51 protein-coding genes, 1 pseudogene and 1 riboswitch (2 of these 53 cut by a window edge) are annotated in these 57,671 nt (G+C 40.5%); of the genes and pseudogenes, 34 read left to right on the top strand and 18 right to left on the bottom strand.

The window, feature by feature from the left end:
* The 3 genes in view from AB8M93_RS06095 to AB8M93_RS06085 are tightly spaced (at most 54 nt apart) and all read left to right on the top strand, a layout consistent with a single transcriptional unit that may run on beyond the window.
* Positions 1-238: the 3' portion of a YeiH family protein gene (locus AB8M93_RS06095; RefSeq protein ID WP_373056688.1), read on the top strand. The gene continues 719 nt to the left of window position 1, outside the view; only the last 238 of its 957 coding nucleotides appear in the window; its start codon lies off the left edge, out of view; it ends in the stop codon at positions 236-238.
* 11 nt (positions 239-249) lie between these two features.
* Positions 250-738, top strand: a complete 489-nt coding sequence (locus AB8M93_RS06090) for a hypothetical protein (protein WP_373056687.1) — start codon at positions 250-252, stop codon at positions 736-738.
* Between the two features lie 54 nt (positions 739-792).
* Positions 793-1,665, top strand: coding sequence for an extracellular solute-binding protein (locus AB8M93_RS06085; protein WP_373056686.1), 873 nt, complete (start codon positions 793-795; stop codon positions 1,663-1,665).
* Between the two features lie 28 nt (positions 1,666-1,693).
* On the opposite strand, the gene chrA is transcribed toward AB8M93_RS06085, so the two are convergent.
* From chrA to AB8M93_RS06045, 8 genes are all read right to left on the bottom strand, one after another.
* Positions 1,694-2,821, bottom strand: a complete 1,128-nt coding sequence (gene chrA / locus AB8M93_RS06080; RefSeq protein ID WP_373056685.1) for a chromate efflux transporter — start codon at positions 2,819-2,821, stop codon at positions 1,694-1,696.
* Positions 2,800-3,270: a phosphatase PAP2 family protein gene (locus tag AB8M93_RS06075; RefSeq protein WP_373056684.1), complete on the bottom strand. Its 471-nt coding sequence runs from the start codon at positions 3,268-3,270 to the stop codon at positions 2,800-2,802. Before AB8M93_RS06075 ends, chrA begins: the two co-directional genes overlap by 22 nt.
* Positions 3,271-3,344: 74 nt before the next feature.
* Positions 3,345-4,121 carry a sulfite exporter TauE/SafE family protein gene (locus tag AB8M93_RS06070; protein WP_373056683.1) on the bottom strand — a complete coding sequence of 259 codons (777 nt, stop codon included), beginning with the start codon at positions 4,119-4,121 and terminating at the stop codon, positions 3,345-3,347.
* Positions 4,122-4,127: 6 nt separating this feature from the next.
* Entirely contained in the window at positions 4,128-4,877 is a 750-nt protein-coding gene (locus AB8M93_RS06065; protein WP_373056682.1) for a hemerythrin domain-containing protein, read from the bottom strand.
* A 17-nt stretch (positions 4,878-4,894) separates the two neighbouring features.
* Positions 4,895-5,356 (bottom strand): DoxX family protein, encoded by a 462-nt coding sequence (locus AB8M93_RS06060; RefSeq protein WP_373056681.1) that lies wholly within the window; start codon positions 5,354-5,356, stop codon positions 4,895-4,897.
* Between the two features lie 77 nt (positions 5,357-5,433).
* Positions 5,434-6,249 (bottom strand): AraC family transcriptional regulator, encoded by an 816-nt coding sequence (locus AB8M93_RS06055; RefSeq protein WP_373056680.1) that lies wholly within the window; start codon positions 6,247-6,249, stop codon positions 5,434-5,436.
* Positions 6,250-6,263: 14 nt separating this feature from the next.
* On the bottom strand, positions 6,264-6,626 hold the full coding sequence (locus tag AB8M93_RS06050; RefSeq protein ID WP_373056679.1) for a DUF190 domain-containing protein: 363 nt from the start codon (positions 6,624-6,626) through the stop codon (positions 6,264-6,266).
* Positions 6,623-7,927: a voltage-gated chloride channel family protein gene (locus tag AB8M93_RS06045; protein WP_373056678.1), complete on the bottom strand. Its 1,305-nt coding sequence runs from the start codon at positions 7,925-7,927 to the stop codon at positions 6,623-6,625. The genes AB8M93_RS06050 and AB8M93_RS06045 overlap by 4 nt, the downstream gene beginning before the upstream one ends.
* Positions 7,928-7,965: 38 nt before the next feature.
* A riboswitch (Fluoride riboswitch) is annotated at positions 7,966-8,029 on the bottom strand.
* Between the two features lie 177 nt (positions 8,030-8,206).
* Here AB8M93_RS06045 and AB8M93_RS06040 point away from each other — a divergent pair.
* From AB8M93_RS06040 to AB8M93_RS05990, 12 genes are all read left to right on the top strand, one after another.
* Positions 8,207-8,425, top strand: a complete 219-nt coding sequence (locus AB8M93_RS06040) for a metal-sensitive transcriptional regulator (RefSeq protein WP_373056677.1) — start codon at positions 8,207-8,209, stop codon at positions 8,423-8,425.
* Positions 8,426-8,747: 322 nt separating this feature from the next.
* Positions 8,748-9,020 carry a thioredoxin family protein gene (locus AB8M93_RS06035; RefSeq protein WP_373056676.1) on the top strand — a complete coding sequence of 91 codons (273 nt, stop codon included), beginning with the start codon at positions 8,748-8,750 and terminating at the stop codon, positions 9,018-9,020.
* Positions 9,021-9,230: 210 nt separating this feature from the next.
* Complete coding sequence (locus AB8M93_RS18765) at positions 9,231-9,557, top strand: four-helix bundle copper-binding protein (RefSeq protein WP_489671754.1); 327 nt, start codon at positions 9,231-9,233, stop codon at positions 9,555-9,557.
* Positions 9,558-9,881: 324 nt separating this feature from the next.
* Positions 9,882-10,133, top strand: a complete 252-nt coding sequence (locus tag AB8M93_RS06030; protein WP_373056675.1) for a heavy-metal-associated domain-containing protein — start codon at positions 9,882-9,884, stop codon at positions 10,131-10,133.
* Between the two features lie 26 nt (positions 10,134-10,159).
* Positions 10,160-10,558: a hypothetical protein gene (locus AB8M93_RS06025; RefSeq protein ID WP_373056674.1), complete on the top strand. Its 399-nt coding sequence runs from the start codon at positions 10,160-10,162 to the stop codon at positions 10,556-10,558.
* A gap of 9 nt (positions 10,559-10,567) precedes the next feature.
* Positions 10,568-11,404, top strand: a complete 837-nt coding sequence (locus AB8M93_RS06020; RefSeq protein WP_373056673.1) for a hypothetical protein — start codon at positions 10,568-10,570, stop codon at positions 11,402-11,404.
* Positions 11,405-11,432: 28 nt separating this feature from the next.
* On the top strand, positions 11,433-11,921 hold the full coding sequence (locus AB8M93_RS06015; protein ID WP_373056672.1) for a heavy-metal-associated domain-containing protein: 489 nt from the start codon (positions 11,433-11,435) through the stop codon (positions 11,919-11,921).
* 47 nt (positions 11,922-11,968) lie between these two features.
* The gene (locus AB8M93_RS06010; protein ID WP_373056671.1) at positions 11,969-12,454 is read left to right on the top strand and encodes an HYC_CC_PP family protein; all 486 of its coding nucleotides are present in this window, start codon (positions 11,969-11,971) and stop codon (positions 12,452-12,454) included.
* Positions 12,455-12,526: 72 nt separating this feature from the next.
* On the top strand, positions 12,527-14,920 hold the full coding sequence (locus AB8M93_RS06005) for a multicopper oxidase domain-containing protein (RefSeq protein WP_373056670.1): 2,394 nt from the start codon (positions 12,527-12,529) through the stop codon (positions 14,918-14,920).
* A gap of 31 nt (positions 14,921-14,951) precedes the next feature.
* Entirely contained in the window at positions 14,952-15,545 is a 594-nt protein-coding gene (locus AB8M93_RS06000; RefSeq protein ID WP_373056669.1) for a DUF3347 domain-containing protein, read from the top strand.
* A gap of 12 nt (positions 15,546-15,557) precedes the next feature.
* Complete coding sequence (locus AB8M93_RS05995; RefSeq protein ID WP_373056668.1) at positions 15,558-16,010, top strand: heme-binding domain-containing protein; 453 nt, start codon at positions 15,558-15,560, stop codon at positions 16,008-16,010.
* A 276-nt stretch (positions 16,011-16,286) separates the two neighbouring features.
* The gene (locus AB8M93_RS05990; RefSeq protein WP_373056667.1) at positions 16,287-16,961 is read left to right on the top strand and encodes a DUF2231 domain-containing protein; all 675 of its coding nucleotides are present in this window, start codon (positions 16,287-16,289) and stop codon (positions 16,959-16,961) included.
* Between the two features lie 813 nt (positions 16,962-17,774).
* On the opposite strand, the gene AB8M93_RS05985 is transcribed toward AB8M93_RS05990, so the two are convergent.
* The 9 genes and pseudogenes from AB8M93_RS05985 to AB8M93_RS05945 form a co-directional block, all read right to left on the bottom strand.
* Positions 17,775-19,127 (bottom strand): NADH-quinone oxidoreductase subunit N, encoded by a 1,353-nt coding sequence (locus AB8M93_RS05985; RefSeq protein WP_373056666.1) that lies wholly within the window; start codon positions 19,125-19,127, stop codon positions 17,775-17,777.
* Positions 19,124-20,599, bottom strand: coding sequence for a complex I subunit 4 family protein (locus AB8M93_RS05980; protein WP_373056665.1), 1,476 nt, complete (start codon positions 20,597-20,599; stop codon positions 19,124-19,126). The genes AB8M93_RS05985 and AB8M93_RS05980 overlap by 4 nt, the downstream gene beginning before the upstream one ends.
* Positions 20,596-22,401 (bottom strand): NADH-quinone oxidoreductase subunit 5 family protein, encoded by a 1,806-nt coding sequence (locus AB8M93_RS05975; RefSeq protein ID WP_373056664.1) that lies wholly within the window; start codon positions 22,399-22,401, stop codon positions 20,596-20,598. The genes AB8M93_RS05980 and AB8M93_RS05975 overlap by 4 nt, the downstream gene beginning before the upstream one ends.
* A 26-nt stretch (positions 22,402-22,427) precedes the next feature.
* Positions 22,428-22,736, bottom strand: coding sequence for an NADH-quinone oxidoreductase subunit NuoK (nuoK, locus tag AB8M93_RS05970; protein WP_373056663.1), 309 nt, complete (start codon positions 22,734-22,736; stop codon positions 22,428-22,430).
* Positions 22,733-23,248: an NADH-quinone oxidoreductase subunit J family protein gene (locus AB8M93_RS05965; protein WP_373056662.1), complete on the bottom strand. Its 516-nt coding sequence runs from the start codon at positions 23,246-23,248 to the stop codon at positions 22,733-22,735. The genes nuoK and AB8M93_RS05965 overlap by 4 nt, the downstream gene beginning before the upstream one ends.
* On the bottom strand, positions 23,245-24,135 hold the full coding sequence (locus tag AB8M93_RS05960; RefSeq protein WP_373056661.1) for a complex I subunit 1/NuoH family protein: 891 nt from the start codon (positions 24,133-24,135) through the stop codon (positions 23,245-23,247). The genes AB8M93_RS05965 and AB8M93_RS05960 overlap by 4 nt, the downstream gene beginning before the upstream one ends.
* A gap of 7 nt (positions 24,136-24,142) precedes the next feature.
* Entirely contained in the window at positions 24,143-25,705 is a 1,563-nt protein-coding gene (locus AB8M93_RS05955) for an NADH-quinone oxidoreductase subunit D-related protein (RefSeq protein WP_373056660.1), read from the bottom strand.
* Positions 25,702-26,055, bottom strand: a complete 354-nt coding sequence (locus AB8M93_RS05950) for an NADH-quinone oxidoreductase subunit A (RefSeq protein ID WP_373056659.1) — start codon at positions 26,053-26,055, stop codon at positions 25,702-25,704. The genes AB8M93_RS05955 and AB8M93_RS05950 overlap by 4 nt, the downstream gene beginning before the upstream one ends.
* 542 nt (positions 26,056-26,597) lie before the next feature.
* Positions 26,598-26,705 (bottom strand): annotated as a pseudogene (locus AB8M93_RS05945) (hypothetical protein); the annotation flags it as partial.
* Positions 26,706-28,000: 1,295 nt separating this feature from the next.
* Between AB8M93_RS05945 and AB8M93_RS05940 the strand changes: the two are divergent.
* The 16 genes from AB8M93_RS05940 (at position 28,001) to AB8M93_RS05865 (ending at position 53,347) form a co-directional block, all read left to right on the top strand.
* Positions 28,001-31,264, top strand: coding sequence for a SusC/RagA family TonB-linked outer membrane protein (locus tag AB8M93_RS05940; protein ID WP_373056658.1), 3,264 nt, complete (start codon positions 28,001-28,003; stop codon positions 31,262-31,264).
* 14 nt (positions 31,265-31,278) lie between these two features.
* Entirely contained in the window at positions 31,279-33,072 is a 1,794-nt protein-coding gene (locus AB8M93_RS05935; RefSeq protein WP_373056657.1) for a RagB/SusD family nutrient uptake outer membrane protein, read from the top strand.
* Positions 33,073-33,102: 30 nt separating this feature from the next.
* Positions 33,103-34,659 (top strand): DUF5123 domain-containing protein, encoded by a 1,557-nt coding sequence (locus AB8M93_RS05930; protein WP_373056656.1) that lies wholly within the window; start codon positions 33,103-33,105, stop codon positions 34,657-34,659.
* A 265-nt stretch (positions 34,660-34,924) separates the two neighbouring features.
* The gene (locus tag AB8M93_RS05925) at positions 34,925-39,127 is read left to right on the top strand and encodes a T9SS type A sorting domain-containing protein (protein ID WP_373056655.1); all 4,203 of its coding nucleotides are present in this window, start codon (positions 34,925-34,927) and stop codon (positions 39,125-39,127) included.
* Positions 39,124-40,974: a right-handed parallel beta-helix repeat-containing protein gene (locus AB8M93_RS05920; protein ID WP_373056654.1), complete on the top strand. Its 1,851-nt coding sequence runs from the start codon at positions 39,124-39,126 to the stop codon at positions 40,972-40,974. Before AB8M93_RS05925 ends, AB8M93_RS05920 begins: the two co-directional genes overlap by 4 nt.
* Positions 40,975-41,350: 376 nt before the next feature.
* Positions 41,351-42,187, top strand: coding sequence for a 5-dehydro-4-deoxy-D-glucuronate isomerase (kduI, locus tag AB8M93_RS05915; protein ID WP_373056653.1), 837 nt, complete (start codon positions 41,351-41,353; stop codon positions 42,185-42,187).
* Positions 42,188-42,193: 6 nt separating this feature from the next.
* A complete protein-coding gene (locus tag AB8M93_RS05910) occupies positions 42,194-42,958 on the top strand; it encodes an SDR family NAD(P)-dependent oxidoreductase (RefSeq protein ID WP_373056652.1) in 765 nt (254 codons plus the stop codon).
* 78 nt (positions 42,959-43,036) lie between these two features.
* Positions 43,037-44,440: a glucuronate isomerase gene (uxaC, locus tag AB8M93_RS05905; RefSeq protein ID WP_373056651.1), complete on the top strand. Its 1,404-nt coding sequence runs from the start codon at positions 43,037-43,039 to the stop codon at positions 44,438-44,440.
* The gene (locus AB8M93_RS05900; protein WP_373056650.1) at positions 44,440-45,465 is read left to right on the top strand and encodes a sugar kinase; all 1,026 of its coding nucleotides are present in this window, start codon (positions 44,440-44,442) and stop codon (positions 45,463-45,465) included. Before uxaC ends, AB8M93_RS05900 begins: the two co-directional genes overlap by 1 nt.
* 71 nt (positions 45,466-45,536) lie before the next feature.
* Positions 45,537-46,208, top strand: coding sequence for a bifunctional 4-hydroxy-2-oxoglutarate aldolase/2-dehydro-3-deoxy-phosphogluconate aldolase (locus AB8M93_RS05895; RefSeq protein ID WP_373056649.1), 672 nt, complete (start codon positions 45,537-45,539; stop codon positions 46,206-46,208).
* Positions 46,205-47,197, top strand: a complete 993-nt coding sequence (locus AB8M93_RS05890) for a TRAP transporter substrate-binding protein (RefSeq protein WP_373056648.1) — start codon at positions 46,205-46,207, stop codon at positions 47,195-47,197. Before AB8M93_RS05895 ends, AB8M93_RS05890 begins: the two co-directional genes overlap by 4 nt.
* A gap of 1 nt (position 47,198) precedes the next feature.
* Positions 47,199-47,666, top strand: coding sequence for a TRAP transporter small permease (locus AB8M93_RS05885; RefSeq protein ID WP_373056647.1), 468 nt, complete (start codon positions 47,199-47,201; stop codon positions 47,664-47,666).
* Positions 47,663-48,952 carry a TRAP transporter large permease gene (locus tag AB8M93_RS05880; RefSeq protein WP_373056646.1) on the top strand — a complete coding sequence of 430 codons (1,290 nt, stop codon included), beginning with the start codon at positions 47,663-47,665 and terminating at the stop codon, positions 48,950-48,952. The genes AB8M93_RS05885 and AB8M93_RS05880 overlap by 4 nt, the downstream gene beginning before the upstream one ends.
* A gap of 18 nt (positions 48,953-48,970) precedes the next feature.
* Positions 48,971-50,431, top strand: coding sequence for a tagaturonate reductase (locus AB8M93_RS05875; protein WP_373056645.1), 1,461 nt, complete (start codon positions 48,971-48,973; stop codon positions 50,429-50,431).
* Between the two features lie 11 nt (positions 50,432-50,442).
* On the top strand, positions 50,443-52,059 hold the full coding sequence (locus AB8M93_RS05870) for a UxaA family hydrolase (RefSeq protein ID WP_373056644.1): 1,617 nt from the start codon (positions 50,443-50,445) through the stop codon (positions 52,057-52,059).
* Between the two features lie 100 nt (positions 52,060-52,159).
* Positions 52,160-53,347: a Gfo/Idh/MocA family protein gene (locus tag AB8M93_RS05865; RefSeq protein ID WP_373056643.1), complete on the top strand. Its 1,188-nt coding sequence runs from the start codon at positions 52,160-52,162 to the stop codon at positions 53,345-53,347.
* A 5-nt stretch (positions 53,348-53,352) separates the two neighbouring features.
* On the opposite strand, the gene AB8M93_RS05860 is transcribed toward AB8M93_RS05865, so the two are convergent.
* Positions 53,353-54,399: a LacI family DNA-binding transcriptional regulator gene (locus tag AB8M93_RS05860; RefSeq protein ID WP_373056642.1), complete on the bottom strand. Its 1,047-nt coding sequence runs from the start codon at positions 54,397-54,399 to the stop codon at positions 53,353-53,355.
* Positions 54,400-54,819: 420 nt separating this feature from the next.
* Here AB8M93_RS05860 and AB8M93_RS05855 point away from each other — a divergent pair, with 420 nt between their 5' ends.
* The 3 genes in view from AB8M93_RS05855 to AB8M93_RS05845 are tightly spaced (at most 33 nt apart) and all read left to right on the top strand, a layout consistent with a single transcriptional unit that may run on beyond the window.
* Positions 54,820-56,244: a glycoside hydrolase family 28 protein gene (locus AB8M93_RS05855; RefSeq protein WP_373056641.1), complete on the top strand. Its 1,425-nt coding sequence runs from the start codon at positions 54,820-54,822 to the stop codon at positions 56,242-56,244.
* Between the two features lie 33 nt (positions 56,245-56,277).
* Positions 56,278-57,291, top strand: a complete 1,014-nt coding sequence (locus tag AB8M93_RS05850; protein WP_373056640.1) for a DUF4861 family protein — start codon at positions 56,278-56,280, stop codon at positions 57,289-57,291.
* A 2-nt stretch (positions 57,292-57,293) separates the two neighbouring features.
* A protein-coding gene (locus AB8M93_RS05845; RefSeq protein WP_373056639.1) for a glycoside hydrolase family 88/105 protein crosses the window boundary here: on the top strand, positions 57,294-57,671 show its 5' portion. The gene runs 876 nt beyond the window's last position; only the first 378 of its 1,254 coding nucleotides appear in the window; its start codon is at positions 57,294-57,296; its stop codon lies beyond the right edge, outside the window.

Raw genomic sequence — 57,671 nt, 5'->3', positions numbered from 1 at the left:
CGGAATCTTTATCCTGGCTATTATTGTGAATACCTATCTTCCCGCCATTCATTCAGTAGCTCCCTATATTGTAAGTGTTTCAAAATCTTCCTTAACCCTGGTTTTATTTCTTATAGGAACTACGCTTAGTTTTTCATCTATGAAAAAAGTAGGCTATAAACCCTTAGTCCTGGCGATTGGCGTATGGGTATTTATCTCTGTGCTCTCGCTCTTAATTATAGTAAAAACCACTCATTAAAATATGATATTATGAAATTTTCAGCCTTTAAATTTTTAAATAACAGATCCAGCTGGTCTAAAAATAAGTACGCATGGTGGACCGCCATTTCCACTTTTAGCATCATGGTTTTAATTGAAGTACTTTTCTCTATCTTTAATAATTATGAGAATTTGGCCGTAAGAATGATCAATCTTTTAGTCTTGTTACTACTTTTTATAAATATGGTTTATGATTTTTCCAGACTTAGAAAGCATGCCACTTCTTATTTTACGGCCTTTAAACTATGCATAAGAACTGGAATATACTTTTGCTTAATTTTCTTTCCGGCCTTATTTTTATTACTTAGTCTGGATCATAAAGATTTGATTATACTTCAAATGGGAACTCCCTTTGGCCAACAATATTCGGCTGGCGAAATTATGGGAGCACTTTTTATAGAAGTACCGGTTTTCATCATTATCGCTGCTCTGGTTTCTTCACCGGCAGTGGGGTTCAATCAAAACTCAAAATTTCTATAGTCTTAACTCTTGGTTAAAAATAATAATACGAATAAACACTAAAAAAACTTAAAAATGAAATATTTTAAAATTGAAAAACTCATACCTCTGCTCGCATTAACCCTTATTTTCTTGGTGTCTGCCTGTAGCACTGCCAGAAGAGAAAATAATATCTCAAAGAATGAAAAAGATGCTCTGAGCGCAAAATATACAAGTACGTTACTCGAGCCCCATATCCCGTACCGGCCCAAGGATGGGATCGTTAAAATTTATGGAGCCGGTGGGCCGCAAACAGCTATTATTCCTGTAGCTAAACTTTATGAAGAAAAAACAGGTACCAAAGTAGAGGTAAACTTTGGTCCGGAGTCCAAATGGACAGAAAATGCTCAAAAAGATGCCGATATTCTCTGGGGAACTGCAGAGCAGGGTTTGACAGCATTCTTAGAAACCTATACCGAATTTAAAAGTAAAGATGCAGAACCTATTTATCTAAGGCCGGCGGCAATTGCTGTAAAACCTGGTAACCCAAAAAATATTCATAGTATTGAAGATTTATTTAAACCTGGAATAGGCATCGTGGTGGTAGAAGGTGCAGGCGTCTATAATACTTCGGGCACCGGAGTTTGGGAAGATGTAGTGGGCCGCATGGGAAGATTGGAAGACCTTAAGAAGTTTCGTAAAAACATCATTGCGTTTGCTAAGGGTAGTGGTGCAGGGTTTAAAGCTTTTAAACAGCCTAATGCCGATGCCTGGATCACATGGAATTACTGGATCATGGATAATCCTGGCGAAGCCGATCTCGTAGAAATTGATGAGGCTCGCCGAATTTACCGGGATTTGACAGTTGTCACCAATGATAAAGCTGATCCCCAGGCAAGAGATTTTATAGAATTCTTAAAGAGCGATGAAGCGGCTAAAATATTTAAGTCCCACGGGTGGGACAAATAAAGCAGGGTGAATTTTAAGGAAAATGCAGCTATTTTAAACCTGAAATTACCAGCAAAAGATAGCCCGTAAATGCGCCCCCAAGTACAATAAAAGCACTGTTCAATTTCTGGAATTTAAGAACAAGGATTAAACTTAGTACAGCAATGATGATGCTGCGCCAGTTGGTGAAAATTTCTATTCCCATTTCAATACTAACCGCTACAATGACGGCTATGGCTGCGACATTTACTGCATCTAAAAATGCGGAGATCATTTTTGATTTCCGCATTTTTGGAATAAGCGGATTCAGGATAGCCACGAAAATGAACGAAGGCATAAAAATCCCTACGGTCGCTAACATCGCACCCCAAAATCCATTCAATTGCCAGCCGATGAATGTCGCGGTAGATAAAACCGGTCCGGGAGTAAATTGTCCCACTGCGATGGCATTGACTAATTCTTCACGGGTTAACAACCCGGTATCAACAAGTTCTGCATCTAAATAAGCAAAAAGAACGTAACCGCTTCCATATAGCAGAGCCCCTACTTTTAAGAAGGTACAGAGAATTTTGAGGTTTGCGGTAGAAATGAGTAGCTGTAAAAATACCGGAGATGCCACCGTTTTTAAAGTAAACCGTGATTTTTGCAGTATATGCCAGGTGATTCCTATTAAACCGCATCCAAAAAGAGCAATAATTTCATTGAGCCCGAGAAGGGTGGCAGATAAGGTTAGTAATCCTAAAATTAAGAGATAGACATTCTTGATTGCTTTTTTTCCAAGGCGGTAAACGGCTCCGAGAATAATGGCGATTACCGCAGGTTTTATGCCGTAGATAAATGGTTCAACTTCGGGTAATTCTCCGTACTTTCCGTAGAGCCAGGCTAAAATCATGGTGATAGTTACAGCCGGAAATACGAAACATACACCGGCTACGATTAAACCCTTCATGCCGGCTCTTTCGTGACCGCAATGCATGGTCATTTCGGTAGAGTTCGGTCCGGGTATTATGTTGGTAGCTCCTATGAGATCAAGAAAATGTTCATGGCTTATCCATTTTCTTTTTTTTACCACTTCATCTTCCATCATGGCAATGTGAGCCGCGGGGCCGCCAAAAGCGATGCTTCCTAATTTAAGGAATACACCTGCTACCTCTTTTAATTTGTTTTTTGATTCCATTTTCTGAAAAAGAATGCGATGAACAAACTGACAGTTAAACTGATAATTATCGCGGTTAATACATCCAGTGGATAATGTGCGCCTAAAACCATTCTGGAATAAGCCGTAAGAAATGCCCAAACGAAAAATGGGAAAATGATTGATTTTTTGAAACCTAAGAATAACATGCCAAATGATAATGCAAAAGCCACTGTGGTATGCCCGGAAGGGAAAGAATATAATCCCGGTTTGCTCAGTTCGATGATATCATGATGAACAATAGAAGGACGCAGGCGTAATACGATTCTTTTTAATACCAAAGTTATTATAGAAGAAGTGCCAAAAATGACTAAAAGAGCATATAATTTTCTTTTTAAGTTCAATTGCTGCCTGAAACCGGCCAGCAGCCCTATAATTATCAATGAGGCAATTGAAATAAATTTAGCAGTCGAAGAAATCCAGAAAAACAATAAGTCCAGGAAATTTATTCTGTTGCTCTGGATCATTTTCAGGAAAAGGTAGTCATAATGTGAGATGTGATCCATTAAAAATGCTTTTCAATTTGACTATAAATCAACAAAAAGCCACTTATGGCCATTAAAATGACCACTAGTTTTCTAAAAGTGCTGCTTTTCATACTGGACAAAAATTTCTTACCGATTATATTACCCACTGTGGCACCCAAACCTAAGGCGATTCCGTACACCCACAATTCCTTATGCAGCAATCCAAAGAATGTATAACTGCCTATTTGAGAAAGTCCCATCAAAAACGAATTGGCCGTTTTAGTAGCGATCAGGTCTTCCTTATCCAGTCCCATATTCAGATAAAATGGATTTAGTACCGGCCCCAGCGCACCAATGATGGTTCCCAGTATAGAAACGCCAAGACCAAGAGGAATAAAGTACCACATTTCCATTCTAAAAGACTGTTCTTTTTTTCCGAATTTATACTGCCAGATGGTACTTATAAGAAACAGGCCTACAATAATTTGCAGCCATTCAATTTTGACATTGCTAAAAAGCCAGGCACCCACCCAGGCTCCTGCAATCGCGGCAGGAGCGTAATACAGGCAGACCTTCCAGTGAACATGCTTCCAGAAGATGATAAGACGGGAAGGCCGCCCTATAAAGGTTCCCAAATTGAGTACAGGAGCGGTCTTGCTAACGCCAAGCAGCCAGTTTAACACAGGTACCAATACCAAAGAACCGCCACCTCCCGAAATCGTGGACATTACGAAGGCCGCAATTCCTAAAACAAATAATAAAGCAAGGATACCATTATCTGTTTCAGCGAAAAGCGAATTAAAGAATTCAGTCAATTTGCTTTATATTTTTGGAGTGAACTGGTCAAGTTCATAAACACCAATTTGCTTTTCTATCGTCGCAACCTTATCTACCATCGCATCAAAACCGCCTTCCCCAAATTTTTCATGTTCCTTTTTTTCAAAGTCCTCTCCCAAAGCGTCATATTCGTGTTGCGAAACCACTTGTTTGAATGCGGGAAACAAGACGGTGTCTTCCCTCGCTTCGTGCGGCCGGTACATAGTATTGAACGCCTTTAATAAGTCAACTATTTTTTTAGAATCATCACCCTTGAGGGCTCGCCCGTTGTTGGTAAGTGAAAGTAATTGTTCGGTAACACCGCGACCGGCTTTATGCTGTTTTCGTAAGGTAGAGGTAAGACCGGTAAGTTTATTGGCTTTTTCAAGTCTTGGAAAGAGATAGTCTTCTTCCAGCTTTTCATGGTAATCTTCTACAAAATTGCGGATTATGGTAGCCGTCTGGTTAATATAATTGGGATTGAATTCTTCACTGGCTGTCATTCGGCCTATAGCAGTATCATAAACCAGCAACATCCGGTTCAATAACCCGTGTTCGCGCATTAAATCTTCGTTGGCCGAAACCATTTCTTCTTCTTCCTCTTCTTTTTCTGAATTTTCCTGATTCTTGCACGAAACAGCTATTCCTGACAAACCAACTACTCCGGCACCGGCAATCCATAATCCACTCTTTTGAATGAAGCCTCTCCTGGAGGTATCCTTCGACTTATTTTCATGATCATTAATAATTTTCATATCATCTTATTTAAAATTTATTTGTTAAGTTTATGATCCACAGACCAGTACCCGCCTCCCTTTATTAAAAGAAATAAACTTCCCAGCCACATGGCAAAATCAGTGCGTATTTCGTGAGCCATGCTCCAAAACCCGTAATTATTGAGTTCCCGCAGGTTGAACGGTCCAAAACCTACTCCAAAGGCAATAGGGATTTTGGTTACAGTAATGGCCACGGTCATATTGATGAGCATTGCCAAAGCGGCTCCTCTGGTTAGTAATCCCAGTAGGAGTAAGGCTCCGCATAAGATTTCAAAAACCCCTACAAAATTGCCCCAGAATTCGGGGTTGGAAAAACCAATTTTATCAAATCTACCGGGTCCTCTAACAGCGGGATATAAGAATTTTTGTATGCCTTCGGAAATAAAAACCGCACCCACCATCAACCGAATGATAATGGTGGTCTTTGAAGCGTCTGTAGCCAATATTTGTTGAAACATGCTTGATTTTCTTGCTGAAGCATAAAGTTATGCAACAAGAATCTCAATCAATGGTCTATTTGAAAAAGCTGTGGTATTTAATCACTATCATTCCTAAAATTCATCGGCGTTTGCTCTACATGCCTTTTAAAGTATTTGGTAAAGTGGGAATTGTCTTTAAAATTAAGCCGGTGCGCAATTTCACTAATGGTAGCGTCCGTGTAAAGCAAAAGTCTTTTTGCTTCATTGATTATATGATCTGAAATTAGATCGTTAGAAGATTGCCCGGTTTCTTTCCTGCAGATGGCATTTAAATTCTGTGGAGTAATATTCAGCTTCTGTGCGTAATGCTTCACTTTATTGGAGAGTTCATTCTCCCGGCTCAAAAGTTGGATGAATTTCTGAAAAATGCTATTATTTCCGTTTTTGGAACTCGCCGGTGTTGCCGATTCAAGAATTTTTGCCAAAAGAGCTTTTAGCAGTCCATCTATTAGGGGTCTGTTTGGATTTTTATTTTCATGTTCGTGGAGTAGAATCTGGAAAAAATCACTGGTGGTATTGTCTTTAGGAAAGAGACAGGTTTGGGCACTTAAAGCAGAAAGAAGTCCTTTGAGATCATTGTCCAGGCAATTGTCGATGTAAGATTTTTTAATAATGAGCACAAAACCTTCGGGTTTAGTTTTAATGTCCCAGAAATGAACCTGTTCCTTACGCACCGTAAAGATTACAGGCGGTTTGATTTCATATTCCTTCGTATCAATAGTATGCCAGCCTTTTCCTTTTGTCAAATAGATGATCTCAAAATAATTGTTATGCTTGTGTGGAGTGGTCTTCCTGATATGCGGTCTAAACGGAGCGATTTTTAGTCCTCCGGGCTGCCCGGCTTTATCTTTTATTTCAAGTTCTTCTTTCATCTATAGAGTGATTTTCAAAGAGTTCCTTGGCTTTTGACAGGGCTTAAAACAACTTCATTTTTAACCAGTAAGATTTTTACTCCTTCAAAAAGCAGTTGTTCTTTGTCGAGAAAAGCATTTAATTTTTCCTGAGTATCGGTGATCTCCACAACATGCGGATGATTAGAATGTTTCATCTCACTATATCCCCAGTTGATTTTTTTCTTTTCAAAATAACCTCTCGAAACGTTAAAATTAAGAACCTGGTCTAAATTATGCGCTTTGGCTTTTTTAATTATTTCTGCGGCCAAATCAAAGTTAATTCTTTTCCAGAAAGACAGATTCTTCATTTTTTCACCATATTCAAAATAGATCCTGATAGTTACTAAGTCACTCATTTTTTATTTCGTTTGTTTTTAATTTCTGATAACTGAAGTCCCTTTTCCCTCGTAAAAAGCGGATGTTTTGGACTTCCTATAACCTGTGAAGCATAGACTCCTGAATGACCCGAAAATAAATATGCCGTACTGCAAGCCAGGGCAATAAACACGCCTGATTCAATTCCGAATAATTCTATTCCCATTACCGTACAGGCAATAGGGGTGTTGGTGGCTCCTGCGAAGACGGCGACAAAACCCATACCCGCCAGCAGGCTCATGGGCAAGGGAATGAACCAGATCAAAACATTTCCTAACGTTGCTCCTATGAAGAACAAAGGAGTTACTTCCCCGCCCTTAAAACCTGCGCCTAAAGTGAAAGAAGTAAAAAGAACTTTCAATAAAAAATCGTAAGAATTCAGCTTAATATTAAAAGAATCAACAATAGTAGGAAGCCCCAAACCAATATATTTAGTCGTTCCTATTAAGTAAATGGATAGGGCAAGTATCGTACCTCCAATCACCGGGCGCAAGGGAGGATAATTGATATGTTCCTTGAAAAGACGGCTCCAAAAATGAGTCGATTTTGAGAACAACATTCCAACAAGACCAAAAATTATTCCTGCTAAAAGAGCCCATAACATATTTTCAGGATTCATATTGGCGACTTCCTTAACATGATAATGCGTATGAAATACATTCCATATCCTGCAAAAATAATCGGCCAACACAGCCGCCATAAAACTTGGGATTATAGCATCTAAGCGTATTCTTCCTAATACCAGGACTTCCAGTGCAAAAATGCCTCCGGCTAAAGGAGTTCCGAATACCGAAGCAAAGCCGGCGCTAATACCGGCGATTAAAACTATTTTTCGATCTCGTTTGGATAAGTTAAACAGCTTCGTAAAACGATCTGCAACCGCACCGCCAACCTGTACGGCTGTTCCTTCCCTACCGGCCGATCCTCCAAAAAAGTGTGTAAGAACCGTACCAATAAGGACAAGGGGAGCCATTCTGAAAGGAATTATCTTTTTTGGAGAATGGAATTCTTCCAGGAGTAAATTATTTCCTTTTACCACACTGTCTCCGTAAAGGTAATATGATAAACCTATTAAAAAACCTCCCGCAGGCAAAAACCAAATGATCCATAAATGAGATTCGCGCCAGTTAGTTGCCCACTCCAGGCTTATAAGGAAAAATGCAGAAATACTGCCCGCTATTGCGCCAATAAAGCCACAAATGAACAGCCATTTAATAAGATAAAATAGGGAGGGAATTTGTTCAATAGAGGTAAAAAAACTCTGGATTTGCTTCTTGTTCATTTTGCCTTGATATAATGTCTCTACTTCGGCTTTTGCCGCTTAAAGTAGAAGTCATTAGTTCTTTTAGAACAGTTCAAGGCAGACCTCATTGCCAAATGAAGGCGCTAAATTAAGAAAAATATTGCAATTTTTAATTCTATACTTTTAAATTGGTTAATAATGGAATTGGAGAAAATTTTCAATCGTTTGTAACGAATTTTCGAATTTTTATTTGTGGAATGAATTTAATAATCTTGGAGACCTCCCTTGGACAATTGTATCTTGCTGAAAATTTGTAATATGATTCCGAGAGATTTAAGCAAAGATGTAAAAACGCGACTTCAGAGTATCGGCGGACAGGTAAATGGCCTCATTAAAATGTTGGATAAAGATACCGATCCTGAAAAAATACTGCTACAGTTCAAAGCAGTTCAGAAAGCACTGGACAAAGCCCATTATCTCCTTCTTGACGAGGTATATCGAAAAACCCTGGCCATCGCCATCTCAGAAACCGTCTAGGCCTGCCCTGGCAACTGTGGCAATGAAGAAAAAATTGAATTCATAAGAAAACAGTTCCCCGATCTTGAACTCAATAATCTTACCGGTAAAATGAAAGAGATCAATGAACTTAAACGCCGAATTGAATCCCATAATCTGGAAAATGCTTCAGAAAAATCATCTCCTAAATAAATTCGCCAATTTTTAAATAGGCTAAAATATCTAAAACGTCCATTTGGAAACCACCCTGGTCGAGATCCTATCTTTGGTACATGGAATTTTAGAGATCGATTAGATTCACAATTTTCCATGTTTAACTCAAGTTGAATATCTAAAAACAAAAATGATGAAAAGACAGATAGAAATTTTCACTGCCGGATGTCCGGTATGTGATGAGGTAACTAAGTTGGTTGAAGAAGTGTCCTGCAATAGCTGTGAGATCACCACTTATAATGTTAATGAACAGTGCGAAGAAAAAACCTGCCTCGATAAAATTGCGGAATACCAAATAAAAAAGATTCCCGCAGTGGCCGTTGATGGCAAGTTGTTGAAATGTTGTGAGGGTGGAATCACAAAGGAGAACCTGCTCGCCGCTGGTATAGGAAAAGCGATTTAACTCCATTTTTTAAGACCTTATACAAAGGGGCTGCCAACTGGCAGCCCCTTGTTACATTAGGCTATTCTCACTTCAATGTTAAACTTTTATTAAACCTCTTTGCTGCCACCGGGGCGGTTACCTGATATTGGAACTTTATAGAGGTTCGGCTCTTAAACCGTTTTTTTCTGCTTCCGGACGGGCAGAGAATTAATCAAAACCAACATAATTATGAAACCATTAAATCAAGAAATGCAGAAATGTATCGATGATTGCAATGCGTGTATCACCGCGGCAAGAATTTGCCTGGATCAGCATTTGGGAGAACCTGATATGAAAAAATGTCATCAGTTCTGCCTGGATTGTATTGCACTTTGTACGGCCTGTGTTCGACTGTTAGCCAGTCAGTCTGACTACTCTAAACGTGTATGCGGTATTTGCGCAGACCTATGTAGAGCATGTGCAGATGAATGTGCTAAATTCGATAGTGAAGTATGCCAGCAATGCGCAGAAAAATGTAGGGTATGTGCTGATAGCTGTAAAGAGATGGCGGCTTAAATTTGAAATAATGCAGTGCAAGATTATAGCGTGCGCTGCATTATTAACGAACACTTCTATAGAACTACGTTCTCCCGTAAGATATTAGAAACTTTGATAAAAAAGATTTGTTCGATACGGGAACATTTACAAGTTCTAAAATTAAAAACGTTATCCAAAATTTAGCCTTATTTGGAGACCACCTCTACCTGAACAATACATTTGTTTCAAATAATAAAAATTATCAATATGCTAAGAAAATATTTGTTAGCACTGGCCTTTTCATTGTTGCTATTATGTTTCTATACCTAAGGAAAGGCTCAGTCACAGGAAAAAACTGTAAAAATGGAACAAGCCAAAGATACTGTCCGCGTAAAATTGAGGGTAAAAGGAATGCATTGCCAGACGGGTTGCGCTAACGGCATAGATGTGATGTTGAAAGAACAGGACGGTATCTTAAAAAGCCAGACCAGTTTTAAAGACAGCGCCTCTGTAATCAAATTCAATCCCGAAAAGATTTCGGAAGAAAAGATCATCAGCCTTATCCGGGAGCGGGGATTTGAAACGAAAAAGATCACACCGAAAGCCCGGGACTGAAAAACCTAATTTTTAAAACTTGAACGATGTTTACAAAAATAAAAGAAGATTTTGTAAGTATAGGATCCCTTTTCACCTCGGTGTCCACGCTTTTATGCTGCGCGCTTCCTTCACTTCTGGTCGCGCTGGGAATGGGAGCCGTGGTGGCCGGGCTGGCTTCAGATATTCCCTGGTTATTTAGCCTGAGTAAATATAAAGGCTGGACCTTTTTGATTGCCGGTGTGATGATAGGTTTTAATTTCTGGTTGTTCTACGGGAGAAAAAGGGAACAGACCTGTGAAATAGACGAAAATGGAAATGAAACCGCTTGCGATACAGCCGCGAAATGGAGCAAACGCATCCTTTGGCTCTCATTTGTTCTTTACCTGATAGGATTATTTTCAGCCTATCTACTGTTCCCCCTTCAAAGATTGTTTGGAATTTAAATACGCGTTATGTATAAATATGTGGCAGTGCTGATACTGCTTTTTTCTACGAATATCATTTTTTCTCAGGGTCACGGACCTCTATACGGCCTGCAAACCCCCACCCTTGCAAAAGGTGGTGTAGATCTGAATGTCGCAGGAATGAGCCTGGGAACCGAAGGGGGTAGTTCGTATATGCTGCGATACCTGTTCTCTTACGGTATCACCGAGGATCTTCAGGTAAACCTTACTACCCCAACCATGATCGAGCCCCTGGAAAATGCGCCCAGAACCCGGGGTAACAGTAATATGCCGGCAAATAGCAATATCGAGACCTCCCTGTGGTATCGGTTTTTTTCAAATGCCTTCAGCGTTGGCAAACGTTTCGAAGGAACCGCGGTGATAGGCGTGGCCGCACCTACCGATGACATTCGCGCAGGAGTTAATACCAGTAAGTCTCTACATGCCGCTATTTCTACAGGTTATGCTTCACGTACATGGTATGCGTGGCTTGGGGGAGGTTACCAGTATTATTTCGAAAAAGAGCACGAACAACTTGGAGATTTGCCTTACATGAGTGGTGTAGTAGGATACCGTCCCGATATTTTTATGGGTGATTATCCCAAACCCGACTGGAGGATATTTGTAGAATCGCTGGCAGAATTCCCAGGCCAGAATAAATATTTAGGCCAGCAAAATTATGACGACTCAAGGAGTAAAAAGCTCTTTGTAGGTCCTTCCTTTTTAGGTCTTTATGGCACATGGGGAATATCGGTGGGAGGATTGGTTCCCGTTGTTCAGGATCTATCACCGGGTGCAGTTAAAGAAAATTACAGGGTATCCCTAAATTTAAGTTACTGGTTATAATAGAAACAAATTTTAAAAAAATAAAGCAATGAAAAAAATAGCTTTAGTATTAATAGCAATGGCCCTGGGTAGCTTCAGCTCCAGTGCTCAAATCGAGAAAGTAGATCAGGAAGTTTTCGGAATGGACTGCGCGCCCTGCGCCTACGGTCTGGAACGTGGCCTTAAAAAAATGGACGGCGTTAAAAATGTACAAGTAAGCCTAAATGAGGGCAAGGCTCACCTGGAACTTTCTGAAAACAATCATTTAAGCTTAGACCAGATTCAGGATGAGGTGAGAAAAAATGGATTTTCTGCTAAAAAAGCGGAAGTTTTATTAAAAGGGAGGTTAGAAAAGGTAAACGATGGCTGGAAGGTCATCCTAAACAATGAAGAGTTTTTGGTTTCTAATGTGACTTCTTCCAGTGTTTTATCCCGGATGCAGCCCAGGGCAGTTAGCTTTCATGGTACGGTTGAAGACAAGGAAGATGACCAGTTAAATGGAAGATGGGAGATTGTGGTAACTGAAATTTTAGATTAAAACGTTCCGCAGAAAAGTTTTTAAAAGATTTTCTTAAGAAACAAAAAATGAAATATTTTCCCATAATTTTAAACTTCTCTCCAGGTGGATTTCCTTATTTTTGTGATATTAACCTTTTTAACTGCGAAGTGGCTAAGATTCTAAAAAATATAAGTACTTTTTTTTTAGCCCTGGCTGTAGCCTTTTCGACTCTTTCATTTTCTATTAGTCGCCATTACTGTGGGAATTTATTAATAAATAAAGCAGTTTATAAAAAAGATGACACCTGCTGTTCGGCTTCTCCGACGAAATCTTCTAAGGAAAACTTAAGCGGAAAAGATTGTTGCAGCAATACTATTTTAAAAGTTAACGGACAAAATGAGCTCACAAACTATTGCTTTTCCTTTAAAACTTTTCAATTTCCTGTTCCTGATTCTTTTGACCGGGTAACTATAAATATCCCTTTAAGAAAAAGTGCTCCCACAATTCCTAATATTGATCCACCGCCATTGAGGGAGCAGCTTTTTATTTATTTTGGAGCTTATTTGATATAGAAGTGTTTTTAGAATTATTGTAGCCTGTATGCGGCTCTTTTAATTAATTGAATCCACTAAAACAATTATCTGATGAAATTAAAGCTATCTATATTATTAATACTCCTTAATTATTCCATAAACCTTGTTGCACAAACCGCAAATCCTACCGAAGAAAACGTAGATAACTGGCCCGTTCATGAATACAATCTAACCATAGACTATGAATCTGTAAACTTTACAGGCAAGGATGTCAAGGCGATGACCATCAATGGACAGATTCCAGGGCCAAACCTTGTCTTTACCGAAGGTGAATTCGCCGTGATTAACGTAACCAATAAGATGGACCATGAAACCTCGGTGCACTGGCACGGAATCATTCTTCCCAATTTTTACGATGGGGTGCCATACCTAACCACCCCTCCAATAAGACCTGGGGAAACCTTTCAGTATAAATTCGCTATAAAACAAACCGGCACCTATTGGTATCATTCTCACACAGGTTTACAGGAGCAACGGGGAGTATATGGCTCTATCCAGATTAATCCTAAGGAAAAAGAATTTGACTATGATAAAGACCTGGTGCTTGTTCTTTCTGACTGGATGGATGAGAACCCGATGAACCAATTGAGGAACCTGAAAAGAGGTAATGAGTGGTATCTGATCAAAAAAGGGCAAATACAAAGCTGGGACAAGATTATAAAAGAAAAAGCCGTGGGTGCTAAACTGAAGATGATCTGGCAGCGCATGCCCGATTTTGCAATTTCAGACAACCTATACGATCTTTTTCTTATCAACGGAGAAGCCAAACAAGAATACCCTCAGTTCAAACCCGGCGAAAAGGTGAGGCTACGATTCGTAAATGCCTCGGCGGCTTCTTATTACTGGCTCACCTTTGGAGGTGAAGACCCTTTAGTGGTCTCGGCCGACGGGAAAGATGTGGTTCCTGTAAAACATAATCAAACCCTGATAGGAGTAGCCGAGACCTACGATTTTATTGTGACCATACCTGAAAATGGGAAACTTGAGGTGAGGGCGATGGCGCAGGATGGTAGTGGTACTGCTACCGCATACCTGGGAGAGGGGCCTGTTGTGAAAGCACCGGTGCTTCCTGAGCCCGATCTTATTGAAAAGATGAAACGAATGATGTCTATGGACATGAAAATGGGCGCACCCGCCTCTAAGTTCAGGCCCGGTAAGAACGACTCCATCCAGGTAATGAAAAAGTACAGCATGGATATGGGAAATATGAACATGGAAAATAAGAAGATGGGCCAGAAGGAAACCAACATGCCTGCCATGAAAATGGATAAAATGGACATGAAGAAAGAGGATACTTCTAAAATGGCCCACCAGGCTATGGATCATGCCCAAATGGATATGGAAAAGGAAGAAATGCAGGATGAGGACATGGAAGGGATGAAACTTGGATACGTCGTTCCTGCAGATAAGGTGATTGGCGATAATATGAAAACAGGAGCAAATCCTCAGTTTAATTATAATTTTCTGAAATCTCCGGTGAAAACTACTTTTGAAGGGGAAAAGCCTGTAAGAGAGATGCTTTTTAACCTCACGGGGAATATGAACAGGTACGTGTGGAGTATCAATGGCGTGCCACTTTCAGAAACTGACAAAATCAAGATAGAACAGGGAACCGTGGCCAGGATTACTCTTAATAATCTCACCATGATGCACCACCCCATGCATTTACATGGTCATTTCTTCAGGGTGTTGAATAAGAATGGTGAATATTCCCCACTTAAACATACGGTAGATGTCGCTCCCATGCAAAAGGTAGTTATCGAGTTTGATGCCAGTGAGACCGGCGACTGGTTCTTCCACTGTCATATTTTGTATCATCTAAATAGCGGAATGGCAAGGGTGTTTAGTTATGATACACCCAGGGATGAGCGGTTGAAAGAGTATCCTTTGGCTAATTTAACCACCGAAGCCAATCATATGTACACCTGGGGTGAAGTTACCGCCGCCAGCCATATGACGGAGCTTTATACCACGGCCACCAATATAAGGAACCAGTTTATCTTTAGGGGCGAATATGGGTGGAACCAGAATCTGGAAGCCGATCTTACCTATGAAAGGTATCTGAATGATTATTTTCGGCTCTTCGGTGGAATCAATGTTGAAAACACCTTTGAAGACAGTGTGGAAGACCTCAATACCACAGCTATAGGCGGGGTGCGATATCTACTTCCTCTGCTTATAGATTCGGAACTTCAAATTGACAGTGAGCTAAGACCGCAGGTCAGTTTTTATAAGGCTACCATGATCTTTCCTCACATCGCTCTTTATGGAGAATATGAATATCAGATGGACTTTGGTTGGGTGAATGATCTTCCTGCCAAAAAATTTGAATCTGAAACTACCTGGCAGGCTGGCCTGGAATATATTTTAAGCAAAAATTTCTCTTTAATGGGAAGTTATGATAATCGCTTTGGAGTAGGGGGCGGATTATCAGCAAGATTTTAATATTTTTTTAACCCTTAAATTATTAATTACAATGAAAAACCTAAGCAAAATCGCAAGTTTAATTCTAATTACCGGAATGAGTTTTGGCGCTATATCGTGTAAGAATTCAAACGATAAGGAAGAACCTGCCGAACCTATATCTAACGAAATGCATCAAGAGGGGACCGACGGAAGCGAGACAGTTTCAAAAAATGGCTCGAACCAGGCAGCCGCCAATGTGCTCGGCAATTATCTCAATATTAAAAATGCCCTTGTGAAAGATGATCAGGAGGCGGCTGCCAACGCTGGAGGCAGACTGGCTGAAAGCCTTGGTGAATTTAATAAGGCGAGCTATTCCTCTGAAGAACAACAAGAGCTTACAGATATCATTGAAGACGCAAAGGAGCATGCCGAGCATATTTCGGAAAGCGCTATCGCTCATCAGCGTGAACATTTTGATATCCTAAGCAAGGATATGATCGATATGATTGCTATCACCGGAACCAATAGAAAGCTGTACCAGGCGTACTGTCCTATGTATAACGATAATAAAGGCGCTCAGTGGCTAAGTACGGAAAAAGAGATCCAGAATCCTTATATGGGCAGCAAAATGCCCGGCTGCGGTGAAGTTCAGAAGGAAATATAAAACCTTAGAATCTTGAGAATTCTCAAAATCACCCTTGGGATATTTTTCATACTCATTCTGGCATTACAGTTCATACCGCGGCATCCCAACCAAAGCGATGAGGTGCCGCCCACGGATTTCACGCGGGTAAATGAAGTTCCCCCACTTGTGAAAGAAAAGCTTTACGTGTCCTGTTATGACTGTCATAGCACCAATACCAGATACCCGTGGTATAACAAGCTTCAGCCGGTTGCCTGGTTTTTAGAAGACCATGTGAATAAAGGAAAGGAGGAACTGAATTTCAGCGAGTGGAAAAATTATTCCGAGCGGCGAAAGAACAGTAAGCTTCGATCTATCATCAGCCAGGTAGAAGATGGAAAGATGCCTTTAAGCTCTTATACTTTCATTCACGATGATGCTGTTTTTTCTGAAAAAGAAAAGAAGGAGTTTCTTAATTATATGTCCCAGCTCAAAAAGAATTTATAATATGAAAACCTGTTAATTAGTTGATGCCTTCCATGGGGGTGTATTTTAAAAGTCCTGTAAGGGAAGGGTATATATTAAAAGCCCCTTCCCTTGGCAGGCACAAAAAAAGATGAAGAATGAAAGATTGTTGTAAAACACAAAGTAAAAAGGAAAAATGCAATGTGGCTTTTAAGAAATGATCTATTATATTGCTTATGCCATTATAATCATTGGATTTATGGGGACTGGGTTGCTTTAATTGGCCGGAGGATAATTACTAATTTAATACCATCAAAAATGAAATCAAATAGAATTCTTTGTAGCTTATTGCTGCTATTTTCTTTTAGTAGTGTGAACACTGCGATTGCAGTAAATAAAAGTATAGCACCTTCCACAAAAGCTGGAATAAAGGCTGAAATAGCCGTTAACAGTAATTTACCTGCCAGTCCTGCACCGGTTCAAGATGAAGACGTGGCTGCAGATTTTAATGAATTTCCCAATCTTCACCCGTTGGTTGTACATTTTCCCGTGGTACTGCTAATATTCGCAGCGGTATTGCAACTTTTACAGTTATTCCGGCTTAACCGTACATTGGACTGGGTAATCCTGCTGCTTATTGGATCAGGTTTTATTGCAGCTTATATTGCTGCCAATTTTGTCCATCCCCATACCGAAGGTCTTACCGAAACGGCTAAAAAAGTATTGGAACACCACGATACTTATGCCACCTGGGTTCTCTGGTCCAGTGCCACGGGAGCCGTACTAAAACTGGTAAGTCTCTTTGGCTTAAAACAGAACAGGAAATTTGAAATAGGCGTTTCACTGGTGATTCTGCTTTCCGCATATGCTGTCTCCCAGGCCGGCCACTATGGATCACAACTGGTGTATATTGAGGGTGTGGGACCACAAGTTGATTTTTTAGGAAATGAAGACCAAGGAGGACACCAAGCAAATGAAGGACATTCTCATTAAATTAGAGGTTCAAAAAAGTTGAAGAACACAAATAGGCCTTCCATTAATCAGGTTAGAACTTGCAGGGTAATAATACATGAGCATTATGAATTTAGGGGCAAATGCGTAAATTATTAGAGCTAATACAAAAGTTGTAGGATAGAAAATGAAATATATAAAAGTTTTGACGCGCAGAATTTTTGAACAATTACAACACGAAGAAGATACATGATAAAGACTATTTGAGTATCAAAGAAGTAGACTTCAATATTATTTATATTCAAAACCTTCGTGCAATAATAAAATTATGTTCAAAGTGGATGATCCCTGCCTGACAAAGGCATAGGAAAGGAGAGAAGAAGGGGGTAAAAAGCATAATGGAAATTATGTATAACGAATATTCGCGCTCGTTATATCCTGTTTACGGCTGCGAAAATAAAATGCTGGAAGTGCTTACTCTTACTTTTTTCTTTCCATTGGTATTAAGTATTTCCTGAGAACAAGGTGAAAAAATTTGGACCAGCATTTATTTAGTAAGGATAAGTTTAAAGTGCCCTTTCCTATTCCTTCTGTGGCTATCACTAATTCTATATTTAATCCTGAAGAAGCGCTATAACTCGCGCCTGGGCCTAAATGGATTTTACAACTAGTTCTGGGTGAAATTTTTCTAAAAAACAAGTATGAAAACGAAGCCGACGCTAATTGAGAGTGTAGAGAATTAATTTCAAAAGGTGGGTTTTGTGAATCGTTTAGCTTTAGTAGCCTCCTTTGCCGGTATAATCCTGATGCAACAGGGAAAATGGGAGAATGTTTCGCAGAAGAAAACTGGATAATCTAGACTAAGAACCTCAATAAAATTCCGGCTAAAACGGTCACTATAAAACACACCGTGTAAACCATTTTTATAAGGCCCGAAGAGGGAAAACTATAAATAGGTTCCTTTCTATAGAACATCGGGAATATAATTCTAAGGTACACGGCCAGGGAAATAACGCTGTTAATAATTGCCGCGATGGCGAGCCAGGTATAATTAGCATCCATAGCCGAGCCAAATAACAGAAATTTTCCAGCGAAACCCGCAAGAGGAGGAATTCCCACCAGAGATAAGAGGAAAAGCAGCATGGCTACGGCCATAAACGGTTTTTTTCGGGCAAGGCCTTCAATATATGTGAAGTTGCTTCCGGTTTTCTGAATCACCGAAAAAGCTCCAATATTCATAGCGGCATAAGCGAGACTGAAGATCACTAATCCCGATATTGCAAGCTCACTTTTATTTAGGGCCACTACTCCTAAAAGGAAATAGCCAGCCTGCGCTACTGTAGAATAAGCCATTAACCTTACCATATTTTTTTGCCACAGAGCGACAATGTTTCCGAAGGTCATGGAAAGAACAGCAGTAATTGCAAGAATTAGATTCCAGTCCAGCAAAGGAGGAAGGTCTTTCATAACCTGTGCCAGGGCAAAAAACGCTCCGATCTTTGGGGTCACCGATAAAAGTGCGGCTACCGATACCGGAGCTCCTTCAAAAGTATCTGGCGTCCAGAAATGAAACGGAAAAAGAGAAGCTGCATAGCCCAGGCCGGCAAGCATTCCGCCAAATCCTATCAGAAGTACAAAAGGCTGTGAATCAATTTCGGAGAGATCTTTGATATATGTAGATCCGGCAATCCCCGCCCAGTAAGTGAGTCCAAAAAGCATAATCGCACCTGTTACAGAAGCATATACAAAATACTTGATAGAACCCTCAGTAGCTTTATCAGTTTTGGGGTAAGCCGCCATCGCAAATCCGCCGAGACTGTTAATAAGCACTCCAAGAATCAGGAACATAAGGTCGCCGCTACCTGCTAAAAGCAAAGAACCCAGTGTTGAAAAAGCTACCAGGCTATAAAGAGTGCCCTCTCTGTCGGTTTTCTTTAGCTCCTGTCGCATAAGGAGTGCCGACAAAATTCCGGTACCGCAAAGGATTATGACCGCCCAGAGGCTGAGATCATCAATGCGAAAAGTTTCAGAAAAAGCGGTTTTTACGGTTCCCAGCTGGGTAATAGCCAGGCCAGCTGATCCTGCAAGACCTATAATTAATGTCACCAGGCTTCCCGTGGCTTTATGGCGCATTTCAAAGACCAGAGAGGCCATAGCCGTAAGCAGCACGATAATCTGCGGCAGGATGCTAATCAAATCCTTGATCATAGCTTTATAGCTTTTGTAGTTTCATGAATAAAGCTCAAAATTGTATCAGGAAAGATCCCCACCATGATAATTAGGATGACAAGGGGGATAAAAGCCAGTAATTCGCCGGTGTTCAAATCCTTTATTTTTTGAAGCACTGAAGCATCCATTGAACCCATGAAGGAACCCTGGATCGCTCTTAAGTACATGGCAGAAGTTATAACAAGGCCTACAAGCATGATGCCTACAGCCCAGGGATAGATTTGATAACCACCTAAGAATATTTGAAATTCCGCAGGGAAATGTGCTAATCCGGGCAATCCCAGGGAAGCAAAGGCAGCGAGAACAAAAAAGCCACTTAAGAGGGGATAGGCCTTTAAGAGACCTTTGAGTGCCGGCATTTCTCTGGTGGTAGTGCGATCCTGAATGCTTCCGCATAAAAGAAACAGCAATCCGGTTACCATACCATGACTAAAGATCTGAAGGCTGGCTCCATCAAGAGCGCGAATACCGCTCGCTTCATAATCTAAAGCCGCAATGGCCACTCCAAATGCAAGGTACCCCATATGGTTAATACTGGTATAGGCCACCATTCGTTTGATATCGGTTTGGGCCATCGCCACCAGGGCCCCATAAACCACAGAAATCACGGCAATAATAATAACAATCCAGGCATACCTCTCAAAGGCCTCTGGAGTCATTTGCAACATAAAACGGATAAATCCGTACGCTCCAAGCTTTAATAGAATTCCTGCAAGAATGGCACTTCCTGCCGCAGGAGCCTTAGTATGCGCAAGAGGTAACCACGAATGAAATGGGAACAGCGGTGTTTTTATCGCGAAAGCTATTAATAAACCCCAGAAGATGGCACTGCCCATCCATCCCGTAGCCGGATTGGCGATAATCTCCCGCATATCAAAGGTTTCTGAACCGGTATTGAGATAGAGCCCTAATAAAGCCAGAAGCAGCGCTAAACTTCCTACCAGTGTATATATGAAGAACATCAGTGCAGCTTTCTTTGCATCACCATGCCCCCAGCCGGCAATAATAAAATACATTCCCACCAGTGTGATTTCGAAAAAAATGTAAAAAAGTAGCAGGTCAAGAGACATAAAGACCCCCAGACAGGCGGTTTCCAGCAAAAGGAATAAAGCCATATATTCCGACTTTCTTGCTATGGTTTTTGTGGAAAAAGTAATGCTGCTCATAAAAAGGACCGTGGTGAGCAAAACCGCGATGTAACTGATACCGTCAACCCCCAGGCGGTATGCAGCCCCAAGAGATGGGATCCAGCTCACTTCCTCAATATGAGAAAAACCCTCTCCGATTCCTTCAATTCCCAGAAAAATAGTTGCGGCAAGACTCAAAAATGAAAATATAACCGCGATCAAATTAGCAATTTTTGGTCCTGCAGTCCGGAAGATGGTCAACAGAATTGCTCCAGCCAAAGGCAGAAACAGTATGATACTTAGAAGAGGTATTGATGTATTCATATGGTAAATATACTAGCGGTTAAAATTAAAAGCAGAACGAGCATAACCCCAATGGTAATAGCAAGTTCTTTATGTACCAGGCCAGACTGCCATTTCCTGCCGGCGCCTCCTGCCTGTTTTATTCCTTTTCCTATATTTTTCACACCCTCAAGAAGGTGATGGTCAAAACTGCTGTTTATCCCTGAAAACTTAATGCCTGTGTTGCCTATTCCTTGCACAAAACCTAACAAGATCCTGTCAAAAGAATAGGCCCATCCGGCAATTTTAAGAACGGGCATGGCTATAAGCTGCCTGTAACCACCGGCCACCTTATAATTTTTTTGGATCCAGGCTGAGGCGCTTTTCGGAAACCAGGAATTTCTGAAAAACCAGCCGCTTACCAATCCCAATACGGCGACAGTGAGGCCGAGGATTTTACTGATCTTATCTTTCGGGAATTCATAGCCCGCAGTTTTTACCAGTTTCTCAAGTATAAAACCACCTCCAAGGACCACTGCGACCAAAGCCGTCACGCCCACGAGTAACCATAATTTCTTAGGAACCGTTTTTTCTTCGGCATGGCCATTCCACAGCCTGTTGAGGGCCTTTGCAATATATATCCCGGTAAAAAAGGCGCCGGTAAGCGCTATGATTATATAGGCTATTTCAGAAGATTTAAAAGACGAGGCCAGGATGCCATCTTTCGAAAAATAACCTATCATGGGTGGGATACCGGCCAGACTGATACCCGCAATAGCAAAAGTGATAAAAACATAGGTAAATCTTTTTCCCCCACCTTTCAGCTTTTTATAATTCGTTCCTTCATAGGCATGTTGAAATACCCCTGCCCCGAGAAAGAGGCTGCTCTTCATAAAAGCATGGGCCAGCCAGTGTCCCAGTGCAGCACCGGGAAATCCAAGTCCAACAGCCAGTAACATAAACCCAAATTGGCTTGAGGTGGAGGCGGCCAGCATTTTCTTAATGTCTGAACTGAAAATGGCGGTCAGACCAGTGAGTAGGATGGTAGCGCTTCCCAATATGGCTACATAAGAAAGAGCAGTTTCAGGCAATAATGGAAATATCCTGATCAAGAGCAACGCTCCTGCTCCTACCATGGTTGCGGAATGCAAAAGGGCTGACACCGGGGTGGGACCTGCCATTGCCGCAGATAACCAACTTTGTAATGGAACCTGAGCCGATTTTCCCATTACGGCAAGCAACAGGCACAACGAAGCAAAAAGGCTTAACTTTTCCTCACCCTCAAAGGGAATTTCCAGACTGCCGTGCTGGCTTATTACCAGAAATATTCCTATATATAGACCAATATCGGCTACCCGTGTTTGAAGAAAGGCCTTAACAGCACCGGTTCGTGCGTTTTTCTCTTCATGCCAGGTGCCGATGAGTAGAAAAGAGGCAAACGCCATCACTTCCCAGGCAGTGATGAACATAAACCAGTCGGCGGTTAAAACCAATAGTTGCATGGCGGCCACGAACAAAGAGATAGCAGGCCAGAACCATTTTTTGCCATTTTCCTCGTGCATGTAACCTTTGGCATAAATAAAGATGGCAAAAGCAACAAATGCGACGACCAAACTGAGCAGCGAAGATTCAAAACTGGCTAAAAGTTTAAAAGCTTCTCCATTCAATCCGGCATAGTTTAAAACAATTTCCTCTTTGCCAACCTCAAGTGTGATATAAACAGCTCCTAGCAGGGAAATCCCTGAGCCAGCCAGGTGAGGCCAGGCGCTTTTGCTGCGAAAGGCATATCCCGCAATAGCGGCGATAAGAGGGGAAATTATAATGGCAGTAAGGAGAATCTCCATAAATTGTTTTTAAAATAGCTAATTTTTTATTCTTTCATTTCACTGGTCTCTTCCATTTCAACAGAACCTTTGGTCCTGAACCGCTGGGTTCCTATCGCAAAACCTACTGCAGCCTCCAGGGCCATTACCGTCATTCCTACCAGCACAAATACCTGAAGTGAATAACTTTCAGGATGAAGATATCTCCATAATGCCACGAGATTAAGCATGCCTGCACCCAGCATCAGTTCTACACCCATCATGATCATAACAAGATTGGTCTGGCTAAGGGCGCCATATAATCCTATTCCAAAAAGAATGGCTCCAACTATTAAAACGCTTATCAATTCTATCATTTCTTTCGGTTTTTAAAAGGCAGGGCAGAAGCCGCTGCCGCAATCATCGCAACCAGGATCGAAGTTCCCGCGGTCTCAAAGATCATCATGGAACGTTTCATCAATTCCATACCCAAATCGTAATTCTGCTGTGCGGTGGTAGGCACATTTTCAGCAATCGCATCCCACTGAGAAAATCCCACGATCAAAATAACTGCCACTCCGGCTAATAAAGCCAGTGCTATGGAAGTCTTTTTTTGATGGGACATATCCATATCGCCCATTCCGCCGGGATCCATCATATACATCATCATAAAGATCGCCATGATGCTCATTTCTGTGGCCATCATCATAATTTGCAGGACGGCAAGAAATTCTGCCCGCATCACCAAAAACATCATCCCGAGAATGGCCATGTTTGCCAGCAGTGAAAATGCCGAGCGTACCATGCTGCTGGTCATAAAAACCCGCCAGCCGAACCAGATGGCACCAAGCCCCAGCACAATTAATATTATAAGGCGTATAGTAATCATAATAACAATAGTATTCCCACCCAGAGGATGTTGGTTAATGCTAAAGGGGTTCCGTATTTCCAGCTCCATTCCAGGGTATGGTCATGTCTAAGCCGGGGCATTAGCCTGCCGGCAAAGAAATAGGAAATAGCTACTGCTCCCGTCTTTAAAAATATCCACACAAAACCTGGAAGATAGGGACCATACCATCCTCCTAAAAAGAGATTGGCTGTAGCCAGAGCAAGACTGAAAATAAGAATGAGCCTTCCAATCCTGAATACCAGCAATCTTTTTCCGGTATATTCTGAAAAGATTCCTCCAGAAAGTTCCCCGGTGGAATTGGGGATATCAAATGGCGGTAGAAATGCCAGTGCAAGAGAAGCCAGGTAGAAAAGAATAAATCCGAGAGGCTGGTATATGATATTCCACAGATCATATTGAGATTCTACGATTTCAGTCATGTTCATTGACTCGGCCCGCATTACCGTGGAAGTGATCGCCATCACAATGGGCATGGAGTAGGCGATAAGCTGACCGAGAAACCGCCAGCCCCCGATCATAGAATACAATCCATTAGGAGCCCACCCCGCCAGCACCATAGATACCATAATATATGCCAGGGCAGCGTTGATAAAAAGTGCTGCCGTACCTATTCTTACAAGGATGAAATCTTTGGCAAAGGGAAGCACTCCCACCGAAAGAACTGCCGCCACAATAAAAAGGATGGGAGCTGTTTGTAAAAAGGTTTTATCGTGCATTCTTGGCTTTATGTCTTCCTGTGTAAAGGAAAAGGCAAAAGCCGAAAAAGGATGCAGAAAATCCCAGCGCCGGTACACCGACCAGTGTTCCACTACCGAAATGGCGTAGATGCTAAAGAAAAACAGGACCAAAATAAGTATCCACATCATACTATTTTCATTTATCGATTTCCCATGCTGAAATTCCCAGTGAAGCTATCCCTGCAAGAGCATCAGATAGCTCCTGCTGCATGCTGATCTTCGGAATCATTGCGGCAAGGGCCACAGAGGGAGTCTTTAATTTTATTTTCTGTATTCTTCCGTTGCGGATATTCAAATCTAAGCAGGCTGTTCCGGTAGCGGTCTCTATTTTTGCACTGCCCGTATAGTCTTCCCGATAGCCTGTTCTTTTTTCCGTAATTAATTCAGAACTGCCTTTCTCTGAAAACTTTTTTATAAGATCAAGACTCTGTGAGATCTCTTCCAGCCGTACCAGTAAATATCCCCAGGCGTTATTCTCACTCAATGTTATTGCTTCGAAAGGAGCATAGTCAGGATCTTCCATTCGATGATCTAACTTTTTCCCTGCTGCCCGTGCGACAGGGCCAGAAACGTGATGCAGGAACATTTCAGGGATTTTGCCACAGCTTCTTAAGCGGTTTTTAAGATAGAAACGTTTTTTAAGTTTCTCTGTATTTTTTTTGATCCCTTCTGCAGAATCATCCTGCAGAAAATCACGAAGAGATTTGTGAATCCTGAAATGCATTTCCTGGTCACCCACATTTTGCAGAAGCGTTTGAATTTGCAGAAGATGATAAATGATTCTTTCCTTTTCCAGTGCTGAAATATTTGCATTTACTGGGCAGTTGGAAGTATTCCGAAGAGCTTTGGTGGCAAGCTGCTTATAGGCCATGGGCTGAAGGGGATCCAAATTGCCCAAAAAACCAGGAAGTTCTGAAGGATCATCCTTCGGAAAATTATCCAGGAAGTGCCGGGAAAGAAGTCCTTTTTCGAAATTTGCCATTTTAACGGTGTCGCCGTCGAGCATCATTTTTATACGAAGTCCATCGGGAAGTCCCAGATGAAAAGGGCCAAACCGGCCTTCGTTCATATCCATGGGAAGACCGTCTGCGGCACGCGGCATATCTTTGGTCATCATGATCATAGACATAAAATCGTCACCTCCACCCTGGTCATGACCTCCGTTTTCTTCATTATCGTCATTGCCATCACGAGAGGAATGATCGCCATGGTCTTCGTGCTCATTCATGTTATGCTCGCCATGTTCATCTTTTTCTTCATCATCCTCGAATTCCTCCACCAGGAAAGAAGGTCTATAGGCTTCAGAATCCCGGGCCCATAGATTTCTGTTTTTCAGTTTGGAAGGCAACTGATTCAGTTCCCCGGGAGAGATAACCAAATCGGGCCTGGGAAGGGGTTCCACTTCCTGGAGATCTACGGTGACGAGAATGCGCGGGCGTGGCATTTGCGAGTAACTTATGGCAGCAGCTTTCCGAAGTTGGGGGGATAAGGGACCTGCTATAAGCAGGAGATTGGCATGCCGAGGACTTGCTACCATTTTGATGCCTTTCTGATAAATATTAAAACCTTTAATAATAAATAAATTTTCCCCAGGAACAGGAAAAATATTAAGCTCTCTTAAAATAAGCTTCGAAAGGATGTTGGTTCCAAAGAATCTTTTCCCTGAAACTCCGCCAAATTTTTGTAAAGTCTTTGTCATTGCCGTTTAAGCCCTCCCTGGCTCCAGGTATATAAAAGTCCCAGAAATAAGATGAGCAGGAAAACACCCATATCCATGAGAGCTGTAACTCCCAGTTTTTTATAAACTACTGCCCAGGGGTACATATAGGCCATTTCCATATCGAAGGCCAGAAAAAGTAATGCATAGCCGTAATAGTGCACATGATACCTTCCCCAAACGGGTTTTTTATGTAAATGTCCGCTTTCTGCCGGGATGTCTTTGCCGGGCTCCTTTTTTGTCTTTACCAAACTTTTCTTTGCCAGGTACAAACAGACCACCACCGCCACCGTAAAAAACAGCATGAAAAAAAGCATAAGATAGTTAGTCATCTATTGATGGATTTGATTGATTAGGTAATTTTAAATTTCCATTCAAGATAAGAGCAATATTTATTTTTGTAAAAGCATTTAGAAAATTTGACTTTTTTTTATCAAAACCTTAAGAAGTATAAAATTTTTATTTGGTCAAGACCACTCTAGTTATGGAGTTTCCCATAAAATTAATTCTTCTTCTCCATCCTTAGAAAAACTAATTTGAGCCATAGCCGGCTATAGCTCCAAATCTCACAGATGTTTTTCCCGGGAGAAAGTTACAGATTTACCATATCCGCAGAGATAGCAGAAACAGGTATGCCATTATTCTCACCTTCCATTAGATTCTGTACTACTATTGATCCACGGCATTCCTTCATCTTTCAGTGGCCATAAAAACCCTTAGAGTCGGTGCTGGAAAGATACAATAAATCCTGGCAAGGGTACAAAAATGACTGATCTGAGCACTTTGTATCCAGCATTGTACAGTTCGAAAAGGTGCAGGTGGATATTAATAGTGTTCAAATTTACCCCTCAAGGAATAGATAGAAATCATCTGGCTATATGGGAAGATTTTTCTTTAATTGCTCCATAGGCATTTTAACATCTCGTTGTAGCGAATCGGCCAGATGGCTTTCATGATCGGGAGACAGATGTACCACAATTACAAAAGCAAGCCTGTATTTTCAGGCATCTGCACAAAAATGTTTTAAGACAGTAAGCCCGCCGGCCGAAGCACCAATACCTATGATTGTCAATAAATCTTTGTCTTGATGATGTTCTTTCTTCCCCATAATTATTTTTATTCTTTCCTAAAAAAGAGTTCTCATATCTAAATATAATATACCTATCTAAAAATTAGCCAAAAAGCAGAATTAATTTAAGCCTTTTTCTGAAGGTGCTTTAATTATAATTTTTAACAGTCAATGATTTATATGGCATCACCTTTACTAAATCTCAAAACGGTATGATATCAACAACTTGAGAATATATCAAAACCGCCTCGTGATTTACATGGCCATAAAGGGATCAAAAGGATACCAATGGGTCATAAAATAATTTATAATAAGTCAAGTGGTTATTAATCAGGTAATCTAAAAGATATCTTTAAGTAATCAAACTGCCATAATATCGACCAAAAGCTTTAGATCTTCTACTAATCGGTTCGAGTTTTGTACCATAGGGGTCACTTTTATGAATAACAATTCGTATCAAAACCCAGCAAATCTTAGAATTAGCGTGGTTTTTAAGGTTTTAGAGGATCATTTAATTTGATTCGATTTGATTTAAAAAGGGAATTAAAAGACACAAAAGACACAAAAGACACCTCATTTTTTAAAAGACACCTGAGGTGTCTTTTGTTGATTTGACTTTATCTAAAAGATGAAAACTATTCAAAATTTAAACACACTATTGACTTCTATCTTCTGCTAAGACAGTATATAATTTTCGAGTATCTCAAATAATTTTCCTTGATTGTGAAAATTGTGAATATTTCTCGGAGAAAGCGGAAACTTTATTGTTCTCCAGGAATATCTTTGACTTCCATAAAGGGAGAACCGATAATAGAAGATTGTATTTTTATGTTATCGATTACAATTTTAAAAACACAAATGGTTTTATAGTGTCGCCTGAACAAATAAATTAGCGCATTCTTCGTTTAACATCTTTTATTTTTTTAAAAAAGAAGTAATTGATGTTTATAAATCATAAAATTTTATTTTTTAAAGCAAAAAATTTTGTAATCAATATATTATAAATATATTTACGTAATCGATTACATTGTTAATTTCATTAGGATATTAGCCCAATGAATTTGGCCCAGAGGATAAAAATAAGCTTAAAATGCTCTTAAATACTGGAGTATTTGACATTTTACGATATCGTTTTCGGGGAAAATTTTTAAGAAAGAGGAATAATTTAACTAACTAATTCAATTTCACATCTATTAAATATGGTATTTATGATGAAAAAATTCCACTACAAATTAAGTTGGTTTCTGCGGAACCGATTTTCCAGAAAGGAGCATGATGGTATTCCATTATTAGTATTGTTGTTATCGGTTTTTACATTAACGGTAAATCCGCTTTATGCACAAAATGTAGAGGTATCAGGAACAGTTACCGCTGAGGACAATGGAGGACCGCTTCCCGGTGTTACCATTTTGGAGCAGGGAACTTCAAATGGAACGGTTACCAATTTTGATGGAGAATATGCTATTGAAGTTTCCAGTGAAGATGCTGTTTTGGTATTTAGCTATGTTGGATTTCAAACCGTTGATATTAATGTTAACGGGAGAAGCAGAATTGACGTTGCTTTACAAACAGATCAGGCTTCACTGGATGAAGTGGTAGTTGTAGGATATGGTACCAGCAGAAAGTCAGATTTAACCGGTTCTGTAGTTTCTATTTCAGGCAATGAATTAACAGAGCAGGCAAAATCCAGTGTAGCTGAAACCTTAACCGGTAGACTTGCCGGGGTTCAGGTGTTATCTACTGAGGGTTCTCCCGATGCAGAAATTAATATCCGCATTCGGGGTAATGGTTCATTAACTCAGGATAGCTCACCACTCATAATTGTGGATGGCTTTCCTGTGAGTAGTATGAGTGATATTAGCCCTACTGATATTGCGAGCATTTCCGTGCTTAAAGATGCATCTTCCACTGCTATCTACGGTTCCAGAGGAGCAAACGGTGTTATTATTATAACTACTAAAGATGGTGTAAGCGGCAAAATTAGTGTAAACGTAAATTCGTTTTATGGGTTTCAAAAGATAGCAAATACAATTGATGTGCTTTCCCCTGAAGATTACGTGAAATGGCAATATGAATATGCCTTGCTTGATGATCCGGAAAACCTGGATTCTTACGAAAGGTATTTTGGACTTTGGCAGGATTACGATCAATACCGGGGGGTTGAAGGCAATAACTGGCAAAAACAGATTTACGGAAATATGGGAGAATTACAAAGCTATGATTTGGCAATAAGAGGAGGTTCTGAAAAGTTAAGCTTCAATTTTAACTATGCCCATTATGATGTAAATACCATCATGTTAGGTTCCGATTTTAAGAGAGATAACCTTTCACTGGCATTAAAAAGTGAAGCTGGTGAAAAGGTGGATTTATCTTTTACCATTCGCTATTCTGATACAGAAATTAATGGAGGTGGGGCTAATGAGCAAAATGAAGTGTCCTCTACCGATTCCCGGTTGAAATATAGCGTACAATATTCTCCAATCCCAATTTCGGGAATTACAACTACTAATACAGATGAAGCCTTATCTGGCTATTTGGTAAATCCTTTTGTGGCCACAGCAGACAATCAAAGACAACAACTAAGGAAAAACTTTAATATGTTGGGGAGTTTTGCATGGGATATCCTGGACAATCTTAAATTTCAATCAGATTTTGGATTAGATAACAGGTACGATCAGGATTATCGCTATTATGGTCGCTCTACCTATTATGCCAGCAACAAGCCATCTGCAGAAAATCAGGGGTTACCTTCTTTAGTTTACAGCGATCGAAAACGTGTGAGTTTTAGAAATGCCAATACAATTAATCTGGATTTAGATCAATATCTTAATGAAGATCACAGCCTAAAAGTGTTATTGGGAGAAGAAATGATCGTGACTAAAGATAATGAAGAAACAGCCGAAATTCAGGGTTTCCCAAAAGATTTTGATTTTAAGACCACACAAAAGCTTACCACTCAGGGTACTCCCCAAAGCGTAGATAATTTTTACAGGCCCGATGATAAGCTATTGTCATTTTTTGGCCGTATTAACTATACTTTTAAAGACAAGTATTTACTTACCGCTACCTATCGTGCCGATGGTTCCAGCAAATTCCTTGGAGACAATCGCTGGGGTTATTTTCCTTCAGCAGCGGTAGCATGGAAATTAAAGGAAGAAAATTTTTTACAGGACACGGAGTGGCTTGACGCGCTCAAGCTTAGGTTAAGTTATGGTGAGGCTGGTAATAATAATATTCCTTCCGGACAGACTGTACAAAGCTTTCAATCTAATACCACTACCTATTTAAATGGTATTCCTACATACTGGGCGGCTTCTAATGCATTAGCAAATCCGGATTTAAAATGGGAAACCACGGTAACTCAAAATATAGGTTTGGATTTTGAAATTTTACAAGGATTGGTAAGCGGTAGTGTTGAGGCATATAAAAACCTAACTACAGATTTATTACTTGCCTATCGTACTCCTGGTTCGGGATATGAGTTCCAGTATAGAAATCTAGGTGAAATCCAAAATACCGGTATTGAAGGTTCATTAAACATTAATGCAATAACTAAAGAAGACTATGGCTTAAGTTTCTCTTTAAATGCGTCAGCAAACAGGAACAAGATTAATTCTTTGGGGTCATTAGAGAATTATCTGGATAGATCAGGATGGGCTTCTTCTCAAATTGGGGGAGATTATGCCATTTGGATAGACAATCCGGTAGGAGCCATGTATGGTTACCAAGCTGACGGCCGCTATGAGGTATCCGACTTTGATTTTGATGCTGCAACAAATACCTATACACTTAAATCAGGAGTAGTGAGTAATGAAGATATAGTTGGAGAATTAATGCCAGGAATGTTGAAGCTAAAAGATATTAACGGAGATGGGGTGGTAGATATAGATGATAATACGCTTATAGGAGATGCCAACCCGGATTTTACCGGCGGATTTGTATTAAATGCCTACGCCTATGGATTCGATCTTTCCGCTGCCTTTAATTATAGCGTTGGAAACGATATTTATAATGCCAATAAGGTTCAATTCACATCAGCTAATGAAAATAGCCAGTATAGAAACTTAAGTTCTGAAATGGAAGATGGAAGAAGATGGACAAATCTAAACCCTGAAACCGGGCAGCTTATAACAGATCCGGAGCAACTTGCCGCTGCAAATGCAAATACCACAATGTGGTCTCCTTTTATGCAGAATTATGTTTTTAGTGATTGGGCAGTGGAAGATGGTTCCTTTCTTAGATTAAATACAATTACCTTAGGATACACGCTGCCCGATTCTCTAATGTCTAAAATTAATGTTTCCAAACTTCGGTTGTATGCAACAGCGAATAATGTTTTTATTCTTACAAATTATTCTGGTCTGGATCCTGAAGTTTCTACGCGAAGAAATACACCGCTTACTCCAGGAGTGGATTATTCTCCATTCCCCCGAAGCAGACAGGTGGTATTTGGCTTAAATCTTAATTTTTAAAAAATTAAAAGAAAATGAAAAACTTTATAAAAATCTGTTCGATATTTTTTATAACATGGCTGGTGGTATCCTGTGAAGAAGATTTTCTTGATGAAGATTTTCTTGAAGCCCCTGCGAATTCCTCCCTTGATAGATCTACCATATTTTCAACAGTAGATTTAGCCAGGGGAGCTGTTGATGGTATTTTGGAACCCATAGGACAAACTAATTCCTACAGGGGGCGTTTCATCCCGTATTACGGATTTAATACGGATGTTGAATATAACTATAGTGCGGGAGATGCAGGTACAGATGCAGATTTAGTGTACTACGATGCAAAGCCTAATAATTCCAGGATGAATACCGACGATAACGCCTGGGCTATGATGTACCAGGGGATAGAACGGGCAAATATTGCCATAGAAAATATACGTATCTACGGAAATCCAGAGCCGGGAACTGAATTTGGACAACTCCTAGGTGCAGCTTTAACTTACAGAGCTATTTATTATGCAGATTTAATGAAAGCATGGGGTGATGTTCCAGCTCGTTTTGAACCTATTACTTCCGAAACCCTTTATTTGCCAAAAACAAGCCGGGATACTATTTATAAACGGCTCATTGCAGATTTAGGCGAAGCATCTACATTGGTGGCATGGCCTAATCAATCTGCCGCCACAACTACTGTGGAGCGTATTAATAAAGCTTTTGTAAAAGGATTAAGAGCAAGGCTGGCAATGGTGGCTAGTGGTTATCAGCAGTATCCCGATGGAGTAAGAAGGAGTGAGGATCCAGATCTTTCTGTTCAGAAAATGTATCAGTTAGCACTGGATGAATGCAGATCTGTAATTAATAGTGGTACAGCTTCTTTAAATCCTTCTTTTGAAGGCTTTTGGAGAGCATATAATCAGGAAAATATAAATGCCGGTGGCGAGTCTTTATGGGAAATTCCATTCGCCGATGGACGGGGAAGGGTGTTGTTCTCATTTGCCGTACGCCACCGTAGTGCAGATCAATTTACGCAGCAGGCCCGCGGTGGTACTGCAGGGCCTACACCTACCGTTTTTTACGATTTTGAGCAGGGTGATACACGAAGGGACGTTACCAGCGTACCATACCAGTGGGGTACTGCTATAGATGGGATAGCCCAGCAGGAGCTTGTGGGAATCGATAACTGGTATTTCGGTAAATATCGCTATGAGTGGATGGAGCGCCTTGTAACTTCAACAAATGATGATGGCGTAAATCTTATATATATGAGATATGCAGAAATTCTTCTTACTGCTGCTGAAGCGGCAAACGAACTGGAGGGACCCGCTGCTGCCGCACCATATCTAAAGGAAATTCGTGAAAGGGCATTTCCGGAAGAACTTCACGCAGAAAAGGTAGATGCGTATGTAGATGCACTCACTTCTAAAGAACAAATGTTTAATGCTATTGTAGAGGAGTATAAATATGAATATACCGGAGAAATGGATCGTAAAATGGATCTTATCCGATGGAATCTTCTTAGTGAAAAATTAGATGAAGAAAAGAATAAATTGAGCAATCTGGAGAACAGGACAGGAGAATATGCCAACGTGCCAACAACAATTTATTACAAATATGAAGAAGACGGCTATACTTTAGATCTCTATGGTTTAGAGAGAGGGGAGACCTCGAATCCTGGACCGGAATGGTCAGCCTTTGCCTGGGACCAACCTTTGGATGAAATAATAAATACTATTTATAAGCCTGGGATTGATCCAGATAATAAGCAATTCTGGCCAATCTGGCAGGTCTTTATTGACGCCAGTAACGGTGAATTAGTAAACGATTACGATTACTAGAACTTTAAAATAGAATCAATTTATTGAATTATGAAAGTAAAATATATCTTTAAAAGTTTACTGACAGCTATTCTGTTTATGGCTATTATTACAGGATGCGACTATGATACGGAGCTTATTGAAGAGCTGCCGGTAGAGAGAGAATTTGCGCCGGTTAATTTAAGATCATTTGTAAGAAATCAGGTGAATGTGGAACTTAACTGGACAGTTGATGAGAATGTTAACAGCTATATTGTAGAATTTTCAAAGGATTCCACGAGCTTCGACAATATTGTTAAAACTGTTGAAGTAAATCCGGAGGAATTACCTGTACTGGTACCCTTAGAGAGCAATACTTTTTATGCTATAAGGGTAAAAGCGATAAGCGCCAGGGGAATAGATGATTCCTCCTGGGCCACTACCACTGCACAAACCTTAACCGAGCAAATTTTTACTGAAGGCGAAGATGACGATATTAAGGCTAGGGAGGCAATCCTTAGATGGGTGCCAGATAGTGAGGTGACAACTATAAGTTTAAGCCCGGGTGATCTTGTTTACACCATAACTCCTGAGGACAAAGCAAATGGTATGGCGACTATTACCGGTCTCACTCCAGATACAGATTATATTGCCACTTTACTTAATGGTTCTCAAATTAGGGGAATAAAAGATTTTAGTACCGGTATAGATATAGGTGATGGTAAGTTAGTTACTCCTGAAGACGACTTGTTGCAAATGATAGCAGATGCAAGCACAGGGGATATTTTGGTCCTTGAACCAGGTGATTATACTGCCCAAACCGGAACGATAACGTTAGACAAATCTTTGACTATTAGAGGTCTTAGAAGTTTTGATAAACCTCTTCTCAAGCTTTCGTTTGAACTTGTTTCCGGTGCAGAGGATGTGGAATTTATTGATCTGGATATACAGGGAGAAGGCTTAGGTTCTAACAGCCTAAACACCTTCCTGGAATATACAGGGGCAGGAAATTATAACTCCCTGTTGATTAGTAGCTGTAATATCCATAATTATTCAAGATCATTTGTCGCAGGAAGTACCACCGATGCGATTCTGCAGACCTTAACCGTTGAAAATTCCATTATTTTTGACTTCTTTACAGATGGAGGGGATTTTATAGATTTTAGAGACTCAGATGTACTTAATATAAATCTTTTAACAAGTACATTCTATAACTGTGCTCCAGCTCGTGACTTTATAAGAATGGATGCCAGCGGAACATCAAATGGCTCTGGTGTAACTGCCAATATTCTAATTGATAGCTGTACGTTATATGCTGTTTCTGATGATGATGGCAGGAGAATCCTGTATATCCGATTTGTATCCAATGATGTAACAGTAAGGAATACAATAATAGCTGAAACAGAATCTGAAGGCTATGCAGACAGAGAGGGTATAGACGAGTCACCTGACTTTAGCGACAATAATTACTTTAACGCACCAGGATTCCTGGATACATCACAATACATTTATGATGATAGTAATTATTTCAACTTAGATCCGGGATTTGCAGATCCATCAACGGGAGATTTTACAATCACTAACCAAACGTTAATTGATAATAATATAGGTGATCCCCGCTGGAGATAGTATGAAATTTCAAGTAGAAATAATAAAAGGGTATGCGTTTAATGATGCACACCCTTTTATTGATTTTCTTGAACAGAAGTGGAAAATATGAAGGATCCATAGGTGATCTTATTTTAGATTTCTAAAGACGGACTTGAATATACATACAGGGATGAGTTAACTTTTTTTAATTAATAAGCGAAAACGATATCGGGAAAACCTTCTGAAGATTAAAGAAGATAAATTACGCATCAATACATTTTAAATCAAACTAAATCTTTATGGAATGATGAAACAACTACAATTATTAGGCCTGTTCCTCTTTTTAGGAATTTTACAGGGCTATTCACAGGAAATCTCACAAAACCTTCCCGACGTTTGGGATTTTGGAGCTACTCAACTGGATGAATCCCAGTATAACAATCAGTTATCTGTAGAAATTATCAATTCCTGGTATGATGCATCCATAGCCCCGGGAACTTCAGGCATTAATTTACCAGATTTTACAGCTGGTGATCTTAGCTTTACCGGAGGGGGAAGTGACCGCCTGCGAACCAGCAATACGAATCTTACCCGGTATGATGATAATATTGATGAACATGAAGATTTTAAAGGAAGGGTCTATATCAATTCCTCGGGTGCTACAGGCAGGTTCCTCAGCATCGAGTTGGCTGAAGGTGATGAAGTAACAATCTGGGCTCTTTCTCAGGAAGGAGACAGTAATATTCATTTTGAAAATGCTGCAGATCCAGAACTTCAGAATGATATTGTTGCCGTAGGGGAAGAAATTACCGAATTAAAATTTACGGCAGAAACTTCCGGTACTTATAATATCTATGATGATACCGGGAAACCAAGTTATTTTAGAATTGTACGTGAAAGTAATACGATGAGTTCAGAATCAGGCAGTGATCTTACCGATGCTTGGGATTTTGGTGCCACACAGCTTGATGCGTCTGAATACAATAATCAATTATCCGTAGATATTATCAATTCCTGGTATGATGCTTCTATCACCCCGGGAACCTCTGGTATTAATTTACCAGATTTCACGGTTGGAGATCTTAGCTTTACAGGAGGTGGAAGTGACCGCCTGCGAACCAGCAATGTGAATCTTACCCGTTATGATGAAAATATTGATGAACATGAAGACTTTAAAGGAAGGGTCTATATCAATTCCTCGGGAGCTACAGGCCGGTTTCTCAGCCTGGAATTAACTGAAGGTGATGAAGTAACCATTTGGGCTCTTTCTCAGGAAGGTGACAGTAATATTCATTTTGAAAATGCTGCAGATTCAGAACTTCAGAATGATATAATTGCTGTTGGAGAAGAAATTACCGAATTAAATTTTACGGCAGAAACTTCCGGTACTTACAAGATCTATGACGATACCGGGAAACCGAGTTATTTTAGAATTTTACGGAAAAGTGCTAACAATGCTACGGTAAGCGGTAATGTAGAGGTTACTGCAGCTTCAGAAATTCCTGATAATTTCAGCATAATTTTTACTAATGAAAGCGGTGACTCGTGGAGTTCTTCCGTTTCTGAAGGTACTTATAGTGTAGATCTTCCTGCAGGTGACACCTATGATATTTCTCTTGAAGGAGCCGACGGGTATTCTATTATTGGTAGTACCAATCTGGAGATTACAGAAAATACTGCTCTGAATTTATTGATTCAAACTGATGAAGCGGCAGGCAATGGTCTTGCAGATGTCTGGGATTTTGGAGCAACACAGCTTGCAGAGTCTGAGTACAATAATCAGTTATCGGTAGAAATCATTAACTCCTGGTATGATGCATCTGTCACCCCGGGAACCTCGGACATTAACTTACCAGATTTTACAGCTGGTGATCTTAGCTTTACGGGAGGTGGAAGTGACCGCCTGCGAACTACAAATACCAATCTGACACGTTATGACGATGATATTGATGAATATGAAGATTTTAAAGGTAGAGTATATATCAATTCATCGGGTGCCACCGGCAGGTATTTTAGCCTTGAACTGAATGAAGATGACGAAGTTAGCCTTTGGACACTTACCCAAAACGGAAACGGTAATATTCATTTTGAATATGTAGCAGATCCGGAACTTCAAAATGATGCAGTTGCGGTGGGCAAAGAGCTTACAGAAATAAACTTTATGGCAAAAGCTACAGGTACGTATCGAATTTATGATGATACCGATAAACCAAGTTATTTCAGGATTATACGTAAAAGTGCTACTTATACTACCGTAACAGGAAGTGTGGATGTGGCAGAAGCCGAAGGTATCCCTTCAGATTACAGTATTGTATTCAAAAACGAACTTGGTAAGACATGGAAGCTTTCTTTGGCAGATGGAGGATCGTATAGTATAGTTCTTCCTGTAGGCTATCAATATGATGTTTCCTTAGAAGGAGCTGAAGGATATTCCGTAGACAGTAACGCCAGCCTGGAAGTAACTGAAGAGACTTCTTCATTTGACATTAGTATAACTAAAGATCTGATCTATGTAGAAGGCCTGGCGGATGTCTGGGATTTTGGAGCAACCCAACTGGACGAGTCTCAGTATAATAATATGCTGAATGAATCACGAATAAATTCCTGGTATGATGCATCTGTCACCCCGGGAACTTCAGGCATAAATTTGCCAAATTTTACAGCTGGTGATCTTAGTTTTACCGGAGGTGGAAGTGATAGGTTACGAACAACCAATTTGAACCTTACCCGGTATGATGATGATATTGATGAATACGAAGATTTTAAAGGAAGGGTTTATATCAATTCCAGAGGTGCTACCAACCGTTTTATGAGTTTGGATTTAAATGAAGATGATAAAGTAACTCTTTGGGTGCTTGGCCAGGATGGAAATGGGGAGCTTCACTTTGAAAATACAGCAAATCCTGAATTACAGAATGACGTGGTAAGTGTGGGTGGTGAGCTTCAGGAAGTAAGTTTTGTGGCAAAGGCAAACGGAACTTATCATATTTATGACACGGCCGACAAGCCTAGTTATTTCAGAATTATCAGAAAACCTGCCACTTATTCGGAATTATCTGGAAACGTAGATCTTACCAATGCTCCGGGAATTCCTGAAGATTATTCGATTGTATTTTCTATTGAAGAAGGAAAAACCTGGAATGTGACACCAACCGATGGTTCCTACCAGGTTGAACTGCCAATAGATTTTGACTACAATATTTCTCTTGAAGGCGCTGATGGATACGTAATTTCAGATGGTGCTTCGGTAACTATAACTGAAAGTGCAGCTACCCATGATATAACTATAGAAAAAGTCGAAATTTATGCTGTTTCGGGATCAATTAGTGGTCTGGATGAGAATATTGAAGATTTAGACTTGACGTTTACTCCAGATCCTGGCGCTGATGTACTTTATGTTCCGAAGCCAATGATTGATGCAGATGCAGCCACATACTCTGTAAAACTTGAACCAAATGTTGAATATACCATAGAGAGTGAGGGTGTGGATGGATATTATATTCCGGAAAATACGCTGGAAATAACAGGTGAAACTACAAGCGACATCGTTTTTGAGGCTGAACCCGATGGGCCATTTGGAGATATTGACGGAGACGGAATTTTAAATGGTGTAGATAATTGTGTTTCAACTCCTAATCCAGATCAGGCAGATGTTAATGAAAATGGAGTTGGAGATGTATGTGATGACGATGATGGAGACGGAATTATCAATTATGAGGATAACTGCCCTGATTCTACAGAAGGAGTGACTGTTGATGTTTTTGGTTGTGAGGTTTTTGATCTTGCGGCAGATAATTTTAATATATCTGTATATGACGTAAGTTGTAACGGAAACGGTGACGGATTTATTAGTATTAGTGCTGAAGATACCAATTACACCTATAATGTAGCGCTTTCTGGTGCAGAGAGCGGTTCGGCAACTTTATCAGCTTCTAATGAATTTTCTGCGAATATTCAAAACCTTCCGGCAGGGACATATGATATCTGTATTACAGTAGACGGACAGGACAATTATGAACAATGTTTTAATGTTACTGTAGAAGGGCCAACACCTCTGGAGGCCTATTCTTCTGTAGATTATGGAAATAATACGGTATCCTTTTCATTAACAGGGTCCGATGTTTATACTATAGACCATAACGGTGAAATAACTACCACCGCACAATCGCGGGTGGTGCTGGATCTTAAAAAAGGTAGGAACAAATTTACCATTTCTACCGATTCTGACTGCCAGGGCACTTTTTATAAAGAGGTCCTGATGTCTGAAGAAGTGGTGCTGTTCCCAAATCCAACCAGGGGTGACCTTAAGGTTTACATTAATGGAACAGATACCAAAGTAGAGGTATCGCTGATTAATCTTAATGGAAGGGAGTTTATTTCAGAAAAAATGGAAATTCCTGCAGACAGGGTTCTTCATCTTAACCTTACCAATTTTAGGAATGGAGTTTATTTCCTTCAATTAAAATCAGCTACGGTAAGTAAAACTCTAAAAGTTATTAAATCATGAAAAACTATATAAAAACACCTTATATAAACCTGCTCCTAATCTGCATCATGGGAGTGGCAACGCTTTCCTGTTCCAGTGATGATGATGCGGATATTATTAATGATGCCGTCCCGGGAGCAGCCTCTTTGGTGCTTCCGCAGGACAATACCGAATGTGAGATTGGCGATGTGGTGGCTAATATGGCTGAGGTAGCTTTTGAATGGACCGAAGCAACAGATGCGGATAGATATGATCTTGTGATCACTAATCTTGCTACCCAGGAAGTTACTCAACGGCCTAATCTAACTACCACATCTTTAATGGTAAGGCTTGAAAGGGGAAATCCTTATACCTGGAATGTGATCTCAAAAAATGACGGTGAAGAAACCACAGCCTCAGAGGCGTATAGATTTTACGTTGCCGGCGAACCAGGTTCCAATAATGTGCCTTTTCCGGCAACACTTATGTCCCCTGCTTCAGGAAGCACGGTAACGCCTGTTGATGGTATGGTTACCCTGGAATGGGATGCCACCTCTACCGATACAGACGGGGATGCATTAACTTATACTTTATATGCAGATACCGAGGATGGTGATCAGGAACCGCCGGAAGAGTGGACAGGGCTTACTGAAACCTCCATAGAAATTGAGGTGGAGCCCAACAGCATTTATTACTGGCATGTAGAGACCAGTGATGGGAAAAACACAGCGATAAGCAATACTTTTTCTTTCAGGACGGGTGAGAATACTTCTTCTATAAATGGCAAGATCGTTGGCACAACCCAGGAAATTTTAGACGCTATTGCAGCAGCAATTCCCGGAGAGAATATTTATATCCGTGGAGGGGATTACGTTTTTGATTCCACTATAGAAATAAATACCAGTGGGAGTGAAAACAATATGATCTCCTTGCTGGCATATCCTTTAGATGATACCAGGCCTAAATTTGATTTTTCTTCGATGTCTGAAAATTCTTCAAACAGAGGCGTCGAATTAGAAGCCAGTTACTGGCATATTAAAGGGATTGATGTCTACAAAGCCGGGGATAACGGAATGAAGGTAACCGGTAGCAATAATATGATCGAATTCTGTACTTTTTCAGAATGTGCAGATACCGGACTTCAGTTAGACAGTGGTGCTGCTAACAATACAATTTTGAATTGCGATTCTTACTTTAATGCCGATTCTTCCCTGGAAAACGCTGATGGATTTGCAGCCAAGTTAAACGTAGGCACAGGAAACAGGTTTATTGGCTGCAGGGCCTGGAGAAATCTCGATGATGGCTGGGATGGCTATTTAAGAGGAGGTGATAATGTTACCACTACCTATGAAAATTGCTGGGCTATCGAAAATGGTTATTTAGAAGATGGTTCCCCAAGCGGCGGGGACGGTAACGGTTTCAAAACCGGAGGAAGTGATGATAAAGATCTTAAGCATAATGCCGTTTATATGAATTGTGTGGCGGTAGGTAATGCAGCCGATGGATTTGATCATAACAGTAATAGGGGTGAAGTGGTACTCTACAATTGTTCCGCATATGATAATGGCAGGAATTACGCTTTTAGTAACACAAATCCTCTGGAAAAATTAACTATTAAAAACAGTAATGTACTGGGCGAAGTAGGAAGTATTAATGCCACCGCGCTGGACGTTACCAATAATAGCTGGATGGAAGGTGTTGAAAGTACTGTTGATGATTTTGAAAGTATAGATTATGAAGAGTTAACAGGACCAAGGCAGGAAGATGGAAGCCTTCCGGAGATTAGCTTTTTTCACCTGAATTCAGATAGTGATTTGATAGATGCAGGAGTGGATGTGGGCTTGCCATATAATGGTTCAGCGCCAGATCTGGGGGCTTTTGAGTTTTAAAAGCTTCATCAATTCTGGAAATTAGTTGAAACAGGGCATCACCAATCGGACTTTTTTCAGGATCTGGTTGTGTGGTGCCTTTTTATACTTTAATTTACTAGGAGGATCAATTATCATCTACTTAATTAAAAGCAGTATGCTACAGGATGGCAGGCCCTTCGAAATTTTTTATCTTGGGATTTCCAGATTATTCTTTTTTAAATCATATTTATGAAGAAGATGATTTTTAATGTTAATATTATATATAAGATAAATTAATCCTTTTAAGGATGAGGATTTCACTCTTTTTAAAAGAAAAAAATATCAAAACTTTAAAAATTAAAAAAATTGATTATATTCGTGTAATCGATTGCATGTTTAATAAAATTACATACAAATGACCAATTCAGAATTCAGATACGCACACCATCCGGAAGATGTAAAAAGATATACAACCCAGGAGCTTCGGAAGCATTTTTTAATTCCGGAACTCTTCAGAAATAACGAAATCAACCTTACCTACTCCATGTACGACAGGTTTATCGTAGGCGGGGCATTTCCGGTAGATAAAGCGGTTCAACTGGAAACCATAGACGATTTAAAATCTGAAAATTTTCTGGACCGTCGTGAGCTTGGGATCATTAATGTAGGAGGTGCCGGCAAAGTAACCGTAGATGGCGAAGTGTATGAACTTGCCAATAAGGAAGCGCTTTATGTAGGGCAGGGGAAGAAAGAGGTTATTTTTGAGAAATCAGGAGATGAGCAGCCATATTTTTACCTGAATTCTGCTCCCGCACATCATGCTTATCCTACCAAAAAAGTAGGGAAAGAAGATGCTGAGGTTATTGAGCTGGGAGACGCAAAATATGCCAACAAACGTATCTTAAATAAATTGATTGTAAACAGCATTGTAGAAACCTGCCAGTTACAAATGGGAATGACCGAGCTTGTTGAAGGAAACATCTGGAATACCATGCCGCCACATACCCATACCAGGAGAATGGAAGCTTACTTTTATTTTGACCTGGAAGAAGGGCAAACCATAAGTCATTATATGGGCCAGCCAGAAGAAACCCGGCATATTTTTCTAAAAAATCATCAGGCAGTTTTGTCGCCGGAATGGTCTATTCATGCAGGGGCGGGAACTTCAAATTATACGTTTATCTGGGGCATGGCCGGGGAGAACCTTGATTATGGCGATATGGATAAAGTGGCTGTTAACGAATTGAAATAAGCAAGTATGGATGATTTATTCAAATTAGAAGGAAAAACAGCTCTGGTTACCGGTTGTAAGCGCGGAATTGGTTTTGCGATGGCAGAAGCTTTGGCAGAAGCCGGGGCCGATATTTTAGGAGTTTCGGCATCTTTGGAGACCAAAGGTTCTGATATTGAAAAAGCGGTAAAGACAAAAGGCAGAAAATTTCAGGGGTACCAATGTGATTTTTCGGATAGGAAAGCGCTTTACGCTTTCATAGAAAAGGTAAAATCTGAACATTCAGAAATTGATATTTTAGTCAATAATGCGGGAACCATCATGCGAAAACCTGCTGCAGAGCATCCCGATGAATACTGGGATAAGGTTATAGAAGTTAATCAAAATTCCCAATTTATACTTACCCGGGAGTTTGGAAAGGAAATGATTAAAAGAGGCAGCGGAAAAGTAATATTTACAGCCTCATTGCTTACCTTTCAGGGAGGTATTACGGTTCCAGGCTATGCGGCTTCCAAAGGGGCTATTGGGCAACTAACCATGGCTTTTTCAAATGAATGGGCTTCTTCTGGGGTGCAGGTAAATGCTATTGCGCCCGGATATATTGCTACAGATAACACCCAGGCGCTCCGTGAGAATGCTGAAAGAAGTGAAGCCATATTATCACGAATCCCTGCAGGAAGGTGGGGAGAGCCTAAAGATTTCCACGGCCCTATTGTTTTTCTGGCTTCTAAAGCAAGCGACTATATGAGTGGCGCTATCCTTACGGTAGATGGCGGTTGGATGGGTAGATAATCTCAATAATCTCTAAAATTCGTGGGCTCTTTAAGTGGGTTTTCTGCGAAAGAAATTGAACAAAGAATACAATAAATCATGAAAAATCAGAATTTTATTAATGATAGCTTCCTGTTGCACAACAAATATGCCCAGGAACTTTATCAAAAATATTCGGCAAATCAGCCAATAATAGATTATCACAATCATTTATCTCCTAAAGAGATCGCGGAAGATCGTAAATTCGAAAATATCACCCAGGTATGGCTTGCCGGAGATCATTATAAATGGCGTGCGATGCGTACCCTTGGCGTGGATGAAAAATATATTACCGGCGATGCTTCAGATAAGGAAAAATTCCTTGCCTGGGCAAAGACGGTACCTCATACGCTTCGGAATCCCCTGTATCACTGGACACACCTGGAGCTAAAACGCTATTTTTGGATAGATGAACTCCTGAATGAAGAATCCGGGGAGCGCATTTATGAAGAAGTTAACAGGCAACTGCAACAACCGGAGAATTCCTGTCGCGGATTGCTGAAAAAAATGAACGTGGAAACGGTTTGTACTACGGAAGATCCTATAGATAACCTGCAATATCATCAGCAAATTGCTAAAGAAGACATTGGCATTAAAGTAAGTACAGCTTTTCGTCCCGATAAAGCGTTGTTAATTGATGCTGAAGGCTTTAATGATTATCTGGATAAACTGGCAAAAGTAGCTGAAGTAGAAATCGATTCTTATGAAGACCTGCAAAAAGCGCTTCATAAAAGGATTGAGTATTTTGATACCAATGGCTGCAAACTTTGCGACCACGGGCTGGATTATATTTCTTATGAAAACTTTACCGAAGAAGAAATTGCCGGCATTTTCAAAAAAAGGAGGAAAGGGGAGGATATTTCTGGACAGGAAGCCGAAAAGTTTAAAACCGCGTTGCTGCTGTTTTTAGGAGAAAATTATCATGAAAAGGGCTGGGTGCAGCAGTTCCATCTTGGTGCGCTTCGAAACAACAATAAAAGAATGCTAAAGCAACTTGGTCCTGATACCGGTTGGGATTCCATAGCCGATTTTAGCCAGGCAGAAAACCTATCTGCATTTTTGGATGCTCTGGACGGAAAAGATAAACTCACCAAAACCATACTTTACAACCTTAATCCTTCCGATAATGAGATTTTTGCGACCATGATCGGGAATTTTAACGATGGAAGCGTAAAAGGAAAAGTGCAGCTTGGTTCCGGCTGGTGGTTCTTAGACCAGAAAGACGGCATGGAAAGACAGATGAACGCCTTGTCCAATATGGGGCTTATCAGCTGCTTTATAGGAATGCTTACCGATTCCAGGAGCTTTCTGTCTTTTCCGCGGCATGAATACTTCAGGAGAGTGCTTTGCAATCTTTTTGGGGAAGAAATGGAAAATGGCGAATTACCAAAAGATATGGCACTGGTTGGAAAAACCATTGCAGATATCAGTTATCATAATGCTAAAGAATATTTCAGTTTTTAATGCAGGAACAGGAAAAAGATAAAGGAAAAACGGTCACTTATGGAGAAGTGATCATGCGTTTATCCCCGTCAGAAAACCGCAAATTACAGCAATCCAATAAAATGGATTTCTTTTTTGGCGGGACTGAAATGAATGTTGCCGCTTCGCTTTCCTATTTCGGTTTGAAAACACAGCAGGTGAGCAATGTCTCGAATGATCTCGTTGGAGATGCCGCTTTAGCTGCGATGAAGCAGTTTGGGATAGATGTTTCTGCAGTAAACAAGGTCGACCATCCTTTAGGATTATATTTTTTGGAAGTCGGCTCTTCCATGCGCCCCGGAAAAATTGCGTATAACCGTTTGCATGGCGCTTTTGCCAATATAAAACCGGAACAGGTGGATTGGCAGGCAGTACTTGAAAATTGTGATTATCTGCACTGGACAGGGATTTCCCCGGCCATTTCAGAAGGTGCTTATTTAACCTTAAAAGAAGGCCTTGAAATCGCAAGTGAAAAAGGAATTACAATTACGGCAGATCCTGCTTACCGCAGCAACCTTTGGAAATATGGAAAAGACGGTCATGAGATATTAAAAGAACTCACCTGTCTTTCCACTATTTTTATTGGCGGGGTAAACGAGATCAATGAAATCTTGGGAACCGACTTTTCTTTTGAAGAAGAAGGTTTTATTGCCGCTGCCAAAAAGCTGATGGAGGAATGCCCTAATATTGAGAAAGTCTTCGATAAAGTAAGAACAGGAGTAAGCGCTTCCTGGCAGAAGATATACGGCAGGGCCTGGACCGGGAAAGAATATCTTACAACCGAAGAACTGGAGATCACTAGCGTGGTAGACAGGATCGGAACCGGCGATGCCTTTGCGGCTGGCCTTATTTATGGGTTACAAAACTTTGATGATAAAAAAGCCCTGGGCTTTGCCAATGCGGCATGTGCTTTAAAACATACTATTTTAGGGGATGCCAACCTGGTAAGTGTTGAAGAAGTTCTGGAAGTAATGGAAGGTAGTACCGGGGGAAGGATTAAAAGATAGCAAAAGAAAAGATCTCACAGGTTTCAGAAACCAGAGGTCTGAAGATTTTAAAGCTTAAGAATAAATAATAGATGGCAACATATACAAGAATAGAAGTAGCACAGGCAACCAAAGCAACCGGGATTGTACCGGTATTTTATCATAAAGACCTGGAAACCTGTAAAAAGGTAGTTAAGGCCTGTTATGATGGTGGGGCGAGGGTGTTTGAATTTACCAACCGTGGAGATTATGCCCATGAGGTATTTGGGGAACTCAATAAGTATGTTACTCAAAATCTGGAAGGGATGATATTGGGCGTAGGCTCTATCCTGGATGCCGGCACCACGGCATTATACCTTCAGTTGGGGGCGAATTTTATTGTTTCTCCTGTTGTTAATGCTGAAATGGCTAAAACCTGTAACCGCAGGAAAGTTTCGTGGATGCCGGGTTGTGGGTCGGTGACGGAGATTTCTTATGCGGAAGAACTGGGTGCTGAAGTGGTAAAGATCTTCCCGGGCAGCCAGGTGGGAGGGCCTGCTTTTGTAAAGGCGGTAAAAGGTCCGCTGCCATGGGCCAGTATCATGCCCACGGGCGGAGTAAGCCCTACGCAAGAAAACCTGAAAGAATGGTTTGATGCCGGAGTGCATTGTGTGGGGATTGGTTCTAAACTTTTTCAGAAAAAAGAAGACGGGAGTTTCAATTATGAAGGAATTTCAGAAAAAGTAGGATCGGCTCTTAAAATGATTGAAAGCTTTAGAAAATGAAAATTTTGAAATTTAAAAATTTATTCAACTTCCTGCTGGCCGGACTTGTTCTTTTTTCAGTATTCAGCTGTGAAAAAGATGAAAATACCCGTGTGATAAAACTTGGCCATGGATTGGATGTTACACACCCTGTGCATAAAGCAATGCTTTTTATGGCAGAACGGGTGGCAGAAAAATCCGGTGGAAAAATGCAAATCGATATTTATCCAAGTCAGCAACTTGGTTCAGAAAGAGAATGTCTTGAACTTTTGCAGATTGGAAGCCTGGGTATGACCAAGGTATCAACTGGAGTAATGGAAAACTTTGCACCGGGATTAAAAGTTTTCGGCCTGCCGTTCTTGTTTCGGGACAGGCAACATAGGTTTAATGTCCTGGAAAGCGAAATAGGGGAAGACTTCCTTAATTCCAGTATAGATAAAAGGTTAAAAGGCTTAACGTTCTATGATGCCGGAAGCCGTAGTTTTTATAGTAAAAACCCTATAGAAACTCCGGAGGACCTGGAGGGTCTTAAACTAAGGGTTATGGAAAGCCAGACGGCAATAAATATGGTGAAAAATTTAGGAGGTTCTCCCACGCCTATCGCCTGGGGCGAACTTTATACCGCACTCCAGCAGGGAATTGTTGATGGCGCTGAAAATAATTTACCCAGTTTTTACCTTTCCCGGCACTATGAAGTCTGCAAATATTTTCTTGTAGATGAACACACTGCCTTGCCGGATGAGCTGGTGATTGGGACTCCCGTATGGAATGATCTTTCTGAACAGGAGCAAAAATGGCTGAAGGAAGCTGCGATGGAGTCTTCAGAATATGAAAAGAAATTATGGAGAGCGGCTGAACTGGAAGCCCTGGAACAAATTCAAAAAGCAGGAGTTACGGTTATTGAAGCCGATAAAGAAAAATTCCGTGAAATGGTTGAGCCTATGTACAAGGAATTCAGTCAGGATCCGAAAATGGCAAAAATTATAGAAGAAATTCAGGCAGTAGAATAGTATGAAAAAAAGCTTAGACAGAGCCCTGGGGGCTATTTTGATTTTTTTAATGGCAGTAATGGTGATTGCTGTATTATGGCAGGTATTTTCCAGGTATGTAATGCAGTCGCCCAGTTCCGTAACCGAGGAGATGGCCAGATACCTTTTAATTTGGATTGGAATCCTGGGGGCGGCTTATGCCGCTGGACAGCAGGAGCATTTATCCATTAACCTGCTGGAGGAAAAATGCAATGAAAAGAATCGAAAACGTTTGAGAATTGGCATTAATGTGTTAGTAATCTTTTTTTGCCTTACGGTTTTAATCATAGGAGGCGGAAATCTGGTATATGTAAGCTATGATCTGGGGCAGCGTTCCGCAGCATTGGAAATTCCGCTGTATGTGGTCTACATGGTTCTTCCTCTAAGTGGTTTACTTATTATTATCTACAAAATTAATGAGATTTTAAATCCACAAAAGTATTTAGTATGATTTCAGAAATATTAATATTGGTAATTTCCTTTGTAGTACTTCTGGCTATAGGAGTTCCTGTTGCCTGGTCTATAGGCCTGTCCTGCCTTTTTACTATGCTGGCCTCTATAGATTCTCTCGCGGCTTTTACAACGGTTGCCCAGCGAATGGCTACAGGATTGGATAGTTTTTCCCTTCTGGCCATTCCATTCTTTATCCTGGCAGGACAAATCATGAATCAGGGGGGCATTGCCAATCGGCTCATTAATTTTGCCAAAGCACTTATTGGTTCCCTGCCCGGCGGGCTGGTTTATGTAAACGTTATTGCAGCTATGCTTTTTGGAGCAATTTCAGGCTCTGCAGTTGCGGCCGCATCTGCCATAGGAGGAATTTTAGGGCCGCCAATGGAAAAAGAAAATTACTCCCGGGAATTTGGGGCGGCTATAAATGTGACCTCTTCCACAACAGGGCTGGTTATTCCGCCTTCTAATGTACTTATTGTATATTCCCTGGCCAGTGGTGGTGTTTCTATTGCTTCACTTTTCCTTGCGGGATATTTACCAGGGATCTTAATGGGGCTCGCTTTAATGCTTGTGGCTGCAATATGGATTAAGAAGAAAAAATATCCGGCCGGGAAACCTACCAGTTTTGGAAAAATTACCACTACCTTTTTAGATGCTTTACCAAGCCTGTTATTACTTGTGGTGGTCATTGGAGGAATTGTCTCTGGCATTTTTACCGCTACAGAAGCTTCGGGAATAGCCGTTTTGTATTGCTTTATACTTTCCCTTATTTATCGTGAACTTAATCTTGATGTTCTTAAAAAAGTATTTTTAAGTTCTGTAGGGACCACCGCTATTGTAATGCTGCTTATCGCTACCTCTATGAGCATGTCCTGGGTAATGTCTTATGAGAATATTCCGCAGTCAGTAAGTGCTGCTTTGCTGAGCCTTAGTGAAAACAAATATGTTATCCTGCTTATTATCAATTTACTGCTATTGTTTGTTGGGACATTTATGGATATGACGCCTGCAGTGCTTATTTTTACGCCAATATTTTTACCGGTAATGACCAACCTGGGGGTAGACCCGGTTCATTTTGGGATCATTATGGTAATGAATTTATGTGTAGGCTTGTGTACCCCACCTGTGGGAGCCGTATTATTTATTGGTGTAGGGGTGGCAAAAACGACTATACAAAAGGTAATGAAACCTCTTTTGCCACTTTACGTGGTGATGGCCATTGTACTGCTGCTGGTCACATTTATTCCCGCTATCAGCCTTTGGCTGCCTAGTTTATTTGATTAAAACTAACCATCTTAAATTATGGAAAAAACAGAAACCAAAAGATTAAACAGGACAAATGCCAACCTAAACCAGCAACTCCCCATTAAGGTGGTCCAGTATGGAGAAGGCAATTTTCTTCGGGCGTTTGTGGACTATATCATCGATGAGTTAAATAAAAAAGCCAAATTTAATGCCGGAGTGGCTGTAGTGCAACCCTTACCTAACGGACTTGTAAATTTATTGAATGAACAAGATGGCCTCTATAACCTTTTTATGAAAGGAGTTAAAAAAGGAGAGGAAATTCAGAAAAGGGAAACAATCTCCTGTATTCAAAAAAGCATTAATCCGTATGAAAATTATGAAGCTTATCTTGATTTAGCCAAAGAAGAAGAACTGGAATTTTTGATTTCCAACACTACCGAAGCCGGGATTGCTTTTGATGAGACCGATACCCTTGAAGGAACTCCACACAACAGCTTTCCCGCAAAAGTAACTGCACTTCTTTACCGGCGCTACAAATATTTTAAAGGCGCGGCAGACAAAGGTTTGACCATTATTCCATGCGAATTAATAAATTATAATGCCGATACTTTAAAAGAAATTATCCTGAAGTACACCAACCTCTGGAAACTGGAAGAAGAGTTTGTCGGCTGGATTAAAAAGCATAACCATTTTCATAATACCCTGGTAGACCGCATTGTACCGGGTTATCCCAAAGGCGATATCGATGCTTATCAGAGCGAGCTGGAACTCGAAGATAAACTTATTGTCTCTGCGGAAGTTTTCTTATTATGGGTCATTGAGGGTGGCGATAAACTAAAATCAAAAATTCCACTTGATAAAATTGATGAAAATATTCTTGTAGTTGAGGATCTTCAGCCTTATCGCACCAGGAAAGTCCGTATTCTTAATGGTGCGCATACCACTATGGTTCCTTTTTCCATTCTCTTCGGAAATGAAACCGTAAAAGAAACTGTAGATCATCCTTTTACAGGTAAATTCATTAAAGAAGCGGTTTTTGAAGAAATAAATCCAACGCTGAAGCTTTCTAAAGAAGAACTTGATTCTTTTGCTGAAGAGGTATTTGACAGGTTTCGGAATCCTTTTATCAAACACCAGCTTTCCAGTATTGCTTTAAATAGTATTTCAAAATTTAAGGTGAGGGTGCTGCCAAGTCTATTAACTTTTCAGAAAAAATACAATCGATTACCCTTAAGGCTTACCTTTGCATTTGCCTGCCTTCTTAGATTTTATAAAGGGGAGTGGAATGGGAATAGCCTTCCGGTAAATGATGCCCCAAAAACAACTTCAGAATTAAAAAAGGCGTGGGAACAGCATAGTTACAAAGAGATTACAGAAAGCGTACTTAAAAATGAAAGCTTTTGGGGTATGGATTTAAGGGAGGTGCCGCAACTGGAGGAAAAAACAGCCCTGGCCCTCCAATTAATTGAAGCAAAAGGAATAGAAAAGGGTTTTGAAGTTTTTTCCGGAAAATTTTAAACACAAGAATTATGAAGAGTAAATTGATAAAAGTACATCCCGATGATAATGTGGCCATTGCACTGGTAGATTTATGGCAGGGCGACCGGCTTCACTTTGAGGGAGAAGAAATAATTGTATTAAATGATACGCAGGCCAAGCATAAGATCACCATGGTAGACCTGCAGCCGGAGGATAAGATTTTTATGTATGGAGTGCTCGTGGGTAAAGCCGTTTCAGAAATTAAACGAGGAGACAAACTTACTACAGAAAATGTAAAGCACCAGGCCAGCAAGACCGCTCAAAAAACAGAAACCACCGGATGGAAAGCTCCGGATGTTTCAAAATTTAAAGATCGCACATTTATGGGCTATCACCGGCCGGACGGGCAGGTTGGAACTGCAAATATCTGGTTGTTCTTTCCGCTGGTTTTTTGTGAAAACCGAAATGTGGAGTTGCTGAAGGAAGTTTTTGAAAAAGAATTGTCTTTTCATAAATCGGCTAAACAACGCCAGTTACTGCGCAACCTCATTAATGGAAAGGAAGAAGATACCACTGTAGATTTTGAAGAAGAAGAAAAGAGCATTTTTGACAATATTGAAGTTAAATTTATAACCCACCAGGGCGGATGTGGGGGAATTCGGCAGGATTCTGTCATGCTTTCAAAACTGCTAGCAGGATATGTTAATAATCCCAATGTTGCAGGAGCCACGGTACTTAGCCTGGGTTGTCAAAACTTACAGATAGATATCTTTAAAAAATCCCTGGAGGCTATCAATCCCGATATTAAGAAACCTGTGCTTATTTATGAGCAGCAGCAGGAAGGAACGGTAGATGATATGCTGAACAAGATCATACGGGATTCTTTTGAAGGCATAAAAAAAGCTAATGAAATCCAGCGGCAGCCGGCGCCATTATCTAAATTGAAATTAGGCCTGGAATGCGGAGGCTCCGATGGTTTCTCCGGAATTTCAGCCAATCCTGCCCTTGGCTATGCTTCAGATATTTTGGCCGCCCTTGGAGGATCCCCAATATTATCAGAATTCCCCGAATTATGCGGGGTAGAGCAGGAGCTGGTAAACCGCTGTGTTGATGAGGAGACGGCTATAAAATTCATGGCACTCATGAAAGCCTACGAAAACGCTGCGGAAGCTTCAGGATCAGGCTTTGACATGAACCCTTCCCCGGGAAATATAAAAGACGGCCTGATCACCGATGCCATGAAGTCGGCCGGAGCTGCAAAAAAGGGAGGCACTTCCCCTATACAGGCAGTGCTGGATTACGGGGAGTATGTCACCAAACCAGGCTTAAACCTGCTTTGTACACCGGGAAATGATGTGGAAAGTACTACAGGGCTGGTAGGTTCAGGTGCCAACGTGGTAGTATTTACCACCGGTTTGGGAACTCCTACGGGAAATCCTGTGGCGCCAATCATCAAGATGTCTTCAAACTCAATTCTTGCAGGGAGAATGCCCGATATTATAGATGTGGATGCAGGAGCGGTAATAAAAGGAGAAAAGACCATTCCCGAGATGGGAGAGGAGCTTTTTGAATATATTATAGATATAGCTTCAGGCAAAATAAAATCTAAAGCAGATGTTCTGGACCAGGATGATTTCATACCTTGGAAGCGCGGAGTTTCCCTATAGATCAAAAACATTGGGGCAGGTTCGCAATATGAATAGGAAAAAATTTTCATAATTCGGGGCAGGCCTCGGGAACTTAAACCTCTCAATAAGGGATTAAAGCATGGCAGAAAAAAAAGTATTACGGGCAGGAATAGTGGGATCAGGCTTTGCTGCCCGTTTTCATTTTGATGCCCTTCAAAGGGTATACGGGGTAAAAGTTGAAGTTGTGGGTGCTTATTCCAAAACTCCCGCGAACCTTAAAAAGTTTTCTTCTGAAAAAGGCATAAAAGCTTTTAAAAACCTGCAGGAACTTATAGCAGCTTCAGATGTACTGCATCTTTGTACGCCTCCGGTTACGCATGAGCCCCTGGCTGTGGAAATTCTTCAGCACAATAAAGATGTGATCATCGAAAAACCGCTCACGGGCTACTTTGGAAATGAGGAAGAAGAAGATTTTTCCGGCGACACTTTTTCAAGGGAAGAAGGCCTTAAACAGGCTTTAAATAGTATCCAAAATATCCTGAAAGCTGAGAAAAAAAGCAAAGGCCGCATCATGTATGCAGAAAACTGGATTTATGCTCCTGCCATCCAGAAAGAGCGGGAAGTTATAGAGAAAACCAATTCCCAGATCCTCTGGATTCAGGCCCAGCAGTCGCATTCCGGCTCTCATTCAAAAGATTATGGAAAATGGAAACGTTCCGGAGGAGGTTCTTTAATGGGGAAAGGCTGCCATCCTCTGGCCGGAGCAATTTATTTGAAGCAGGTGGAAGGCCTGGACAGGAATGGCAAACCCATCAGGCCTAAAACAGTTAGCTGCAGGACTCATGCAATCACAAGAATGCCGCATTTTGAAAATGAATTGCATTTAAGGGATTCTTATACAGATGTGGAAGATTATGCTTCCACTCATATTGTTTTTGAAGATGGCACGGTGGCCGATATTGTTGCCAGTGAATTGCTTCAGGGCGGCGTGAAGAATTACCTGGAAGTACATGCCAACAATCATCGCACGATTTGTAATCTTACCCCAAACAATGCCATGCAAACCTACAATCCCGTACATAGTAATTTTGATGACATTTATGTGGTTGAAAAAACCGGCACCAAGCAGGGATGGTCAAACATCTCTCCCGATGAAGCGTGGTTTAACGGTTATCAGCATGAAATGGAAGCATTTTACCGTACAGCGGCTTTAGATGAAAAACTGGAAAGCGGCAGCCAGCTTGCGGCAGATGTTATCGCCACAATTTATGCGGCTTACCTTTCTGCAGAGAAAAATGGAGTGGAAATTGAAATTCCCCTGGTATAAATTTTTCAGGTAGAGATTTCTTTTAGAACGCCTCTGGCTGAAGAACTTCTCACAAATAATTCAGGAGAAAGTACCACCTTTTTTTCAATGCTTACCGCCTGGTTTCCTTTTACCTGTTCCAGGAAAACCTGTGCGGCGATTTTGCCCATCAGCTGAGGAGTCTGGTCCATAGAAGTAATTGGTAGTTCCATATATTTTGTAAAAGGCTCGTTACTAAATCCCACTACGCATACCTCTTCTGGAATTTTAATATGTCTGCTTTTAAGTTCCTGGATGGCACCCAAAGCAGCGTAATCCCCCGCTGAAAATATGGCATCGGGTTTTTCATCACATTCCCATAGTTGTTCAACAGCCTGCTGTCCGCTTTCAATTGTACTATTTGTTTGAATCACGTGCAAGGGATTGTATTCAAGTTTATATTTCTTCAAAGCGTCGCGGTATCCTTCGTACCTGTTCTTGTAGATCTCCAGATTGATGTCTCCGGAAAGATGAGCAATTTTTTTACATCCTTCTTTTATTAAATGTTCGGTTGCCATGAACCCGGCTTTAAAATCGTCCAGCACTACAGCGCTTACTCCCGGAACTTCAATTTTCCTGTCGAAAAATACCAAAGGGGTATTTTCTGTCAATGCTTTTTTAATATGATCTGTGTTTTTGGTGGTTTTAGAAACCGACATAAATATGCCATCAATCTGTGTATTCAACAGGGCATTTAATTGTTCAATCTCATTCTTCACTTCTTCATGAGACTGGCATATAATTACATGATAGCCGTGTGGGGTAAGTTCTTCCTCTATGCCTCGAATAACCGAGGAGAAAAAGCTGCGATTAATATAGGGAACAATAATTCCAACGTTATTAGTTCTTCCACTCTTTAGAGCCTGTGCCAGCCTGTTTTGCTTATAATTCATTTCCAGGGCTGTTTCTGCAACTAACTTTCTGGTTTTTTCGCTGATTTTCGGATTTTGATTAAGTGCTCTGGACACAGTAGCAGCACTGATATTCAGCTTTTTGGAAATGTCATAAATGGTAACTTTTTCCTTTTGCTTCATTTAAGTTTCATAGAATTTTACATGAGCAGTTCTTAATACTTTAAAAGAAGATTATAAAAAGATTAAAAAAGTAATGCTCCGGGTAAATGATTAGATAATTCAGATTTTAAATATAAACAAATTTTCGGGATAAAGCTAAGACAATAAAGATGATGTAACCCATTACATATTGACAAAACAACTGTTCATTTTTATCAAATTATTTTTTCCTCTTAAAGGAGCTGTCTACTTCATCTTCTTCCGTGAGAAATCCCATCGCTTCTTCCTTACATAAAGAATTTACCTAAAAATTAAACTAAGCATGAATTAAAAGGAACTAATTCATCTAAAAATTTACGAAAATCGTATTTTTAAGATAAAATATTATGCTAATTAATAAAGCTTTATTAATTTAGTGCAATCGATTACAAAAATCTATTTATGAAATTAAAGCTTTTCTTCCGTTTACTTGCAGCTTGTTGCCTCCTGGGCTTCACTTTCATGATTTCCTGTAAGGCGGGTAAAACCGAAATGAATTCTGATCATGCCTGGAAAAGAGCAGATAAAATTCTAAATAATATTCAGGTGCCGGAATTTCCCGATCGCACTTTTGAGGTCTTAGATTATGGCGCAAAAGCAGATGGTATTACCAATAATTCCGAAGCATTTAAAAAAGCGATAACAGCTTGTAATGCTGCCGGGGGAGGAATGGTTTTGGTTCCTAAGGGAAAATATCTTACCGGTCCCATTCATCTTAAAAGTAACGTGAATTTTCACCTTGCTGAAGGAGCCGAAATTCTTTTTACCAAAGACAAATCGGCTTACCTTCCTGTGGTACATACTTCCTATGAAGGAGTAGAGCTCATGAATTATTCCCCGCTTATCTATGCCTATAATCAAAAAAACATTGCTGTAACCGGAAAAGGAACTTTTAACGGTCAGGCAGATAATGAAAACTGGTGGAACTGGGTTGGTAAAGATGAATATGGATATAAAGAAGGAATGCCTAAACAAACCGATGAGCAAAACCTTCCCAGGCTGCGAAAGATGAATGAGGATGCAACTCCTGTGGAGCAGCGCACTTTTGGGGAGGCTTATAACCTGCGGCCCACTTTTTTTGAACCCTTTGGTTGCGAAAACGTTCTCGTTAAGGGGGTGACCTTTACCAATGCCCCATTTTGGGTAATGCATCCCATAAAATGTAATAATGTAACCATAGACGGGGTTACCGTTAGCAGCCACGGTCCTAATAATGACGGCTGCGATCCCGAGTATTCTAAAAACGTACATATTACAAATTGTGTTTTTGATACGGGTGATGATTGTATTGCTATTAAATCTGGCCGTAATAATGACGGCAGGAGAGTGGCTATTCCCAGTGAAAATATTATTGTGGAAAACTGTGTGATGAAAGATGGGCACGGGGGAGTAGTAATGGGAAGCGAAATTTCTGCAGGCGTGCGCAATGTTTTTGTCAGAAATTGCCAGATGGACAGTCCAAATCTTGATCGTGCTATTCGCATAAAAACCAATACCCTTCGCGGCGGATTCGTGGAAGATGTCTATGTAAAAGATCTTCAGGTTGGGCAGGTAAAAGAAGCGGTGCTAAAAATTAACACCTATTACGGTATCTATGCCAACCAGGAAGGGGAATTTATTCCTACAATTAAAAATATACTGTTAGAAAATGTGGTGGTGGAAAACGGGGGAGAATACGGTCTGCTGATTAAAGGGCGGGAGCAATCCCCGGTGCAGAATGTAAAGCTTAAAAATGTTACTATTAAAAATACAGAAACTCCGTTGCAGGTTGAAAATTGCGAACCTGTAATATTTGTAAATACTACTATTAATGGCAAAGAATACTAACCAAACCAACAACTCAATAAAATTATTTGAATCATGAAAAAAATAGCTGTTTTACCTGTTTTAGCTGCCCTTGCCCTCATTTCCTGTAATGACGGGAAGAAGGATAATAATTCTTCCGAAGAGGCTGAAGATACTTTAAAGGTAAATGATTATAATTATAATACCTATGCCGAAATTTCTGTAAAAGAAGGCGGACATTGGGAAGGCCGGGAATACATAGACGGGGAATTTAAAAATGTGGATCATCTGGAGGTGCCGGAAGAGCATACAGATCATAGTTGGTTTATAAGATATGAAGGTCCGGGTTGGGAAAATTCCCGGGTGGGTTACCGGTTATACCTGGATTGGAGAAATGCCATAGACATCTTCGGAAAAAAGGTAGATACGCTGGTATTGCCTTATGTAGGGCAGGATAACTTTGATTCTTACCATGAATCGGCTCCCTGGGGCCAGGACATTCTGAAGGCTGGAAAATCTCTGGGTATTGGGGGATATGGCAGGTACATGAACGATACCGTGGCGCATTTTAGAAATGTAGAAAATACATCTGCCCAGGTAAACAATTCTGCCAGCAATTCTTCCGTAGAAATAAATTATGAAGGCTGGAGTACAGGCAAAGATACCATAGATCTCAACTCTCAAATAACTATTTATCCTGAAGGCCGGGAAATGAAGGTAGAATTGACTCCTTCCGAAGAAATTGAAGGCCTTGCCACCGGGATTGTAAAGTTTGAGGATGTTCCTTTAATGCAGAAGGAGGGAGAAAATGGAGATTGGGCTTATATCGCCACCTATGGCACCCAAACGCTGGTAAGTGATGAAGACAAGTTAGGGATGGCCATTTTTTATAAAAAAGATGAGGTGGCCCAGCAGGTAGACGGGCCAGATGACCATCTTTTAATATTTAAGCCAACTACCGGAAAGGTGACTTATTATCTTCTTGGTGCATGGGAGCAGGAAAAAGGCGGAATTACTACAGAAGAAGACTTTGTTTCAAATCTTGATGAACTCCTACAGACATTAGATTCAAACGATAATTTACAATAAGAATGATAAATTTTCAGAAAAACGTGGGTCGTTTATTTACTATACTTTTTACCATTACATGCATTATTGGCTGTAAAGATTCAAAAGAGAAGGAGGGAGAAAAAATGGCTTCTGCAGGTCAGGAAAAAATTGTTCCTGAAGACCTTAAATGGTCTGAAAGAATGATGCAGTCTGAAATCTATCGTTTCCCCGAAGCTTCAAAACTTGACTTCAGGGAAGAACCAAAATGGAGTTATACCAATGGGCTTGTTTTAAAAGCAGCACAAGAAGTGTATGAGAAAACCGGCGATGAACGGTATTATAATTATATCTATGATTTTGCGGATACCATGGTTACCAGTGATGGGGACATAAGAACTTATAAACTGAAAGATCAGAAC

Origin of the sequence: Autumnicola aciditolerans, from assembly GCF_041679265.1 — a bacterium.
In the GTDB taxonomy this organism is placed as follows: domain Bacteria; phylum Bacteroidota; class Bacteroidia; order Flavobacteriales; family Flavobacteriaceae; genus Autumnicola.
The sequence above is the reverse complement of the archived record's forward strand: the minus strand, read 5'-3'. Positions and strand labels throughout refer to the sequence as shown.

Coding starts and splice junctions, on each gene's coding strand:
- AB8M93_RS06090 (WP_373056687.1), top strand. CDS start 250: ATGAAATTTTCAGCCTTTAAATTTTTAAATAACAGATCCAGCTGGTCT.
- AB8M93_RS06085 (WP_373056686.1), top strand. CDS start 793: ATGAAATATTTTAAAATTGAAAAACTCATACCTCTGCTCGCATTAACC.
- chrA (WP_373056685.1), bottom strand. CDS start 2,821: ATGGAATCAAAAAACAAATTAAAAGAGGTAGCAGGTGTATTCCTTAAA.
- AB8M93_RS06065 (WP_373056682.1), bottom strand. CDS start 4,877: ATGAAAATTATTAATGATCATGAAAATAAGTCGAAGGATACCTCCAGG.
- AB8M93_RS06060 (WP_373056681.1), bottom strand. CDS start 5,356: ATGTTTCAACAAATATTGGCTACAGACGCTTCAAAGACCACCATTATC.
- AB8M93_RS06055 (WP_373056680.1), bottom strand. CDS start 6,249: ATGAAAGAAGAACTTGAAATAAAAGATAAAGCCGGGCAGCCCGGAGGA.
- AB8M93_RS06050 (WP_373056679.1), bottom strand. CDS start 6,626: ATGAGTGACTTAGTAACTATCAGGATCTATTTTGAATATGGTGAAAAA.
- AB8M93_RS06045 (WP_373056678.1), bottom strand. CDS start 7,927: ATGAACAAGAAGCAAATCCAGAGTTTTTTTACCTCTATTGAACAAATT.
- AB8M93_RS06040 (WP_373056677.1), top strand. CDS start 8,207: ATGATTCCGAGAGATTTAAGCAAAGATGTAAAAACGCGACTTCAGAGT.
- AB8M93_RS06035 (WP_373056676.1), top strand. CDS start 8,748: ATGATGAAAAGACAGATAGAAATTTTCACTGCCGGATGTCCGGTATGT.
- AB8M93_RS18765 (WP_489671754.1), top strand. CDS start 9,231: ATGAAACCATTAAATCAAGAAATGCAGAAATGTATCGATGATTGCAAT.
- AB8M93_RS06030 (WP_373056675.1), top strand. CDS start 9,882: ATGGAACAAGCCAAAGATACTGTCCGCGTAAAATTGAGGGTAAAAGGA.
- AB8M93_RS06025 (WP_373056674.1), top strand. CDS start 10,160: ATGTTTACAAAAATAAAAGAAGATTTTGTAAGTATAGGATCCCTTTTC.
- AB8M93_RS06020 (WP_373056673.1), top strand. CDS start 10,568: ATGTATAAATATGTGGCAGTGCTGATACTGCTTTTTTCTACGAATATC.
- AB8M93_RS06015 (WP_373056672.1), top strand. CDS start 11,433: ATGAAAAAAATAGCTTTAGTATTAATAGCAATGGCCCTGGGTAGCTTC.
- AB8M93_RS06010 (WP_373056671.1), top strand. CDS start 11,969: ATGAAATATTTTCCCATAATTTTAAACTTCTCTCCAGGTGGATTTCCT.
- AB8M93_RS06005 (WP_373056670.1), top strand. CDS start 12,527: ATGAAATTAAAGCTATCTATATTATTAATACTCCTTAATTATTCCATA.
- AB8M93_RS06000 (WP_373056669.1), top strand. CDS start 14,952: ATGAAAAACCTAAGCAAAATCGCAAGTTTAATTCTAATTACCGGAATG.
- AB8M93_RS05990 (WP_373056667.1), top strand. CDS start 16,287: ATGAAATCAAATAGAATTCTTTGTAGCTTATTGCTGCTATTTTCTTTT.
- AB8M93_RS05985 (WP_373056666.1), bottom strand. CDS start 19,127: ATGATCAAGGATTTGATTAGCATCCTGCCGCAGATTATCGTGCTGCTT.
- AB8M93_RS05980 (WP_373056665.1), bottom strand. CDS start 20,599: ATGAATACATCAATACCTCTTCTAAGTATCATACTGTTTCTGCCTTTG.
- AB8M93_RS05975 (WP_373056664.1), bottom strand. CDS start 22,401: ATGGAGATTCTCCTTACTGCCATTATAATTTCCCCTCTTATCGCCGCT.
- nuoK (WP_373056663.1), bottom strand. CDS start 22,736: ATGATAGAATTGATAAGCGTTTTAATAGTTGGAGCCATTCTTTTTGGA.
- AB8M93_RS05965 (WP_373056662.1), bottom strand. CDS start 23,248: ATGATTACTATACGCCTTATAATATTAATTGTGCTGGGGCTTGGTGCC.
- AB8M93_RS05960 (WP_373056661.1), bottom strand. CDS start 24,135: ATGATGTGGATACTTATTTTGGTCCTGTTTTTCTTTAGCATCTACGCC.
- AB8M93_RS05955 (WP_373056660.1), bottom strand. CDS start 25,705: ATGACAAAGACTTTACAAAAATTTGGCGGAGTTTCAGGGAAAAGATTC.
- AB8M93_RS05950 (WP_373056659.1), bottom strand. CDS start 26,055: ATGACTAACTATCTTATGCTTTTTTTCATGCTGTTTTTTACGGTGGCG.
- AB8M93_RS05940 (WP_373056658.1), top strand. CDS start 28,001: ATGATGAAAAAATTCCACTACAAATTAAGTTGGTTTCTGCGGAACCGA.
- AB8M93_RS05935 (WP_373056657.1), top strand. CDS start 31,279: ATGAAAAACTTTATAAAAATCTGTTCGATATTTTTTATAACATGGCTG.
- AB8M93_RS05930 (WP_373056656.1), top strand. CDS start 33,103: ATGAAAGTAAAATATATCTTTAAAAGTTTACTGACAGCTATTCTGTTT.
- AB8M93_RS05925 (WP_373056655.1), top strand. CDS start 34,925: ATGATGAAACAACTACAATTATTAGGCCTGTTCCTCTTTTTAGGAATT.
- AB8M93_RS05920 (WP_373056654.1), top strand. CDS start 39,124: ATGAAAAACTATATAAAAACACCTTATATAAACCTGCTCCTAATCTGC.
- kduI (WP_373056653.1), top strand. CDS start 41,351: ATGACCAATTCAGAATTCAGATACGCACACCATCCGGAAGATGTAAAA.
- AB8M93_RS05910 (WP_373056652.1), top strand. CDS start 42,194: ATGGATGATTTATTCAAATTAGAAGGAAAAACAGCTCTGGTTACCGGT.
- uxaC (WP_373056651.1), top strand. CDS start 43,037: ATGAAAAATCAGAATTTTATTAATGATAGCTTCCTGTTGCACAACAAA.
- AB8M93_RS05900 (WP_373056650.1), top strand. CDS start 44,440: ATGCAGGAACAGGAAAAAGATAAAGGAAAAACGGTCACTTATGGAGAA.
- AB8M93_RS05895 (WP_373056649.1), top strand. CDS start 45,537: ATGGCAACATATACAAGAATAGAAGTAGCACAGGCAACCAAAGCAACC.
- AB8M93_RS05890 (WP_373056648.1), top strand. CDS start 46,205: ATGAAAATTTTGAAATTTAAAAATTTATTCAACTTCCTGCTGGCCGGA.
- AB8M93_RS05885 (WP_373056647.1), top strand. CDS start 47,199: ATGAAAAAAAGCTTAGACAGAGCCCTGGGGGCTATTTTGATTTTTTTA.
- AB8M93_RS05880 (WP_373056646.1), top strand. CDS start 47,663: ATGATTTCAGAAATATTAATATTGGTAATTTCCTTTGTAGTACTTCTG.
- AB8M93_RS05875 (WP_373056645.1), top strand. CDS start 48,971: ATGGAAAAAACAGAAACCAAAAGATTAAACAGGACAAATGCCAACCTA.
- AB8M93_RS05870 (WP_373056644.1), top strand. CDS start 50,443: ATGAAGAGTAAATTGATAAAAGTACATCCCGATGATAATGTGGCCATT.
- AB8M93_RS05865 (WP_373056643.1), top strand. CDS start 52,160: ATGGCAGAAAAAAAAGTATTACGGGCAGGAATAGTGGGATCAGGCTTT.
- AB8M93_RS05860 (WP_373056642.1), bottom strand. CDS start 54,399: ATGAAGCAAAAGGAAAAAGTTACCATTTATGACATTTCCAAAAAGCTG.
- AB8M93_RS05855 (WP_373056641.1), top strand. CDS start 54,820: ATGAAATTAAAGCTTTTCTTCCGTTTACTTGCAGCTTGTTGCCTCCTG.
- AB8M93_RS05850 (WP_373056640.1), top strand. CDS start 56,278: ATGAAAAAAATAGCTGTTTTACCTGTTTTAGCTGCCCTTGCCCTCATT.